Source organism: Streptomyces sp. NPDC031497 (genome assembly GCF_055580905.1).
The window spans coordinates 54,677-101,250 of the sequence record NZ_JBVIKO010000033.1 but is presented as its reverse complement, the minus strand read 5'-3'; the positions used below and the strand labels follow the sequence as shown (position 1 = coordinate 101,250).

Here is a 46,574-nt window from a genome sequence, read left to right as displayed (position 1 = left end):
CCCCACCTCATACCCCCCCCCCCTACAAACCCCTCTCCCCACCACCCCCACCCTATCCCCCCCCCCCTCCCCCCCCCCCCCCCCTCCCCCCCCCCCGCCCCCCCCCCCCCCCGCGCGCGTGCGACGCGTGACGGAGGGAGTGTCGGAGGCGTCTCGTAGTCTTGGGCGCGTGCAGGAACTCCACGACGCCCCCCTCGCCCCCCTCACCACCTTCCGGCTCGGCGGCCCCGCCACCCGGCTGGTCACCGCGACCACCGACGCCGAGGTGATCGCCGCCGTCCGCGAGGCCGACGACAGCGGCACCCCCCTGCTGGTCATCGGCGGCGGCTCGAACCTGGTCATCGGCGACAAGGGCTTCGACGGCACCGCCCTGCGCATCGCCACCACCGGCTTCGAAGCACGCGGCACGACGCTGGAGCTGGCGGCCGGCGAGGTCTGGACCGACGCGGTCGCCCGTACCGTCGAGGCGGGCCTCGCGGGCATCGAGTGCCTCGCCGGAATCCCGGGGTCCGCGGGCGCCACGCCGATCCAGAACGTCGGGGCGTACGGCCAGGAGGTCTCCTCGACCATCACCGAGGTCATCGCCTACGACCGGCGGGCCGGCGAGACGGTGACGCTGGCCAACGAGGAGTGCGCGTTCGCGTACCGGCACAGCCGGTTCAAGGCCGACCCCGAGCGCTACGTCGTCCTGCGCGTGCGCTTCGGGCTGGAGGACGCGGCCGGGCTGTCGGCGCCGGTGCGGTACGCGGAGACCGCGCGGGCGCTCGGAGTGGCGCAGGGGGACCGGGCGCCGCTGGCCCGCGTACGCGAGACCGTGCTCGAACTGCGCGCCGGGAAGGGCATGGTGCTCGACCCCGAGGACCACGACACCTGGTCGGCGGGGTCCTTCTTCACCAACCCGATCCTCACGGACGAGCAACTCGCCGACTTCCACGCGCGCGTGCGTGAGCGGCTCGGGGACGAGGCCGAGCCGCCCGCCTACCCGGCAGGCCAGGGGCGCACCAAGACCTCGGCGGCCTGGCTGATCGACAGGGCCGGGTTCGCCAAGGGGTACGGCAGCGGCCCGGCCCGGATCTCCACCAAGCACACGCTGGCGCTGACCAACCGGGGCGGGGCCACGACCGAGGACCTGCTGGCGCTGGCGCGCGAAGTCGTCGCCGGTGTCCACGAGGCGTTCGGTGTGACGCTCGTCAACGAGCCGGTGACCGTGGGCGTGAGCCTGTAGCGCCCGTACCGGCCCTGGGCGGCACGGCGCCCGCCCTTGCGGGCCCCGTCAGTACGCCACCCCCACCCCCTGTTTCACCGTCCCCGCGTCCTCGATCATCGACAGCATGGCGTGGGCCACGTCCGCCCGCGCGATGAAGCGGCCCTTCGGGGGAAAGCCGCCGATCACCGTGCGGTAGGTGCCGGTGAGGGGCTTGTCCTGGAGGCGGGGCGGGCGGACCGACGTCCAGTCGGTGCCGCTGCCGGACAGCTCCGCCTCCATCGCGCGCAGGTCGTCGTAGACCGGCTTGAGGACCTTGCCGACCAGACCGCGCGCGGTGCGGTCCAGGAGGCCGTCGTCCGGTTCCGGGCCCACCGGGGCCGCGCTGACCACCACGAGGCGCCGTACCCCCTCGGTCTCCATCGCCGCCAGGACCGTGCGGGTCAGGCGGGCGGCGACCCCGGCGTCCCCCCGGCCGCGCGGACCCAGGCCGGAGAGGACCGCGTCCCGGCCGGCGACCGCGGGGCGGACCGCCTCGGGGTCGGTGACGTCCGCGCGGACCACCTCCAGGCCGGGGCCGGTCACGGCCAGCCTGGCGGGGTCCCGGACGACCGCCGTGACCCGGTGACCGGACGCCAGCGCCTGACGGACTATCTCCCGGCCGATCCCGCCGGTCGCACCGAAGACGGTGAGGTTCATGACTGCTCCCGTGTGCTCATGCGTGCTCGTGCGCCCAGGGGTGGGTGAGTATTCACTCACCCCTACCGGTCTCTAGAGTGGGTAAGCACTCACCCACCCGTCAAGGCTCTTCGGGACATCCGTCGCACCGGCAGGAAAGGACATGTGATCCTTGGGCGTCATGCAGCAGAAACCGGCCCGCGCCCGCATCCTCGACGCCGCTCACGAGCTGATGCGCACCGCTGGGCTCGCCCGCGCCACCACCAAGGAGATCGCCAGGGCGGCCGGCTGCTCCGAGGCGGCGCTCTACAAGTACTTCCCCAGCAAGGAAGAGCTGTTCGTGCACGTCCTGTCCGAGCGGCTGCCCCGGCTGATCCCGCTGCTCGGCGAGCTCTCCCACGAACCCGGCCGGGGCTCCCTGGAGGAGAACCTCACCCACATCGCACGCCAGGCCGCCCTCTTCTACGAGGAGAGCTTCCCGATCGCCGCCTCCCTCTACGCCGAGAAGCAGCTCAAACACCGGCTCGACGAGCAGTTGCGGACGATCGGCGCCGGCCCGCACATGCCGATCGAGGCCCTCGACGCCTATCTGCGCGCCGAACAGGCCGCCGGCCGGATCCGCCAGGGCGCCGACACCTTCGCCGCCGCCTCCCTGCTGCTCGGCGCCTGCGTCCAGCGCGTCTTCGCCTTCGAGGCGACCCCGACCGGCCGGCGCCCGCCGGTGGACACGTTCGCCGCCCGGCTCGTCCGCACCCTGCTCGCCGGAATCTCCGTTGCCGAGGAACCCGGCCGCCCGCGACCCTGATGCCATGAGGCACTCCGTATGCGGCTGAGACTCCGCGAGTTCCGGCCCCGCACCGGTCCGCACGAGCACCGCGTCGTCCAGCCCCGGCAACCCCTGCGCCACACCTCCCTGCGCAGGCCCGCGCCCATTGGCACACTCATGGGCGACCACGACGGGCTCAACCGGCTCGCCGGGCTGTTCTCGTTCGCCGCCCACTCACCGCACACGATCGTCCATGTGCCGCTGCGGGACGGGGTGCCGCCCGACGAGGGGCAGGGACCGCTCGTCGACCTCGTCCTGGCCCACGGCTCGCTGGGCCTGCGCGCCTCGCAGTGGCCCCAGCTGCGCCGGCGGCTGCGGCAGGGCGGCAGCCCGCTCACCGTCCGCACCGACGAGGCGCGCACCGCGCGGGACGCCGCCGCCTGGCGCGCGCGGTGGCGTTACCACGACCGCCGGGACGAGCTACGGCACACCACCCACGCGAACACCTTCTTCCTCTTCGGCGGCCGGGACGCCTTCGCCGAGACCGCCATGTCCCTGGCCTACGCGGCCGGCTGGGGGCCCCGGCAGAAGCGGGTGGCCGAGGGACACTCGGCACTGCTGTCGGGGCTGTGGGGGCTGCGGCAGCCGCCCGGCGGCGGGCACCCCGTCGAGGTCCTGGTCTGCTTCAAGGCGTACCCGCCGTACACCCACTTCCGAAGGCCCTGACGAAGACCCCGATCAGGACACCGGCGCCGTGAGCCACTCGTCGACGCCCGCCAGCAGTTTCGCCTTCACGTCCTCCGGTGCCGCCGAACCCCGTACCGACTGCCGGGCCAGCTCCGCGAGTTCGGCGTCCGTGAAACCGTTGTGCACGCGCGCGATGTCGTACTGCGCGGCCAGGCGGGAGCCGAACAGGAGTGGGTCGTCGGCGCCGAGCGCCATCGGGACGCCCGCCTCGAAGAGGGTCCGCAGCGGAACGTCCTCGGGCTTCTCGTAGACGCCCAGCGCCACGTTGGAGGCCGGGCACACCTCGCAGGTGATGCCCCGGTCCGACAGGCGCTTGAGCAGCCTCGGGTCCTCCGCCGCCCGCACGCCGTGCCCGATCCGGGAGGCGTGCAGATCGTCCAGGCAGTCCCGCACCGACGCCGGCCCGGTCAGCTCGCCGCCGTGCGGAGCCGCCAGCAGGCCGCCCTCGCGGGCGATGTGGAACGCCCGGTCGAAGTCCCGCGCCATGCCCCGCCGCTCGTCGTTCGAGAGCCCGAAGCCGACCACACCCCGGTCCGCGTACCGCACGGCCAGCCGCGCGAGCGTGCGCGCGTCGAGAGGGTGCTTCATACGGTTCGCGGCCACCAGGATGCGCATGCCGAGGCCCGTCTCCCTGGACGTCGTCTCCACCGCGTCCAGGATGATCTCCAGCGCCGGGATCAGCCCGCCCAGGCGCGGTGCGTACGACGTCGGGTCCACCTGGATCTCCAGCCAGCCCGAGCCGTCCTTGATGTCCTCCTCGGCGGCCTCCCGGACCAGGCGCCGGATGTCCTCGGGCTCTCTCAGACAGGAGCGCGCGGCGTCGTACAGCCGCTGGAAACGGAACCAGCCGCGTTCGTCGGTGGCCCGTAGTCTCGGTGGTTCGCCACTGGTCAGGGCGTCGGTGAGCGCCTCGGGGAGGCGTACGCCGTGTTTGTCGGCCAGCTCCAGGACGGTCGCCGGCCGCATCGAACCGGTGAAGTGCAGATGCAGATGAGCCTTCGGCAGCTCAGAGACATCACGTACGTGCTCCATTCCAGGATCCTGCCGCACGCGGCCGCCGTACGGGTAGCCGATTCCCCTTTAGTGGCCTTGCTCGCACACGTGAACGGGCCGCCTCCCCGGAGGGAAACGGCCCGCACGCGCGCGTGGAGCGCGGAAAAGGGGGCGGTCCTGCGTCAGTCCTGCGCCTCGGCCAGCAGCTTCTGCATCCGGCTCACGCCCTCGGCCAGGTCCTCGTCACCGAGCGCGTACGACAGCCGCAGGTAGCCGGGCGTGCCGAAGGCCTCGCCGGGTACGACCGCGACCTCGGCCTCCTCCAGGATCAGCCCGGCCAGCTCCACCGAGGAGGCCGGGCGCTTGCCGCGGATCTCCTTGCCGAGCAGCGCCTTGACCGACGGGTACACGTAGAAGGCGCCCTCGGGCTCCGGGCAGACCACGCCGTCGATCTCGTTGAGCATCCGCACGATGGTCCTGCGGCGCCGGTCGAAGGCCTCGCGCATCTTCGCCACGGCCTCCAGGTCGCCGGAGACGGCGGCCAGGGCGGCGACCTGCGCCACGTTGGAGACGTTCGAGGTGGCGTGCGACTGGAGGTTCGTGGCCGCCTTGACGACGTCCTTGGGGCCGATGACCCAGCCGACCCGCCAGCCCGTCATCGCGTACGTCTTGGCGACACCGTTGACGACGACGCACTTGTCGCGCAGCTCGGGCAGGATCGCCGGCAGCGAGGTGAACTTCGCGTCGCCGTAGACGAGGTGTTCGTAGATCTCGTCGGTCAGCACCCACAGGCCGTGCTCGACGGCCCAGCGACCGATCGCCTCGGTCTCGGCCTCGCTGTAGACCGCGCCGGTCGGGTTGGACGGAGAGACGAAGAGCACGACCTTGGTCCGCTCCGTGCGCGCCGCCTCCAGCTGCTCCACGGAGACGCGGTAGCCGGTCGTCTCGTCCGCGACGACCTCCACCGGGACACCGCCGGCGAGACGGATCGACTCCGGGTACGTCGTCCAGTACGGGGCGGGGACGATGACCTCGTCGCCCGGGTCCAGGATCGCGGCGAAGGCTTCGTAGATCGCCTGCTTGCCGCCGTTGGTGACGAGGACCTGGCTCGCGTCCACCTCGTAGCCGGAGTCGCGCAGCGTCTTCGCGGCGATCGCGGCCTTCAGCTCGGGCAGACCGCCGGCCGGCGTGTACCGGTGGTACTTCGGGTTCTTGCAGGCCTCGATCGCGGCGTCGACGATGTAGTCCGGGGTCGGGAAGTCGGGCTCACCGGCGCCGAAGCCGATCACCGGGCGCCCGGCGGCCTTCAGGGCCTTGGCCTTGGCATCCACGGCGAGGGTGGCGGACTCGGAGATCGCGCCGACTCGGGCGGAGACCCGGCGCTCGGTGGGAGGGGTTGCAGCGCTCATGGGGCCCATCGTTTCAGACCGGAAACCTGCCTGGCACGCCGGTTTCACAGACTGAACAACCACGGGCCAGACCGTGAACAAGCGTGCGGATCCGGTCCCCGGCCAGGACGATCTTCCGTACGGTCGCCCCGGACTGCCACTTTCTGTTCGACGCGGCGCCGCGGACCACGTACACTCTCTCCTCGTTGGCCTTCAGCAGGCGCGACCGAGCGGGTGCACTCCGAGCACTCGGCCGGATGCGGTACGTTGGGGGACACAGCAAAGGGTCGTAGCTCAATTGGTAGAGCACCGGTCTCCAAAACCGGCGGTTGGGGGTTCAAGTCCCTCCGGCCCTGCTACACACACCGCCAGGATGTGTGCGCATGTACGTACAAGCATTGCACCGCCGTGCGGCTCAGGAACCGGGCGCGGCACGGCCACGACCCGGGATCAGGTGAGGATGAATGACGGACGCCGTGGGCTCCATCGATACGCCTGATGCCCAGGACGAGTTGTCGGAGTCCAAGAAGAAGGCCCGCAAGGGCGGTAAGCGTGCCAAGAAGGGCCCGCTGAAGCGCCTTGCCACCTTCTACCGCCAGATCATCGCGGAGCTCCGCAAGGTCGTCTGGCCGACTCGTAACCAGCTGACGTCGTACACCACCGTGGTGATCTTCTTCGTCGCCATCATGATCGCTCTGGTGACCGTGATTGACTATGGACTCAACCACGCTGCCAAGTACGTCTTCGGCTGAGCACAGAGCGAAGGGCGCCGTGGTACCGGCGCCCCTTTTCGCATGTTCCACCCCTATGTATCCAGGAAGAAGCAGCCATCGTGTCTGACCCGAACCTGAACGACGACGCCACCGAGCCCCGCGGGCAGGCGGCCGAGACGGTCGACGACGAGCTCGACATCGTCGAGGGCGCGGACGAGCAGGACGAGTTCGAGGCTGCCGAGGCCGCACTGGGGGAGCCGGCCGAGGAGACCGCGGTCCACGTCGAGGACGAGGACGTCGACGCGGAAGACGCCGATGAGGCTGCCGGGGTCGTCGAGTCTGCCGAGGAAGACGCCGACGAGGTCGAAGAGGCCGCTGACGCCGCCGAGGAAGAGCCGGCCGAGCCGGTCGACCCCGTCCAGGCGCTCCGCGAGGAACTGCGGCTGCTGCCGGGTGAGTGGTACGTCATCCACACCTACGCCGGCTACGAGAACCGCGTGAAGACCAACCTGGAGCAGCGCGCCGTCTCGCTGAACGTCGAGGACTACATCTTCCAGGCCGAGGTGCCGCAGGAAGAGGTCGTCCAGATCAAGAACGGCGACCGCAAGACCATCAAGCAGAACAAGCTGCCCGGTTACGTGCTCGTCCGCATGGACCTCACGAACGAGTCCTGGGGTGTCGTCCGTAACACCCCGGGTGTCACCGGCTTCGTCGGCAACGCCTACGACCCCTACCCGCTGACCCTGGACGAGATCGTCAAGATGCTCGCGCCGGAGGCCGAGGAGAAGGCGGCGCGCGAGGCGGCGGAGGCCGAGGGCAAGCCGGCGCCGCAGCGCAAGGTCGAGGTCCAGGTACTGGACTTCGAGGTGGGCGACTCGGTGACGGTGACCGACGGTCCGTTCGCCACGCTGCAGGCGACGATCAACGAGATCAACCCCGACTCGAAGAAGGTCAAGGGTCTGGTGGAGATCTTCGGGCGTGAGACGCCGGTTGAGCTGTCGTTCGACCAGATCCAGAAGAACTAGTCGGTAGTTCTTCGGTCGCAGGTGCGTGGGGCCTGTTCGCGCCCGCGCGGCGGAGCCGCATATCGATGCAGCCCCGCGCCCCTGGATAAGTCAGGTCAGATCGGCCCCAAGCGGGCCATCTGACCTGCTTCGTTTTTGGCCGCGCATCTATACCCGCTATCGTTGTGCGGTATGCCTGCGTTCGGGTTGGTCCCCTCGCGCAGGCAGGACCCGAAATGAAAGGACCCGGAGAGCTATGCCTCCCAAGAAGAAGAAGGTCACGGGGCTCATCAAGCTCCAGATCAACGCCGGTGCGGCGAACCCGGCTCCGCCGGTCGGCCCCGCGCTCGGTCAGCACGGCGTCAACATCATGGAGTTCTGCAAGGCCTACAACGCCGCGACCGAGTCGCAGCGCGGTTGGGTCATCCCGGTGGAGATCACGGTCTACGAGGACCGTTCCTTCACCTTCGTCACCAAGACCCCGCCGGCCGCGAAGATGATCCTCAAGGCCGCTGGTGTCGAGAAGGGCTCCGGCGAGCCGCACAAGACCAAGGTCGCCAAGATCACCGAGGCGCAGGTCCGCGAGATCGCCCAGACCAAGCTGCCCGACCTCAACGCCAACGACCTGGACGCCGCGTCGAAGATCATCGCCGGCACCGCCCGTTCCATGGGCATCACGGTCGAGGGCTGACCCCCACCTTCGTAGAACCACCGTGGTAGGGCCTGCTCGGCCCGTACACCACGACTCCTTCAGAACCCACAGGAGCAAGTTGTGAGCAAGCGCAGCAAGGCCCTTCGCGCTGCGGACGAGAAGATCGACCGGGAGAAGCTGTACGCCCCGCTCGAGGCCGTCCGTCTCGCCAAGGAGACCTCCACGACCAAGTTCGACGGCACTGTCGAGGTCGCCTTCCGTCTGGGTGTCGACCCGCGCAAGGCCGACCAGATGGTCCGTGGCACCGTGAACCTCCCGCACGGCACCGGTAAGACCGCCCGGGTCCTGGTCTTCGCGACCGGTGACCGTGCCGAGGCCGCGCGTGCCGCGGGTGCCGACATCGTCGGCGCCGACGAACTGATCGACGAGGTGGCGAAGGGCCGTCTGGACTTCGACGCCGTCGTCGCCACCCCGGACCTCATGGGCAAGGTCGGCCGCCTCGGCCGCGTCCTCGGCCCGCGTGGTCTGATGCCGAACCCGAAGACCGGCACCGTCACGCCGGACACCGCCAAGGCTGTCAACGACATCAAGGGCGGCAAGATCGAGTTCCGCGTCGACAAGCACTCGAACCTGCACTTCATCATCGGCAAGACGTCCTTCGACGACGACAAGCTGGTGGAGAACTACGGCGCCGCGCTGGAGGAGATCCTCCGTCTGAAGCCGTCCGCCGCCAAGGGTCGCTACATCAAGAAGGCCGCCATCAGCACCACGATGGGCCCCGGCATCCCGGTCGACTCGAACCGCACCCGCAACCTCCTCACCGAGGAGGACCCGGCCGCCGTCTGAGCCCCGCGCTCGGTCCGGCAGCCGCGTCAGGGACGCGTCGCCAACAGGACGGGCCCCGCAACCCGAGAGGGTTGCGGGGCCCGTCCCGTTTTCCGGCGGGCCCGTCCCGTTTTCGGCCGCGGGCCCGCCGCGCTTGCGGGCGTGGGGTCTGCTCGGTGCTCGTCCGTGGGGCCTGCTCGGTTTTCGGCCGCAGGTCTGCCGGGCTTTCGGGCGTGCGGTCTGCGCGGTGTTCGTCCGTGGGGCCCGTCCGGTTTTCGGCCGCAGGTCTGCCGGGCTTTCGGGCGTGCGGTCTGCCCGGTCTTCGGTCGCGGGGGCCGTCCGGGCTTCGGTCGCGGGGTCTGCCCGGTCCTCGGGCGCGGGACCCGTCCGGTCTTCGGTCGCGGGGCCCGTCCGGGCTTCGGTCGCGGGATCTGCCCGCTCTTCATCCGCGGGCCCGCTCGGTCTAAGGCCGCGGAACCCGCCCCGTTTTCCGCGTGTGCCGGTCCGGCCCCAGGTGGGCTTCGGCCGTGGCTGTGAGTGGACTGGGTTAGCGTCGGGGGTGCGGGACTCGTATGGGGGTGGGGCGAGATGAAGAGGTCGAGTGTGCGCCGGGTGGTCCTGGCGTTCGCGGTGGCTACCGCGCTGACCGGAGTGGCCGCCTGTACCTCCTCGGCAGCCCCGGATGCCGAGGACGGCACCGCCCACCAGGCCCGCGCCTTGACTGCCCTCCGCTCCGCCGAGCGGTCCACGCACCGCGCCCGGTCGGTGCGGGTCCGCTCCACCACCGCGCTGGGCTCCCTGATATCCACCAAGGCCGAGGGCACCCTCGCCTGGACGGACGGCCTCACCGGCACGCTCACCATCACCTACACCGGCGGCAGCACCGCCGACCTGATGCGCCGGCTCGACTCCACGTCCCTGGAGACCCGGTACCTCCGGGACGCCTACTACGCCAAGGTCGGCCCCGCCTTCGCCCGGCAGCTGAGCGGCAAGCACTGGATCAAGTACCCGTACGACTACCTCGCCACCCTGGGCGGCGGCTCGGGCGCCATGATGACCGACCTGATGCGCAACACCACGCCCAACCAGTCGGTACGGCTGCTGCTCGCCTCCGGGGACGTGCGCAGGACGGGCGAGGAGCAGGTCTCCGGCGTGCACACCACCCACTACTCGGGCACGGTGAGCGTCTCCGAACTGAGCGGCGAGAGCGAGCTGCGCGACCAGCTCACCCAGGCCGGCGTCGGCACCGAGACCGTCGACATCTGGGTCGACGACAAGGACCTGCTGGTCAAGAAGATCGAGAAGGCCGCCACGCCGAACGGCGCGATGACCCAGACCGCCTACTACAGCGACTACGGCGTGAAGGTCACCGCCGAGCGGCCCCCGGCCGCCGACACCGAGGACTTCAGGACGCTGCTGAAGAAACAGGGCGGCACCGTCTCCTGAGCCCCGCACGGCAGCGTCGCAGGGCCGGATTTGCTTGACAGCGCACCGGTCCCGTACGCTCCTAACGAAGCCAAAGACCGCTGGTCGTTGCCGTGTGCTCGTCAGAGTGTGCGGTGACCGAAGGATCCGCTGAACCGCGGACGACCCGCGCAGGTGACTGTGGAAGTGCTCCCGGGACACACGCTCGCGTGTGTGTGTTCGGTCGAGCTACGCCCCGTGCGCCTGCGCCGGGGCGTTTCGTTTTCTCAGCCCCTTCTGAGCGGTCCTCATCACCCGGAAGGAGGCCGACGCTCTATGGCAAGGCCCGACAAGGCTGCCGCGGTAGCCGAGCTGACGGAGCAGTTCCGCAGCTCGAACGCCGCCGTGCTGACCGAGTACCGGGGTCTCACCGTGGCGCAGCTCAAGACGCTGCGTCGTTCGCTCGGTGAGAACGCCCAGTACGCCGTGGTGAAGAACACGCTGACCAAGATTGCGGCCAACGAGGCCGGGATCTCGACGCTCGACGACCTGTTCAACGGTCCGACGGCGGTCGCCTTCGTCACCGGTGACCCGGTGGAGTCGGCGAAGGGTCTTCGTGACTTCGCCAAGGACAACCCGAACCTCGTCATCAAGGGCGGTGTCCTTGACGGCAAGGCGCTGTCCGCCGACGAGATCAAGAAGCTTGCGGACCTCGAGTCCCGCGAGGTTCTGCTCGCCAAGCTGGCGGGCGCCATGAAGGGCAAGCAGACGCAGGCTGCTCAGCTCTTCCAGGCGCTTCCCTCGAAGCTCGTCCGCACCGTGGACGCGCTCCGTGCCAAGCAGGACGAGCAGGGCGGTGCCGAGTAATTCGGCTCCCGAAATGACCGCCGCCTGAGGCTCCCCGCCCGAGGCAGAGGTCGTTAGCGGGCCGAACGTACGCCCGCCAGACATGTACATCCGGCACCAGCCGAATTAGTGGAAGGAAAGCCATCGTGGCTCTCACCCAGGACGAACTGCTCGCCGAGTTCGAGGGCATGACCCTCATCCAGCTCTCCGAGTTCGTGAAGGCGTTCGAGGAGAAGTTCGACGTCACCGCCGCCGCCGCGGTCGCCGTCGCGGGCCCGGCCGGTCCGGCCGCCGCCGCCCCGGTCGAGGAGGAGAAGGACGAGTTCGACGTCATCCTCACGGGTGCCGGCGAGAAGAAGATCCAGGTCATCAAGGTCGTGCGTGAGCTGACCTCGCTCGGCCTGAAGGAGGCCAAGGACCTCGTGGACGGCGCCCCGAAGCCCGTCCTCGAGAAGGTCGCCAAGGACGCCGCCGAGAAGGCCGCCGAGTCCCTCAAGGGCGCCGGCGCCTCCGTCGAGGTCAAGTAAGGCCTCTGAGGTCGACCAGACCTCTGTGCGCTGAAACACGTCCTCCAGGGCTGTAACGCGCGGACCGCGAAGAGCGATCATCCATCCGGGTGGTCGCTCTTCGGCGTTCCTGGGAGGTCGACCACGGTTGCCTTGCACCCGCCCCGGCGGGAGGTATGGTGATCTTCGTCGTGTCCCTGGCGCACCGGGTTTGCGCAGGGGGGCCTTGACGAACCGCACGCAGCGCGCAATTCTCAGGACGCGTCGCCAGAACGGTCCGAATCCGAGGCATGGATCGGCGACGAAGAGGGCAGTATCAACGTGCGTTGAGGGCAGGCATGACGCAGGCGTTGACGATGGCGAGGGTCTCAGAAAATGGAGACTGGACATCAGTGTGCCGAGTGGCTACACTGACCCTTTGCGCTGCCTGTTAGCTGTCCCCTGCCCGTCACCAGGGGTCTGCCCTCACTCGAATGCCGACGACCGAGCCTCCTCTGACTTGGGGTTTCTGTCTCTGTGTCCGGGAAGGGACCGGGGAGCGCGTAGTGAGTCCGAGCCCTCGGAAGGACCCCCTCTTGGCCGCCTCGCGCACTGCCTCGAACGCGAATACGAACAACGGCGCCAGCACCGCCCCGCTGCGCATCTCTTTTGCAAAGATCAAGGAGCCTCTCGAGGTTCCCAACCTGCTCGCGCTGCAGACCGAGAGCTTCGACTGGCTGCTCGGCAACACCGCCTGGCAGAGTCGGGTCGAGGAGGCTCTGGAGTCCGGTCAGGACGTCCCCACCAAGTCCGGTCTGGAGGAGATCTTCGAGGAGATCTCCCCGATCGAGGACTTCTCCGGGTCGATGTCGCTGACCTTCCGCGACCACCGTTTCGAGCCCCCGAAGAACAGCATCGACGAGTGCAAGGAGCGCGACTTCACGTACGCGGCCCCGCTCTTCGTCACGGCCGAGTTCACCAACAACGAGACCGGTGAGATCAAGTCCCAGACGGTCTTCATGGGCGACTTCCCGCTCATGACGAACAAGGGCACCTTCGTCATCAACGGCACCGAGCGCGTCGTGGTGTCGCAGCTGGTCCGTTCGCCGGGTGTCTACTTCGACTCCTCGATCGACAAGACGTCCGACAAGGACATTTTCTCCGCCAAGATCATCCCGTCCCGGGGTGCCTGGCTGGAGATGGAGATCGACAAGCGCGACATGGTCGGTGTCCGCATCGACCGCAAGCGCAAGCAGTCGGTCACCGTGCTGCTCAAGGCGCTCGGCTGGACGACCGAGCAGATCCTCGAGGAGTTCGGCGAGTACGAGTCGATGCGCGCCACCCTGGAGAAGGACCACACCCAGGGCCAGGACGACGCGCTGCTCGACATCTACCGCAAGCTGCGTCCGGGCGAGCCCCCCACGCGCGAGGCCGCGCAGACGCTCCTGGAGAACCTGTACTTCAACCCGAAGCGTTACGACCTCGCCAAGGTCGGCCGCTACAAGGTCAACAAGAAGCTGGGCGCGGACGCCCCGCTGGACGCCGGCATCCTGACCGTCGAGGACATCATCTCGACGATCAAGTACCTGGTGAAGCTGCACGCGGGCGAGACCGAGACGGTCGGCGACAGCGGCGGCTCGATCGTCGTCGAGACCGACGACATCGACCACTTCGGCAACCGTCGTCTGCGCAGCGTCGGCGAGCTCATCCAGAACCAGGTCCGTACGGGTCTGGCCCGTATGGAGCGCGTCGTGCGTGAACGCATGACCACCCAGGACGTCGAGGCGATCACGCCGCAGACCCTGATCAACATCCGGCCGGTCGTCGCCTCCATCAAGGAGTTCTTCGGCACCAGCCAGCTGTCCCAGTTCATGGACCAGAACAACCCGCTGTCGGGTCTCACCCACAAGCGCCGTCTGTCGGCTCTTGGCCCGGGTGGTCTCTCCCGTGAGCGGGCCGGCTTCGAGGTCCGTGACGTGCACCCGTCGCACTACGGCCGTATGTGCCCGATCGAGACGCCCGAAGGCCCGAACATCGGTCTGATCGGCTCGCTCGCCTCCTACGGTCGCGTCAACGCGTTCGGTTTCGTCGAGACCCCCTACCGCAAGGTCGTCGACGGCCAGGTCACCGACGAGGTGGACTACCTGACCGCCGACGAAGAGGACCGGTTCGTCATCGCGCAGGCCAACGCCGGCCTCAACGACGACATGCGCTTCTCCGAGAACCGCGTCCTGGTCCGCCGCCGTGGCGGCGAGGTCGACTACGTCGCCGGTGAAGACGTGGACTACATGGACGTCTCGCCGCGCCAGATGGTGTCGGTCGCGACCGCCATGATCCCGTTCCTGGAGCACGACGACGCCAACCGTGCCCTCATGGGCGCGAACATGATGCGCCAGGCCGTGCCCCTCATCAAGAGCGAGTCCCCGCTCGTCGGCACCGGCATGGAGTACCGCTCCGCCGTCGACGCCGGTGACGTGGTCAAGGCCGAGAAGGACGGTGTGGTCCAGGAGGTCTCCGCGGACTACATCACCACCGCCAACGACGACGGCACGTACATCACGTACCGCCTGGCCAAGTTCTCCCGGTCCAACCAGGGCACCTCGGTCAACCAGAAGGTCATCGTCAACGAGGGCGACCGGATCATCACGGGCCAGGTGCTCGCCGACGGTCCGGCCACCGAGAACGGCGAGATGGCCCTCGGCAAGAACCTGCTCGTGGCGTTCATGCCGTGGGAGGGTCACAACTACGAGGACGCGATCATCCTGTCGCAGCGCCTCGTGCAGGACGACGTCCTCTCCTCGATCCACATCGAGGAGCACGAGGTCGACGCCCGTGACACCAAGCTCGGCCCGGAGGAGATCACCCGGGACATTCCGAACGTCTCCGAGGAGGTCCTCGCCGACCTCGACGAGCGCGGCATCATCCGGATCGGTGCCGAGGTCGTCGCCGGCGACATCCTCGTCGGCAAGGTCACGCCCAAGGGCGAGACCGAGCTGACGCCGGAGGAGCGCCTGCTGCGCGCGATCTTCGGTGAGAAGGCCCGTGAGGTCCGTGACACCTCGCTGAAGGTCCCGCACGGCGAGATCGGCAAGGTCATCGGCGTCCGCGTCTTCGACCGCGAGGAGGGCGACGAGCTGCCGCCCGGCGTCAACCAGCTGGTCCGTGTGTATGTTGCGCAGAAGCGCAAGATCACCGACGGTGACAAGCTGGCCGGCCGACACGGCAACAAGGGTGTCATCTCCAAGATCCTGCCGATCGAGGACATGCCGTTCCTGGAGGACGGCACCCCGGTCGACATCATCCTCAACCCGCTGGGTGTCCCGTCCCGAATGAACCCGGGACAGGTCCTGGAGATCCACCTCGGCTGGCTCGCCAGCCGCGGCTGGGACGTCTCCGGCCTCGCCGACGACTGGGCCCAGCGCCTCCAGGTCATCGGCGCCGACCAGGTCGCCCCGCGCACCAACGTCGCCACCCCGGTGTTCGACGGTGCCCGCGAGGACGAGCTGGCGGGTCTGCTCCAGCACACCATCCCGAACCGCGACGGCGACCGCCTGGTGCAGCCGTCCGGCAAGGCGCGGCTGTTCGACGGCCGTAGCGGTGAGCCGTTCCCGGACCCGATCTCCATCGGCTACATGTACATCCTCAAGCTGCACCACCTGGTCGACGACAAGCTGCACGCCCGGTCGACCGGCCCCTACTCGATGATCACCCAGCAGCCGCTGGGTGGTAAGGCCCAGTTCGGTGGCCAGCGGTTCGGCGAGATGGAGGTGTGGGCGCTGGAGGCTTACGGCGCCGCTTACGCCCTCCAGGAGCTGCTGACCATCAAGTCCGACGACGTCACCGGCCGCGTGAAGGTCTACGAGGCCATCGTCAAGGGCGAGAACATCCCCGAGCCCGGCATCCCCGAGTCCTTCAAGGTCCTCATCAAGGAGATGCAGTCGCTCTGCCTGAACGTGGAGGTGCTGTCCAGCGACGGTATGTCCATCGAGATGCGTGACACCGACGAGGACGTCTTCCGCGCGGCGGAGGAGCTCGGCATCGACCTGTCCCGGCGTGAGCCGAGCAGCGTCGAAGAGGTCTGACGGGAGTCCGGTAGGGGCCTCGCCACCGTGTGAGGCCCCCGCCGACCCCCAGGCCCCCGTATCAGACCAAAGACTCACAACCCTGAGAGGGATTGACGCATAGTGCTCGACGTCAACTTCTTCGACGAGCTCCGGATCGGCCTGGCCACCGCTGACGACATCCGTCAGTGGAGCCACGGCGAGGTCAAGAAGCCCGAGACGATCAACTACCGCACCCTCAAGCCGGAAAAGGACGGGCTCTTCTGCGAGAAGATCTTCGGCCCCACCCGGGACTGGGAGTGCTACTGCGGCAAGTACAAGCGTGTCCGCTTCAAGGGCATCATCTGTGAGCGCTGCGGCGTCGAGGTGACCCGCGCCAAGGTGCGCCGTGAGCGGATGGGCCACATCGAGCTTGCCGCGCCCGTCACGCACATCTGGTACTTCAAGGGTGTCCCGTCGCGCCTGGGCTACCTGCTCGACCTCGCCCCGAAGGACCTGGAAAAGGTCATCTACTTCGCGGCGTACATGATCACGTTCGTCGACGAGGAGCGCCGCACCCGCGACCTGCCCTCCCTGGAGGCTCATGTCTCCGTGGAGCGCCAGCAGGTCGAGAACCGCCGGGACTCCGACCTCGAAGCCCGCGCCAAGAAGCTCGAGGCCGACCTGGCCGAGCTGGAGGCCGAGGGTGCCAAGGCCGACGTGCGCCGCAAGGTGCGCGAGGGTGCCGAGCGCGAGATGAAGCAGCTGCGCGACCGTTCGCAGCGCGAGATCGACCGCCTCGACGAGGTGTGGACCCGCTTCAAGAACCTCAAGGTCCAGGACCTGGAGGGCGACGAGCTCCTCTACCGCGAGCTGCGCGACCGCTTCGGCACGTACTTCGACGGATCGATGGGTGCCGCGGCGCTGCAGAAGCGCCTGGAGTCCTTCGACCTCGACGAGGAGGCCGAGAAGCTCCGCGAGATCATCCGCACCGGCAAGGGCCAGAAGAAGACCCGTGCGCTCAAGCGCCTCAAGGTCGTCTCCGCGTTCCTGCAGACCAGCAACAGCCCCAAGGGCATGGTCCTGGACTGCGTCCCGGTCATCCCGCCGGACCTTCGCCCGATGGTGCAGCTGGACGGTGGCCGCTTCGCGACCTCCGACCTGAACGACCTGTACCGCCGTGTGATCAACCGCAACAACCGCCTGAAGCGCCTTCTCGACCTCGGTGCGCCCGAGATCATCGTGAACAACGAGAAGCGCATGCTCCAGGAGGCCGTGGACGCCCTCTTCGACAACGGTCGTCGTGGTCGCCCGGTCACCGGCCCCGGTAACCGCCCGCTGAAGTCCCTCAGCGACATGCTGAAGGGCAAGCAGGGTCGTTTCCGTCAGAACCTGCTCGGCAAGCGTGTGGACTACTCCGCGCGTTCCGTGATCGTCGTCGGTCCGCAGCTGAAGCTGCACCAGTGCGGTCTGCCGAAGGCGATGGCGCTGGAGCTCTTCAAGCCGTTCGTGATGAAGCGCCTGGTCGACCTGAACCACGCGCAGAACATCAAGAGTGCCAAGCGCATGGTGGAGCGCGGCCGCACCGTCGTGTACGACGTCCTCGAAGAGGTCATCGCCGAGCACCCGGTGCTGCTGAACCGTGCGCCCACCCTGCACCGCCTCGGCATCCAGGCCTTCGAGCCGCAGCTGGTCGAGGGCAAGGCCATCCAGATCCACCCGCTCGTCTGCACCGCGTTCAACGCGGACTTCGACGGTGACCAGATGGCCGTGCACCTGCCGCTGTCCGCGGAGGCGCAGGCCGAGGCCCGCATCCTGATGCTGTCCTCGAACAACATCCTCAAGCCCGCCGACGGCCGTCCGGTGACGATGCCGACCCAGGACATGGTCCTCGGTCTGTTCTTCCTCACCACCGACGGCGAGCTGCGCGACACCAAGGGCGAGGGCCGTGCGTTCGGCTCCACGGCCGAGGCGACCATGGCGTTCGACGCCGGCGAGCTGGCGCTGCAGTCGGCGATCGACATCCGCTTCCCGGTGGGCACCATCCCGCCGCGCGGCTGGACCCCGCCGGCCGTCGAGGAGGGCGAGCCGGAGTACCAGACCGGTGACACCTTCCGGCTGCGCACCACCCTGGGCCGTGCGCTCTTCAACGAGCTGCTGCCCGAGGACTACCCGTTCGTCGACTACTCGGTGGGCAAGAAGCAGCTCGGCGAGATCGTCAACGACCTGGCGGAGCGCTACCCCAAGGTCATCGTGGCGGCGACGCTCGACAACCTGAAGGCGGCCGGCTTCTACTGGGGCACCCGCTCCGGTGTCACCGTGGCCATCTCCGACGTCGTCGTCCCCGAGGCGAAGAAGGCGATCGTCGCGGGCTACGAGGCTCAGGACGAGAAGGTCCAGAAGCAGTACGAGCGCGGTCTGATCACCAAGGAAGAGCGCACGCAGGAGCTCATCGCGATCTGGACCAAGGCGACCAACGAGGTCGCCGAGGCGATGAACGCGAACTTCCCCAAGACGAACCCCATCTTCATGATGGTTGACTCGGGTGCCCGAGGAAACATGATGCAGATGCGGCAGATCGCCGGTATGCGTGGTCTGGTGTCGAACGCGAAGAACGAGACCATCCCGCGTCCGATCAAGGCCTCGTTCCGTGAGGGTCTGTCGGTGCTGGAGTACTTCATCTCCACGCACGGTGCCCGTAAGGGTCTCGCCGACACCGCCCTGCGTACCGCCGACTCGGGTTACCTGACCCGTCGTCTGGTGGACGTCTCGCAGGACGTCATCATCCGCGAGGAGGACTGCGGCACCGAGCGCGGTCTCAAGCTGCACATCGCGGAGGTCGGCGCGGACGGCGTGCTGCGCAAGGCGGAGAACGTCGAGACCAGCGTGTACGCACGTGCGCTGGCCGAGGACATCGTCGTCGACGGCGTGGTGCTGGCCCCGGCCAACACCGACCTCGGTGACGTCCTCATCGAGGAACTGGTGGCCCGTGGCGTCTCCGAGGTCAAGACCCGCTCGGTCCTGACCTGCGAGTCCGCCGTCGGCACCTGCGCCATGTGCTACGGCCGTTCGCTGGCCACCGGCAAGCTGGTCGACATCGGTGAGGCGGTCGGCATCATCGCCGCCCAGTCCATCGGTGAGCCCGGTACCCAGCTGACGATGCGTACCTTCCACACCGGTGGTGTGGCCGGTGACGACATCACCCAGGGTCTGCCGCGTGTCGTCGAGCTCTTCGAGGCCCGTACCCCGAAGGGTGTCGCCCCGATCTCCGAGGCCCAGGGCCGCGTGCGGATCGAGGAGACCGAGAAGACCAAGAAGATCGTCATCACCCCGGACGACGGCAGCGACGAGACGGCGTTCCCGATCTCGAAGCGCGCCCGGCTCCTGGTCAGCGAGGGCGAGCACGTGGAGGTGGGCCAGAAGCTCACCGTGGGTGCCACCAACCCGCACGACGTGCTGCGCATCCTGGGCCAGCGTGCCGTCCAGGTCCACCTGGTCGGCGAGGTCCAGAAGGTCTACAACTCGCAGGGTGTGTCGATCCACGACAAGCACATCGAGATCATCATCCGGCAGATGCTGCGCCGTGTGACGATCATCGAGTCCGGCGACGCCGAGCTGCTGCCCGGCGAGCTGGTCGAGCGCTCGAAGTTCGAGCACGAGAACCGTCGTGTGGTGCAGGAGGGCGGTCACCCGGCCTCCGGTCGTCCGCAGCTCATGGGTATCACCAAGGCCTCGCTGGCCACGGAGTCCTGGCTGTCGGCGGCGTCCTTCCAGGAGACGACGCGAGTCCTCACGGACGCGGCGATCAACGCCAAGTCCGACTCGCTCATCGGCCTCAAGGAGAACGTCATCATCGGTAAGCTCATCCCGGCCGGTACGGGTCTGTCCCGCTACCGGAACATCCGGGTCGAGCCGACCGAGGAGGCGAAGGCCGCGATGTACTCGGCCGTCGGCTACGACGACATCGACTACTCGCCGTTCGGCACGGGCTCCGGCCAGGCCGTTCCGCTGGAGGACTACGACTACGGTCCGTACAACCAGTAGTAGTTGGTTCTGAAGGGCGGTCACCCCGTTGCGGGGTGGCCGCCCTTCGGCGTGTTCGGACTCGTCACGCCGGCCAGTCTGGATCAGGGGTGCGCGACATCGACGTATTACCGGTACGGAAACAACAATCAAAGCGGCCGTGCGCAGTCTTGGCTCCTGCGGATTCATCGTCAAAGGCAGGTTCCGATTACTTGGCCGCGGTTTCACACGACGTCCGTTTCGTGGGCGAGATATTGCGGGAGATTGACTCAGGAAGGAGTCGCACCGGGCTCAACAAGGCGGCGGATATTTCGTACGGGCTGAAATGTGGCCGTTCGCTGCGCGATGCCCTCCGGCTCACGCAGGCGAAGAAATCCCGGGATTCACGGACCTGTATCAGAAAGCGTCGAGCTGAAGCCTGCGGGGCCTACCAGTTCACCGTCAAGGAATCCTCTGCCGAGCAGATCCTGTGAGCGCTCAGAGCCCTGAACATCCTCGAGCAGGTCGGCTTGCACACCTACGCCCCAGCACCGGTGGCCGTCGTGAGGTCCTCTCGGCGCCGCGCGAGGAGTCGGAAACCGGGGCGGTTTTGCGCTGGTCGACCCTCAGATCCCCTGGTCACCGGCTCTCCCGCGGGGAGCTGACACGTCGGTTTGCCCTTCTTGATCCTCGATGCGGCCTACGACAGAGCCGACCGGATTTCTCCCACGAGGCGCTGCCGCGTGACTGGCGAAGTGAAGACGGAATCGGCTGGTGTGGTCCACGAGAACGGCATCAAATTCGACGCTCTGAAGGCTGTGCGCGGCTCTTGCCTCAGGAGTTGTTCGGCATCATCTTCTCCGATTCTGCGCACTCTGTCCGGGCTTCTGCCGCACGAAGTCTCGAAGCCATCGGGCAGGTGTCAAGGGCACGGAGAGAAATCCCCTCGGCCCTCGTGAGATCGAGGACGCACTTTAGCTCCTGAGCAATCCGCTACTGGCAGCCTCCGTCAGGACGAAGAACGGCGAATTCATCGCGACGGCACCGCCCCAGCTTGTCGCGGCCCGACTGCGTACCTTCGCCGACGCCCCGGAGGACGACCTTGCCGGACTGGCCGGCTCGCTCGCCTCGGACCACCACGTGCTGTCGGCGGAGCAGGAGGAAGCCGTGGTACGGAATCCCGGGCGGGCCACTCCTGACGTCGCCCCGGAACAGGTGCGGCGTTGGGCCAAGGTGAACGGGCGGCCGGTCAGTTTTCCAAGGGCCGCCTGCCGCACAGACTCGTCGCCGAGTACCCGGCCGCGGCCGACGGCACCCGAACGGCACCCGCTACAAGATCCCCGTCTCGGAGATCACGTAGGGCGCGGACGGCTCCGCCGCCACCGCGGCCGTGGTGAAGAACACCATCAGGCGCGGCGGATCGGGCGCCAGGGCCGACAGCGGTGGGGGAGGGGTACCCGGACGGAGACGAGGATCGCGGAGTCGTAGAGACGCCACTCTGCGCCGCCGGCGCGCCCGCCGACGCCGGCGGGCTCCGAGACCGCTCGGATCAGGCCCGGACCAGCGGGAAGCCAGGCCCGGACCAGCGGGAAGAGCGCTCTCGAGTGCTGTTCGGCAGAGCACGGACCGTCCCCAGGGGGAGGTCCCAGGGGGCGTTCCGGGCACCCGACGAGGGGAGGACCGGATCGCCTTGCGCGGCCCGGGACTCCGCGCCCACTCCCGTTCGCGTGTCGTTGGCTTTCGTGGTATATCGGAGACCACGGATAAAACCGCAGCTCAGGCCCTCCGCAACCGGTCCCGCGCCTTTTGTTTTGACCGGAGTGATTGCGCTAGGTACGCTCAGACCTTGTGCCTGGGGTGTGCCCTGACCCTCGTGCGTGCCTTCAAACCGCACCGGAGTGACGAAGTGGCCACCGCGATCCGCGCCCCCTTCTGCCGTTCGGCAGGAGTCCACGGAATCCGACACACCCGACCGCGTGGGTCGGCGATGTTCCAGGTTAGCTTCACCATTCGGCACACAGAAACCGGAGAAGTAGTGCCTACGATCCAGCAGCTGGTCCGCAAGGGCCGGCAGGACAAGGTCGAGAAGAACAAGACGCCCGCACTCGAGGGTTCCCCTCAGCGTCGTGGCGTCTGCACGCGTGTGTTCACGACCACCCCGAAGAAGCCGAACTCGGCCCTGCGTAAGGTCGCGCGTGTGCGTCTGACCAGCGGTATCGAGGTCACTGCTTACATTCCGGGTGAGGGACACAACCTGCAGGAGCACTCCATCGTGCTCGTGCGCGGCGGCCGTGTGAAGGACCTGCCCGGTGTTCGCTACAAGATCATCCGCGGCTCGCTCGACACCCAGGGTGTCAAGAACCGCAAGCAGGCCCGCAGCCGCTACGGCGCCAAGAAGGAGAAGTAAGAATGCCTCGTAAGGGCCCTGCCCCGAAGCGCCCGGTCATCATCGACCCGGTCTACGGTTCTCCTCTTGTCACCTCGCTCATCAACAAGGTGCTGCTGAACGGCAAGCGCTCCACCGCCGAGCGCATCGTGTACGGCGCCATGGAGGGCCTGCGCGAGAAGACCAGCAACGACCCGGTCATCACGCTCAAGCGCGCGCTGGAGAACATCAAGCCCACGCTTGAGGTCAAGTCCCGCCGTGTCGGTGGCGCCACCTACCAGGTGCCGGTCGAGGTCAAGCCCGGCCGCGCCAACACCCTGGCGCTGCGCTGGCTGGTCGGCTACTCCCGCGCCCGTCGCGAGAAGACCATGACCGAGCGCCTGCTCAACGAGCTTCTCGACGCTTCGAACGGCCTCGGTGCGGCCGTCAAGAAGCGCGAGGACACCCACAAGATGGCCGAGTCCAACAAGGCCTTCGCGCACTACCGCTGGTAGTCGCTACCCACATCGAGACCGAGAGAAGACTGAAGCCTTATGGCTACCACTTCACTTGACCTGGCCAAGGTCCGCAACATCGGGATCATGGCCCACATCGACGCGGGCAAGACGACCACTACCGAGCGGATCCTGTTCTACACCGGTGTGTCGTACAAGATCGGCGAGGTTCACGACGGCGCCGCCACCATGGACTGGATGGAGCAGGAGCAGGAGCGTGGCATCACGATCACCTCTGCTGCCACCACCTGTCACTGGCCGCTGGAAGACGTCGACCACACGATCAACATCATCGACACCCCGGGCCACGTCGACTTCACCGTCGAGGTGGAGCGTTCGCTCCGCGTGCTCGACGGTGCCGTGACGGTGTTCGACGGCGTCGCGGGTGTCGAGCCCCAGTCCGAGACCGTCTGGCGTCAGGCGGACCGCTACGGCGTGCCGCGTATCTGCTTCGTCAACAAGCTCGACCGGACCGGTGCCGAGTTCCACCGCTGCGTGGACATGATCAAGGACCGTCTGGGCGCGCAGCCGATCGTCATGCAGCTCCCGATCGGTGCCGAGGCCGACTTCCAGGGCGTCGTGGACCTGGTCCGCATGAAGGCGCTCGTGTGGTCCGCCGAGGCCACCAAGGGCGAGATGTACGACGTCGTCGACATCCCGGCCACGCACACCGAGGCTGCCGAGGAGTACCGCGGCAAGCTGCTGGAGGCCGTGGCCGAGAACGACGAAGAGATCATGGAGCTGTACCTGGAGGGCGAGGAGCCTTCCGAGGAGCAGCTGTACGCCGCGATCCGTCGCATCACCATCGCGTCCGGCAAGTCCAAGGACATCACGGTCACCCCGGTGTTCTGTGGTACCGCGTTCAAGAACAAGGGTGTCCAGCCCCTGCTCGACGCGGTCGTGCGCTACCTGCCTTCCCCGCTCGACGTCGAGGCCATCGAGGGCCACGCCGTCAACAACGCGGAGGAGATCGTCAAGCGCAAGCCGTCCGACGACGAGCCGCTGTCCGCCCTCGCGTTCAAGATCATGAGCGACCCGCACCTGGGCAAGCTCACGTTCGTCCGGGTCTACTCGGGCCGCCTGGAGTCCGGCACGGCCGTGCTGAACTCCGTCAAGGGCCGCAAGGAGCGCATCGGCAAGATCTACCGCATGCACGCGAACAAGCGTGAGGAGATCGAGTCGGTGGGCGCCGGCGACATCATCGCCGTGATGGGTCTGAAGCAGACCACGACCGGTGAGACGCTGTGCGACGAGAAGAACCCGGTGATCCTGGAGTCGATGGACTTCCCGGCGCCGGTCATCCAGGTCGCCATCGAGCCCAAGTCCAAGGGTGACCAGGAGAAGCTGGGCATCGCGATCCAGCGCCTGGCCGAGGAGGACCCGTCCTTCCAGGTTCACTCGGACGAGGAGACCGGCCAGACCATCATCGGTGGTATGGGCGAACTGCACCTCGAGGTGCTGGTCGACCGTATGCGCCGTGAGTTCAAGGTCGAGGCCAACGTCGGCAAGCCGCAGGTCGCGTACCGCGAGACGATCCGCAAGGCCGTCGAGCGCGTCGACTACACGCACAAGAAGCAGACCGGTGGTACCGGTCAGTTCGCCAAGGTGCAGATCGCGATCGAGCCGATCGAGGGCGGCGACGCCTCGTACGAGTTCGTGAACAAGGTGACCGGTGGCCGCATCCCGAAGGAGTACATCCCTTCGGTGGACGCCGGTGCGCAGGAGGCCATGCAGTTCGGCATCCTGGCCGGCTACGAGATGACGGGCGTCCGCGTCATTCTTCTCGACGGTGGCTACCACGAGGTCGACTCCTCCGAGCTCGCGTTCAAGATCGCCGGTTCGCAGGCCTTCAAGGAGGCCGCGCGCAAGGCGTCCCCCGTGCTCCTTGAGCCGATGATGGCCGTCGAGGTCACCACGCCCGAGGACTACATGGGTGAGGTCATCGGCGACATCAACTCCCGCCGTGGTCAGATCCAGGCCATGGAGGAGCGGGCCGGTGCCCGCGTCGTGAAGGGCCTCGTGCCCCTCTCGGAGATGTTCGGTTACGTCGGCGACCTGCGCAGCAAGACGTCCGGCCGGGCCAGCTACTCCATGCAGTTCGACTCCTACGCCGAGGTTCCGCGGAACGTCGCCGAGGAGATCATCGCGAAGGCCAAGGGCGAGTAACGCACCGCGCTACGACGCTTTAGGCTTGACCCCGGAGCCTCACGGGCCGTTCCTCCGCATTCGTGGCGGAATGGCCCGGGGCCCGGGAACCAACAGCAAAGATCACCTGGCGCCGATCGAATCAAGGCGTACAGAACCACTCCCAGGAGGACCCCAGTGGCGAAGGCGAAGTTCGAGCGGACTAAGCCGCACGTCAACATCGGCACCATCGGTCACATCGACCACGGTAAGACGACCCTCACGGCCGCCATTACCAAGGTGCTGCACGACGCGTACCCGGACCTGAACGAGGCCACCGCGTTCGACAACATCGACAAGGCGCCCGAGGAGCGTCAGCGCGGTATCACCATCTCCATCGCGCACGTCGAGTACCAGACGGAGACCCGTCACTACGCCCACGTCGACTGCCCGGGTCACGCGGACTACATCAAGAACATGATCACCGGTGCCGCGCAGATGGACGGCGCGATCCTCGTCGTCGCCGCCACCGACGGTCCGATGCCGCAGACCAAGGAGCACGTGCTCCTGGCCCGCCAGGTCGGCGTTCCGTACATCGTCGTCGCCCTGAACAAGGCCGACATGGTGGACGACGAGGAGATCCTGGAGCTCGTCGAGCTCGAGGTCCGTGAGCTGCTCTCCGAGTACGAGTTCCCGGGCGACGACCTGCCGGTCGTCAAGGTCTCCGCGCTCAAGGCCCTCGAGGGCGACTCCGAGTGGACGCAGTCCGTCCTCGACCTGATGAAGGCCGTCGACGAGTCCATCCCGGAGCCCGAGCGTGACGTCGACAAGCCGTTCCTGATGCCGATCGAGGACGTCTTCACGATCACCGGTCGTGGCACCGTCGTCACCGGTCGTATCGAGCGTGGTGTCCTCAAGGTCAACGAGACCGTCGACATCATCGGCATCAAGACCGAGAAGACCACCACCACGGTCACCGGCATCGAGATGTTCCGCAAGCTGCTCGACGAGGGCCAGGCCGGTGAGAACGTCGGTCTGCTCCTCCGTGGCATCAAGCGCGAGGACGTCGAGCGCGGCCAGGTCATCATCAAGCCGGGCTCGGTCACCCCGCACACCGAGTTCGAGGCGACCGCGTACATCCTGTCCAAGGACGAGGGTGGCCGTCACACGCCGTTCTTCAACAACTACCGCCCGCAGTTCTACTTCCGTACCACGGACGTGACCGGCGTCGTGACCCTCCCCGAGGGCACCGAGATGGTCATGCCGGGCGACAACACCGACATGAAGGTGGAGCTGATCCAGCCCATCGCCATGGAGGAGGGCCTGAAGTTCGCCATCCGTGAGGGTGGTCGCACGGTGGGCGCCGGCCAGGTCACCAAGATCAACAAGTGATCTCGGCCCGCAAGGGCTGACCCGGTAGGTATCTGAGAGGCCCGTACGACTCCGGTCGTACGGGCCTTTCGGCGTGCCGGCCTATCGAAACTATTCGGCGCGTACGACCCCTGGCTCCCGGGAGCCACTCACCCCACCATTTGTCATGCCGCTGACCAAATTCGGGTGGAGGGGTGGGATGTGCCATGTCTGTGCGCCGTAGAACCGTGCTGGGTGCCGCCGCCGTACCGGTGCTCTCGCCGGGGATCGCGTGGCCGACCGGGGCCGGGGATGGGCCGCGGGTGACGGACCCCGGGGCGTACATCTCCTTCACCGGCGGGGCGTTCTCCCTCGTCGGCGCCCCGGTCGTGGTGAGCGCCGAGGACCACCCCGGAGTCGTACGGGTGGCGGGCGACCTCCGTGCCGACATCGCGCGCGTGACCGGCGTACGCCCGGGCTCGACCGTGGCCCGGCACGCGGTGCTCGTCGGCACGATCGGCCGCAGCCCGCTGATCGACGGCCTGGTGGCGTCCGGCAAGCTGGACGTGACGGGGGTCCGGGGCCGTTGGGAGACCTCGCTGCAGGCGGTGGTGGAGCATCCGCTGCCCGGCGTGGAGAAGGCCTTCGTCATCGCGGGCAGCGACCCGCGCGGCACGATCTTCGGGGCGTACGACGTCTCCTACGGCATCGGGGTCTCGCCCTGGTACTGGTGGGACGACGTACCGCCGGTCCACCGCGACCGGGTGTGGGTGCTGCCGGGCCGCCACACCCAGGGCACGCCGGCGGTGAAGTACCGCGGGTTCTTCATCAACGACGAGAACCCGGCGCTCGGGACCTGGGTGCCGGCCCGCTTCGGACCCGGCAAGGCCCCGGGCTTTCCCGGCGGCTTCAACGCGGACTTCTACGCCCGTGTCTTCGAGGTGCTGCTCCGGCTGAAGGGCAACTACCTCTGGCCGGCGGTGTGGGGGCGGGCGTTCGCGGAGGACGACCCGGAGAACCACCGCAGGGCCGCCGAGTACGGCGTTGTCATGGGCACGTCTCATGAGGCGCCGATGATGCGGGGGATCGAGGAGTGGAACCGCCACGCGGCCGACGGGACCGACCCCTACGGGGGCACCGGCGAGTGGTCGTACCTGCGCAACGCGACGGCGATCAGGGCGTACTGGCGGGCCGGTATCCAGCGGATGGTCGATCAGGGCTTCGAGGGCGTGGTCACCCTCGGCATGCGCGGCAACGGCGACACCGGCCTCCCCGACGGTGACGGCATCGAACTGATGCGGGAGATCATCGCGGCCCAGCGGGGGATCATCGAGGAGGTCACGGGCAGGCCGGCCGCCGAGACCCCCCAGGTGTGGACGCTCTACAAGGAGGTCCAGCGCTACTGGGACCGGGGGCTGCGGGCCCCCGACGACGTCACCGTGGTCCTGACGGACGACAACTGGGGCAACATCCGCAGGCACCCGTCCCCGGCGGAACCCCGGAGCGGCGGACACGGCCTGTACTACCACTTCGACTACGTGGGTGCCGGCCGCAACTACAAGTGGGTCGACACGGCCAACCTGCGCAATGTCTGGGACCAGCTCCACCAGGCGCACGCCTACGGCAACCACGGCCTGTGGGTGGCCAACGTTGGCGACCTGAAGGGCAACGAGCTGCCGACCCAGTTCTTCCTCGACTACGCCTGGAACCCCGAGCGCTGGGACATCGACCGGCTGGGCGAGTGGGAGCGGGAATACGCGCGCCAGATCTTCGGCGAGGAGTTCGCGCGGGAGGCGGCCGAAGTGCTCGCCGCCTACGGCCGGTTGCAGGCGCGCCGCAAGCCGGAGCTGCTGAACCGCCGGATCACGCTCGCGGACGACGGCCAGGTGGTGTACGACGACCGGCAGACGCCCTTCTCCTTCGAACACCGTGAGCTGGAGCGGGTGACCGAGGAGTGGCGGGAGCTGGGCAGAAGGGCGACCCGGATCGAGCGCCGGCTGCCGGCCGCGGTACGGGACGCGTGGTTCGAGCTGGTCGGGTACGAGGTGACGGCGACCGCCAACCTGTACGCGCTGCGGGAGGCCGAGTTCACGAACCTGCGCTACGCCCGTGAGGGCAGAGCGGCGGCCGACGACCGCGCGGCGGAGGCGGAGCAGGCCCTGCTGCGGGACTTCGCCCTGGCCGAGCGCTTCAACTCCGCTGTCGCGGGCGGCAAATGGCGGGGCTTCCAGACCCAGCCGCACATCGACTACGGGGACGTGGACCGGTACGGCCCCAACGCGCCCTGGCAGCAGCCGGAGAAGGACAACGTGGCCCTGCCGGACGTCCTGTTCCCGGCGGTACGGCGGATCGAGGTGCCGGAGGCGGCGGGCCTGGGGGTGTCGGTGGACGGGGACGCGGCGGGTCTGCCGTCGTTCAGCCCGTACCAGACCCGGCCGCAGCAGTACGTCGAGGTGTTCAACCGGGGCCGTACCCCCTTCGACTACCGGGTGGAGACGTCGGTGCCGTGGCTGCGGGTGGACCGTCCCCGGGGCCGGGTGGCGCGGCAGGTCCGGGTGGAGGTGCGGGTGGACTGGTCCCGGGCACCGGCCGGCCGGTCCACGGGAACGCTGACGGTGAGCGGGGCGGGGGAGTCGGTGACGGTGGGCTGCGTCGCGGAGCAGCCGTCGGCGCGGGGCCTGCGGGGCTTCGTCGAGGCGGGCGGCTATGTGGCGATCGACGCGGAGCACCACGACCGCGCGGTGGGCGGCTGGCGCCGGCTGGAGGGCATCGGCCGGACCGGCGCGGGGATGACGGCGTGGCCGGTGACGGGGGGCTGGGGAGACGCGTGGCCCCGGCTGGAGTACGAGGTGACCCTGCTGTCGGCGGGGGAGGTGACGGTGTGGGCGTACCTGTCCCCGCGGAATCCGGCGCTGCCGACGACGGCCGGCCTGCGCTACGCGCTGTCCTTCGACGACGACCGCCCCCAGCCCGTGGACATCACCGCGGGCGCGGACGACGGCCTGCTGAACGTGGTGTGGGCGCGGAACACGTCGGACAACGTGAACCGGACGGCGACGCGCCACACGGTGGGATCCGGGGTCCACCGGCTGAAGTTCTGGGCGGTGGACCCCACGGTGGTGGTGCAGCGGCTGGTGATCGACACGGGCGGGCTGACGCCGACGTATCTGGGGCCGTTGGAGAGCCGTCGGGTCTAGGCGGTGCGTCGGCCGACCGCGGGGACGGCGGATCCTCGGCGGCAGTTCACCTCAGGCCCGCTGCCGGAACAGGGCGACGGCCCGGTCGAACGCCGAGTCGCGGTTCTTGCGGAACTCCTCGTCGCCCTTGAGGCAGCTGACGGCGGTCGTCCGGTACTCCTGCACCCCTCGGCCGTCGACGGCGAGGACGGTCTCCCGTACCCGTCCATGCGCCATACGCCGTCCAGACGGCCCGTACCGCCCGCCAGGGCCTGCGGCGCTCCCACGACGCCCACCGCGGCGAGGGGCGGGGTCAGGGAACAGGCTGCGACGGAGACAGTGACCTTGCGACGCACGCTCACGAGGACACAGGTGTGCCAGGGGTGGGACAGCCCCAGGTCAGTCCTTCGGGGCGAAGAGCAGGTTCCGGGTGCGCGGGGGCCGGGGCTCCTGCCAGGGCACCAGCGTGCCGTCGGCCTCGGTGATCCAGTGGGCGTCGTAGCCGAGCGGCTCGAACTCGGCGAAGAGGTCGTCGAGGGGGGCGTTGACCAGGGCCTCGATCACCAGGAACGGCCGGTCGCGCTTCAGCACCTGGCGGGCCCCGTGCAGCACGGACATCTCATGGCCCTCCACGTCGATCTTGACGAGGTCCAGCTTGGTGTCGGCGAACACCTCGTCGAGCGTGACGAGCTGGATGTGCTGGAGCCGGGCGTCGGAGGCGGCGCCCTCCAGGGTCGAACCGGTGGACAGCAGGTTCCCGGAGAAACGGACACTGATGTCGGCCCAGCCGGGCTTGCTGGAGACGCCGGCCTGGTAGAGCTTGACGTTCTGGACGCCGTTCGACCGGACGTTCACGGAGAGCCGCGAGTGAATCTGGTCGACCGGCTCGAAGGAGTGCACCTTCGCTTTCGGATTGGCGTGCGCGGCGATCATCGAGAAGTACCCGACATGGGCACCGACGTCCGCGATCGTCGCGCTCCGCGCCGCCAGCCGGGACCAGGTGCCGAGGGTTCCGGGCTCGTAGCCGAACCTCCCGTTCCACAGGGTGTCCATGGCGACCGCATCATCGTTCACGCAGAACATCACAAACGGCGGACAGTACGGCGACTCGATGTCGACGTAGCCGCGGTACGGGAACTTCTTGCGGTGTTCGCGGATGATGTCCTTGGCGGTGACCGGCCTGACCGACGGTGCGTGGGCCAGCATGCGGGCGTTGGCGGCTTCGACCTCGGAAATACGCATTGGGCGATGGTAAAGCCGAGGTCAGAAAATGTCACAGGGTTTGAAAATGATCAGGAAGGGAAACTCGCAGGTTTTTTTGAGCGGAAATTCCGGAGGCTGTTCATTCCGAATAACCTGGAATTAACCCGTCCTTTTACTTGGGCTGCAGACGCGTAGGCGCGCTGAACGCCACCGGCGCCTGGTCGTCCGTTCAGCCGGCCGGTGAGGCGGTGAAGCGGATCTCCGCCGCCGGAACGACCGCGACCGACCGCCCCGCGTACCGGATGACCGAGAAGATCCCGTTGTGGTGCGCGACGATCTGCGCGGCCGTGGGTTCGGCGCCGGCCGGGCGTTCGATCGTCGTGTGGCCGTCGGCGACGAGGACGAGGTCGTAGCCGTGGGAGAGGGCGCTGCGGCTGGTGGAGTCGACGCAGTAGTCGGAGGCGTAGCCGGTGACGACGAGACGACGGACGGCCAGCTCGGCCAGGACCTTGCCGAGCGCCGTGCCGAGGAAGGAGTCCGCGCTGTCCTTGTCGAGGACGACGTCCCCCGGCCGGGGCGTCAGCGTCGGATGGACTTCGAGCCACTCGGGGGGCACCTGGTCGAACCGCTGCCGTAGGTAGACGACCGGTACGCCTGCCGCGCGGGCCCGCTCCGCGAGCTCGGCGACCCTCTCCAGGCAGGCCTCGCCGTCGTAGGCGTCCTTCAACAGGGCCCGCTGCATGTCGATGACGAGCAGTGCGGTGTCCGGCATACGGAGAGACCTGTCCCGGGAGAGCGCGTACTACTCCGCCTTGTTCCCGCCGCCACCCTGTTGCTGTTCCTCCGGCCGCACCGCGTCCTTCGCCTTCTTCGCGAGATCGTCGTCCAGCTTCTTGAACTCGCGGACCACGGTGTCGGACATGTCGGCGAGCGAGTCGATCTGCTTGGTGATGTCCTCGCGGCCGTCGTGCCAGTTGGACTCGAAGTCGTCGAGGGCGTCGTAGACCGTGCCGCTGCCGACATCGTCCTTGTAGGACTCGAACATCTTCTTGGTGTGGTTGAGACGTTCCTTGATGGAGCGCAGCTGACGGCCGTAGTCCTCCAGCTCGCTCAGCGGTATCGCGAGATCGCTCTTGCCGTTGCCCACGTGACCGTCCCCCGTTCGCGCATCTCGTAGTCTGGCCGCACCGTACATCACACCATCGGACGGGGGACGACGTACACCATGGCCCGCTATATGGAGACGCTCACCATCGAGCGCGGCGGATTCCGCATCAAGGTGCCGGAATCGTGGTGGGAGTTCGACGTACGGCCGGAGTCGCGGGACGACTCGATCCGGCGGATGGTGAACGAGCGGGTGGCCCAGCACCCGGAGCTCGCGCAGTACCGGGACACGTACGTCGGCTTCCTGCGCAAGTCCGCGGCCGACGCGTGGAAGTCGGGCGCGATGTACTGCGGCTGCATGGCGGAGAGCTTCGGCGGTGACACCCCGATCACCGGCTCGGTCACGGTGTCGCTGGTCGGCGGCCGTACCCGCGAGGGCGCGCCGCTCTCCAACGACCCGGCGGCCATCGCCGCCCAGCTCGCGCCGAAGGAGGCGCACCGGGAGGGCGACTCCTGGCGCAAGGTGACGACCGTCGACATCCCCGGCGTCGGCCCCGCCGCGCGCACCTACGGCATCGAGGACATCCCGGTCCCCGAGGACAGCCTCAACCGCACGATCCGCGCGGTCCTGATGCAGACGTTCATCCCGGTACCCGGCCAGGAGGGCAAGGTCGCCCTGGTCGCCGGCAGCAGCCAGGTCCTGGACCTGGCCGACTCCTTCTTCGACATCTTCGACGCGATCACGTCGACGTTCCGGTTCGCGGACTGAGCGGACCGGCCTTTTGGACTGGGAGAGCGGCGAGGGTCTGCTGGGGCTCGACGACCCTGGCGAGTGGGATGCGGCCTTCGAGCGCGGCGAGGACCATCTCGGCACGGCGGTGATCGGACTGGCGTTCCACTGCCCGCTGGAGGAGGCGTCGCCCCGGATCGTCAGGGTGATGGGGTTCCCGGACGGCCTCCAGCGGACGAACGCCTTCGTCGCGGCCGGCCACGCCGCACGGCTCAACGGGCGGCTGACCCCGGAACTGTTCGCGGCCCTGCGAGCCGAAGGCCCCGGCGGCGTCGCGGAACACCCGATCAGGGACACCCTGACCTTCGTGCCGTACCGCGACCTGCCGCCCTGGTTCAAGCGCCGTCGGGTGTACGTGACGGTGCGGGACAAGCTGGAGTACTGGTGGCTGCGCTCCGTGGACGCCATCGAAGACGGCCGGCGGATCCTGCGTGGACGCCGCCACCGCTGAACGGACGGAGATGCAGTGACGACCGCACGAGAAGAGCTGCTGCGACTCGTACCGCCGCCGACGGATGCGGCCGTGGGCGCCGTCGACTGGGCGCGAGTGGAGGACGAACTCGGTGTCCCCCTGCCCTACGACTACAAGTGGCTGTCGGAGCGGTACGGGCCGGGCGGCTTCGACGACTTCATGACCATCCTGCACCCGCGTTCGGAGTTCTGGCCGACACGCCTCGTCGACGCCGCCGAACGCGCCGCCGAGTTGCTGGAGCAGATGCCGGAGAGCTTGCAGAAGGAAGTCCCGTACAGGATCGATCACCTACTGGCGGTCGGGAAGACCGACAACGGAGACACGATCTACTGGGTCACCGAACCCGAGGCAGCCCCGGACGAATGGACCGTCACCGCGAACGGGGCACGCAACACCAAGTGGCCTTACTTCGACGGTGGAATCGTGGAGTTCCTCGTGTCCGTCCTGTCCGGCGCAACCCGCATGGACGTGTTCCCCGGCGACTTCCCCAGCGCCCGTCCCGCCTTCGCACCGGAGCCGGATCCGGAAACCGTTCGCCGTCGACCGAGGGCGCGGCGCCCTGACCACTCGACGCCAGAAGGGGCACCGGGGTGAGAACCCAGGAATTTCTTGTGGAACTCGATGAAGGGATGCTCGAGTTCTTCCGGGACATCGCCGAAGTGCTGGTGACCAGGTTCGGTATTTCTCCCGCAGAGGCGGTTGCGCGGGTCAACGCGGCCTATGAAGGCGCGGAGACAGGACCCTATCCGGATCTCATGTGCCATGAGTTTCCCGAGTTCTGGGCCTACGGGCTCTACTTCGAGCCCAAGGAGGGGAGGACACCGGACGGGGATCCCGAAGAGGACCTGTCCGGCTGGGACGTGCGTCCGGCGCCGCCGAAGGGCTCACGCTTCTGGACCGTCGGCGACCGCCCTGGCGCCGCCTGAGGGCCCGGTCCACGGCCCAGCCTGACCGCCGGGCTTACCTCGAACGACCGTTCCTTGTAAGTTCGCTTGTGCACAGGCTTGTTGACGGGGCACACGCGACGGGGGTTGCGGGTTATGGCGGGGTATCGGCCGGCGGACTGGCATCCACTCGACCTCGACAGGGACCCGACCCCGGGCGACCCGCAGCGCGTCCGCACCCTCGCCACACAGCTGCACGACTTCGCCGACGACGTGTCCGACGCCCTGCGCCTGGTCAAGGGCATGGCCGGCGAGGACACCCTCCTGCAGTGGGCCGGCAAATCCGCCGAGGTGTTCAAGGAGCAGTTCAAGGACGTCCCGAAGAACCTGAAGAAGCTGAAGAAGTCGTACGAGATGTGCGGCGACGCGCTCGCGGACTACTGGCCGAAGCTGGAGCGGGCGCAGGCCCTGGCGGACAAGGCCCTGGCCAAGGCCAAGGAAGCCCAGTCGGATCTCTCCTCCGCCAAGTCCCGGCTGTCGTCGGCCGATTCGTGGGTCACCCGGGCCGGCAAGGAGGCGGACAAGTACAAGGACGACCCCACCGGCAGCAAGTCCACCGCCGACAAGCCGGACGAGGCGAAGGTGCGGGCCGCCACCCGGGACGTGCAGAGCGCCAAGTCGGCGCACACCAAGGCGCAGTCGGACGTCACCACCGCGCAGAACGCCCTCGACGCCGCGAAGAAGATGGCCGAGGACGCCCGGAAGATGCGGGACGACGCGGCGGGTGAGGCGAAGCGGAAGATCGACGAGGCCTCCGACGCGGGGATCCCGAACCGGCACTGGTGGCAGGACGTCGGGCACTGGTTCGAGGACAACTGGGACACCATCGTCACCGTCTGCAAGGTCGTCGTCGCGGTCGTCGGCATCATCGCGTTGATCATCGGCGGGCCCATCCTCGGCGCCATCGTCCTCGTCGCCGCCCTCGTCGTGCTCGCGGACACGCTCTACAAATACTCCAAGGGCCAAGCGTCTCTATGGGATGTGGCGTTCGCCGCGCTGGACTGCATACCCGGCGGCAAGGGCATCACCAGCCTCGGCAAGCTCGCCAAGGGCCTCAAGGAACTGAGGAACATCAAGGGCGGCATGAAGGCGATGGCTGGAGGTCTGCGGGGCCTCAAGTCCGCCCGAGGACTGCTCGCGGAAGGCTCAAAGGGCGCCTACAGCAGGCTGAAAGGCCTGATCAAAGGATGCGGCGACCCGATCGACCCGGCTACCGGCCATATGTACCTGGCGCAGACGGATGTCGCGTTGCCGGGAACCCTGGCCTTGGACTTCACCCGCCGCGCTTCGTCGGGTGGTCGCTCGGGCCGCTGGTTCGGGCCCAGTTGGTCCTCCACTGTCGACCAGCGTCTCGAAATCGACGAGCAGGGAGTCCTGTTCGTCACCGAGGACGGCATGCTGCTGTCCTATCCGCACCCCGAGGGGCCCGCGGTTTCCGTATCTCCTGAGAGCGGCCCTCTCTGGCCGCTGACCCGGCTGGACACGGGTGGCTACCTCATCACCGAGCCGCTCACGGGCATCAGCCGCCGCTTCGCCGCTCCTGTCGGTGGCGTGGCACTCCTGGAGCGAACAGCCGACCGCAACGACAACACCGTCGACTTCGACTACGACGACGAGGGTGCCCCTCAGGCCGTCCGCCACTCCGGTGGGTATCACCTCAAGCTCACCGTCGAAGACGGGCGCGTCATCGCGCTGGCACTGGCCGGCGCGGGCGAGGACGGGCGAGACGTCACGGTCAAGCGGTACGGATACACCGCCGGGAACCTCACCGAAGTCGCCGGCTCGGCAGCCACGCCGACGCGATTCACCTACGACGAGCGGCAGCGCATCACGTCGTGGCAGGACACGAACCTCCGCCGTTATTCGTACACCTACGACGAGCAGGACCGGTGCATCGCCCAAGGCGGTGAGGCCGGGCACATGGCCAACACCTTCGCCTACGACCAGGCCGCACCGGCCTGGCCCGACCGTCGTGTCACGGAGATCACCAGCGCGGACGGTGCCACCAGCCGTTTCGTCGTCGACGAGCGTTCCCTCGTCATCGCCGAGATCGACGCGCTGGGCGGCATGGTGCGCACCGACCATGACACCCACCAGCACGTCACCTCGACGACGGATCAGCTCGGCCACACCACGCGGATCAGCGTCAACGAACTGGGGCAGCCGGTCGCGATCACGGGGCCCGACGGTGTCACGGTCCGCTACGAGTACAACGATCTCCATCTCACTACGTGCGTGAACCTGCCGGACGGCACCTCATGGCGGTACTCCTACGACGAACGCGGCAACTGCACGTCGATCACCGATCCAGGCGGGGCGACCTCTCGCAGCACCTACACACCGGAAGGCCATCCCCTTACCGTCACCGATCCTCTGGGCCGCACGACCACCGTGCGTTGCGATCGTGCGGGCATGCCTCTTGAGGTCACCGACCAGCTGGGTGCCACCGGCTGGGAACGAGACGCCTTCGGGAACCCCGTCACCATCACCGACGAGTTGGGGCACACCACGCGACTGGCCTGGTCGACGGAGGGCCGGCTTCTGCGCCGTGTCACACCGGACGGTGCCGTGGAGGAGTGGAGCTACGACGGCGAGGGCAACTGCACGAGCCACACCGATCAGTTGGGGCAGGTATCCCGTTCCGACTACACCCACTTCGACCTGCTCGCGGCCCGCACAGGTCCGGACGGGGCTCGCCACGAGTTCTCCTACGACGCGTCCCTGCGCCTCGTCCGCGTCACCAACCCCCTGGGCATGGCCTGGAGCTACGACTACGACCAGGCCGGTCGACTGACATCGGAGACCGACTTCGACGGCCGCGTTCTCACGTATGCCCACGATGCCGCCGGGCGCCTCGTCTCCCGCACCGACGCACTCGGCCAGACCATCACCTGCACATACGACGCCCTTGGCCAGCTGATACGCAAGGACTCGTGCGGGACCGTCACCACCTGGGCGTACGACCAACTGGGCAACCTCACGCATGCCGCCGGACCCGACTCCGCGCTCACCTTCGAGCGCGACAGCGTCGGCCGTCTCCTGGCCGAGACGGTCAACGGACGGACCGTGACCTATTCCTATGACGCGGCGGGGCAGCTCGTGGGCCGTGTCACTCCTTCCGGTGCCACGAGCAGCCGTACCTACGCCGAAGCGGGGCGGCTCACCCGTCTCGTCACCTCCGGGCGAGTCATCGACTTCGAGCACGATTCGGCGGGCCGAGAGGTGACGCGGCACATCGGCACCGCCGCGACCCTGGCCCAGGCGTTCGACGAGGTGGGGCGCCTGACGAGCCAGACGATCACGCGCACCGACATCCGGCCCGTCCTGCACCGGTCTTTCGCCTACCGGGCCGACGGGAATCTGACCGGGGTCGACGCCTCGGTCCTCGGAAGCCGTCGTTTCGATCTGGACGCGGCCGGGCGGGTCACCGCGGTGCGGGCGGAGAACTGGACCGAGACCTACGCCTACGACAGTGCCGGTAACCAGACCCAGGCCGACTGGCCCCACACCCACCCCGGCCACGAAGCCACCGGAGACCGCGCCTACCGCGGTACTCGTCTCACGCGGGCCGGGAAGGTCCGCTACGAACATGACGACCTCGGCCGGGTGACCCTGCGGCAGAGGACACGGTTGTCCCGCAAGCCCGACACCTGGCGCTACACCTGGGACGCCGAGGACCGGCTCGTCTCGGTCGTCACACCCGACGGCACGCGCTGGCGGTACACGTATGACCCACTGGGGCGCAGGACGGCGAAACTGCGTCTTGCCGACGACGGTGTCACCGTGGTCGAACAGGTCGATTTCACCTGGGACGGCACGGCTCTCTGCGAACAGACCACCACGTCGACGTCGGTCGACACCTCGGTCACCCTCACCTGGGACCACCACGGCCTGGCGCCGATAGCCCAGACGGAGCGGAAGTCGGCCGCGGACGCACCTCAGGACGAGATCGATTCCCGCTTCTTCGCCATCGTCACCGACGTCGTCGGCACTCCCACCGAACTCGTCGACGAAACCGGGAACGTCGCCGGGCGGGCCCGCAGCACCCTGTGGGGTGTCACCGCGTGGGCGGCGGACGGCACTGCTCACACACCGCTCCGCTTTCCGGGTCAGTACCACGACCTGGAAACAGGCCTGCACTACAACTTCTTCCGCCACTACGACCCTGAAACGGCCCTCTACCTCACCCAGGACCCGCTCGGCCTGGAGCCCGCCCCAAACCCCGTTGCATACGTGCATAATCCGCACACATGGGGTGATCCTCTCGGTCTGACCCCCTGCGAGATCGCGGCCCGGAAGAGTGCGACGGAGCTTCGCAATTCTCCGGGCATGGTCACAGGAGGTGACCGGCTTCCGGATATCACCGGTAAGTGGTTGAGGGGGAGCCATGGAAATGCGGGGAGAATTCCAGGACAGGTGGCCCGAGGGCTGCAGGGGCGCGAGTTCAAGAGTTTCGACCACTTCAGGGCGGCGTTCTGGGAAGAGGTCTCGAAGAATCCGGAACTGGCCGGGCAGTTCAAGAAGTCCGGCCAGACCGCCATGGCCGAGGGGAAGGCGCCTTTCACCGCGGCCGGTCAGGCCATTCCGGGCCAGGGCCGTTACGTGCTGCATCACGTCCAGCCCATCGGACGAGGTGGCGGTGTGTACGACCTCGACAACCTGGTGGTCGTAACGCCGCGATATCATAAGGAGGTGCTGGAGGGTGGCTACCATTTCGGCAGCTAGCAGGATCAGGTCGAGGGGAAGTATTACGTGATCTCGAAAACACGTGAAGAACTCGTTCAGATGGTTCAGCAGCTCATTGACGCACGTCTGCCCGAGGCGGAGGAAGACGCGTTGGTGGAGGAGCTGAAGCGGAGTGTGCCGCATCCTCGGGTAACCGATCTGATCTACTACTCGGACCGGGATCTCACGGCTGAGGAAGTGGTGGATCAGGCACTGGCCTACCGGCCGATCGAGCTGTGAGCCAGGCGTTCTCCCGGCGACGCGCGGAGCGATGGTGACCCTGGCCGCCCCGGACACCCCGGAAGGAACGCTGGTGATGCAGATGGACAGTGGCCCGCACTCTGGCATGGGCGGCAGGATCGAAGTGCTGAAGTTCGAGGAGGGGACGGCGGTCGGGCGCTCCGACGGTGCGTTCAACGGGCGGCCGATCACTGAGGGTTTTCAGCTCGGCCACTGACCGGGTGACGCCGACAGGGTGCGCAACGCACGAGGCTCCCGTGCCGTTGGAGGAGGTGTTCGTAGTCTCAACCCACAGGCACAGGAGCCGCGTTGGTTCCGTATTCTGCCGCACTCGACCTGCCTCACGCCTTGGTCGGGTGGGTCACGATGCTCATCGTCATCCGCGAGGGTGACCGTCGTTGCAAACTCCCGCCGCACCAGCGTGCGCTGGTCGCCCTGGTGTACCTGCGTCGGCACGACACCCTCGCGCAGATCGCGGCCGGCTTCGGTATCTCCGTCGGCACCGTCCACGCCTATACGGCCGCCGTCATCAATCTGCTCGCCGGCCGCGCGCCCGGCCTGCTGCGTGTCCTGCGCGAAACCGACCCCGACTACGTCTTACCGGACGGCACCCTCGCGGAGTGCGACCGGGTCGGCGACAGCCGGGCCGACTACTCCCACAAGCACAAACGGCACGGCGTGAACGTGCAGCCGGTGACCGATCCGGACGGCCGGCTGCTCTGGATCTCACCCGCGCTGCCGGGCCGCGCCCACGATCTGACGGCGGCTCGCACCCACCGCATCATCCGGATCTGCGAACGCCAGGTCGTCCCGGTCCACGCTGACCGCGCAAGGGGGTGCGGTATGCCACTTCCTACCCGGAAGGAGCCGAGCACCTCCGGGATCTTTTCAGCAGCAAGTTCCCAGACGAATTCGCCGATGGAAGGCTGAACGTCTTCCACGTGCCGGGAAACGGAATGGATTGAGGCGTGGACGAGGTCGTTGCAGTTCTGGAGCTCCTGGCCGACGACGAGAGCCTGACGGGTGAGGGGATCGGTGCCGTCCTGGAACGGCTGGGCTGGGGCGTGGCGCGCCAGGTGCCGGGTGCCGCGTTCCCTCGTGTCTGGCGCAAGGACGACCTCCTGGCGGGTATCGAGGGGGACGCCCCGCAGGTGCGGCTCGCTGTCACCCTGTGGGAGCGCGAGGTCGACGAGGAGGCCGGCTTCGACGCGCTGGAAGCGCTGTACGACGAGTCCGCGCAGGTGGTCGGACGGATCGCACACGAGGTGGAGACCGGTGTCCTTGCCGGGCGCCTCGTCCGACTGGACGGTGGCCGGACGCAGGGCATCGATTACATCGAGCAGCGGGCCTGGGTCCTGGGCCGCCGGTCGCTGCTCGTCGGTGCGGTCCAGGACGACACGGAACTCCCGGTGAGGGTCGATGCCGCCGTTTCATGAACCCGGGCGGGCGGTGAGTACCGGCGCGATGTCTGATGTGCCGCAGCGGAATCCGGCGGTCTACCGCCTCCTGCCGAGCACGGCCGATTTCCAGCTCCTCCACTTCGGAGACGACGTTGTGGACCTCCTGCGCTGGCAGCGCGGTGGCTCCGAGGGGCCGCACCCCGTGCGGTTCACCGCGGAGTGGGTGGGCGATCCGGCGTGGCCGAAGAACGAGTTCCCCAACGGAGGCGCCGGCCTGCCGGTCCTGAGCCGCCGTATCGCCGACCTGATGTGGGGCGAACTGGAGGGAGCCGGAAAGCTGCTGCCGGTACGGATCAAGGACGCGGACGACGACTACCTGCTCTGTCTGGTCGAGCGGGTGGCCGACTGCCTGGACGGCGAGAAGTCCTCGCCTCCCGACGTGATCGGCCGGATCAAGGACTCGGTCTTCCGGGCGGACGACATCCCGGTTGATGTCCCGGCCTTCCGCACCACCGCCTTCCCCACCGCCGTCTGCTGGAACGGCTGGGCCGTGCGGCTGCTCAGCGGACTGCTCGGAGAGCAGCTCGAATGCCGGCTGGTGTGGTCGGAGGACCCCGGGCTCGTTCCGCACCATGACCCTTGGGGATTCTGAGCGCGCGCCGTCCGACGCACGGCGTCAGCGCAGGGTCGGCACCCCGCCCCCTTCGGCCCGCGTCAGCGTGACTCCGGTCAGACCGCGCAGTCGGCGTTCCGCGAGAGCCGCGAGATGGCCGGCGGTCGGCGGGGCGGAGCCCAGGCCGATGGCGTAGCGGACCGGGTTCGCGGTGAAGGGGCGGGGCCAGGCATGGCAGTCGGGGGCCGACGTCGAGAGGTCGGTGACGAGGGCTCGCATCCTGCCCCGCACCCGGCCCTCGTCCGCGCCCGGGCCCACCGTGAGGACCGCCCAGGCCGCGTGGCGGCGGTGGAGCGGGGGAGGTGCGAGGAGTTCGGCCCGGGGGTAGGGGTCCGTGGTTCCTTCCAGCAACTCCCAGGCGCGGAACAGCTCTTGGGCCACCAGGTCACGCATGCCCGGCGTCACCTGGTCGGTGCAAGGGCGTACGGGGGCGGAGGGCGTCGTGATGGTGAGGGGGAGGTGGGGGTGGGGGCGGGTTCGGTCGGCTGTCCTGCCCACCGGCTCCCGCCAGTCCCAGGCCGCCCACGTCGCGAAGAAGTGCCGTAGGAGATCGCCTGGCGCGAGGTCCGCGGCCTCGGCCGTGGTGCGGGCGGCCAGGACGGACCAGGCCAGGCCGGGCAGGCCGCCGAACGGCGCCGAGTCCAGGCCCCGGGCCCTCGCCCATGCCTTGACCTGCGTGGCCAGCCGGGCGAAGGCAGGTCTGTGGTCGCCCACCGAGGCCAGCACCGCTTCGGCGTCGCTCACCGCGCTGAGCGCGATCGCGGCCGCCTCGCCCAACTCGGTCCGGCGCGACACCGCCTCCGCGGAATCCGTCGAGCCCGTGGTGACCGCGACCAGGTCCACGTCCAGCCCGTCGATCCGCAACCGCAGACCGGGTACGCGGGCCCCGACCACCTCGCGCACGTCCGTCGCCTCGGGCAGAGCAGCTGCCAACCGTGCCTGTACGGCGGGGAGTCCGACCGTGCCGGGCAGCACCGCCACCAGGTCCAGGTCCGCACCGGGCAGCGCGCAGCCCATACGCCGGGAGCCGACGGCGTGTACGACAGCGTCGGGGAGCGCGTCCTCGACGCGGCGGGTGGTCTCCTCGGCCACCCGCGCCATGTCCTGGGCCCCGCCCTGCGCGGCCTCCTCCGCCCACCGCACCTCGCCCGTTCCCAGCGTCACCGTGGCCCGCACCCGCATCGGCTCGTCCCCGCGCCGCGAGAGCAGTGCCAGCTCGCCGACCCTGACCGGCATCGGGGCGAGCCGGGCCGCGCAGGCCCCGGCCAGGGTGTTCGGGTCGGTGGTGCGGCCCAGGCTGAGATGAGGGGTGAACCCCGTGCGGCGGCCACCGCAGCGGGGGAAGTGGCGCAGGAGCGTGCGGTGCAGGTCGGCCCAGGGCTCCTCGCCCGCGGCCGCGGGGTCGAGCCAGACGGTGGCGTCGTCCTCCCGGTGGCCGAACCACTGCACCCCCTCCAGCCGGGCGTCGAAGGGAGCGGTGGCGGCCGTCGTGAGCACCGCCGCCGCCCGCTCGAAGGTGTGCTCCGGTACGAATCCGAAGAGCAGGTTCACATGCGGGGGCCAGCGGCGGATCTGCGGGTCGTGGTCCCGGCGGATCTCCTGCAGTGGAGTCCACAGCTCCTCGGGCGGGAGCCACGCCAGCGCCGTCCGGGGCGTCGGTCCTTCGGCGAGGGAGTCCAGGGCGTCCGCCTCCGGAGCGCCCAACGCGAGCTCTGCCAGGACACCGTAGTGATCGGAGATGTACGTGCCCTCCGCCGACGGCGCGTCACCGCGGAGTTCGGCGCGCCCTACCCGCAGCCCCTCCCCGCGCAGCAGCACCCGGTCCAGCCGCGAGACCCGGCCCGTCAGCGACGAGATCGCGGCCAGCGGATTGCTGCCCGGGTCGAAGGTCGGGGTCGTGTCGTCGGCGCCGTGCACCTCGCTCCACGCGTCCCGCAGGCCCAGCGTCAGCTGCGGTGTGTGGCCGCCGTCGTTGAAGTCGCCCATCAGGACCAGCTCGGCGTCCACGCCCGCCAGGCCCTCGGCGATGCGGGTGAGTTCCGCCGTGCGCCGGTCGGCGCCGTTCTCCGAGTGGTCGCTGCTCAGATGGGTCGCCGCGATGACGACGGGCCGTGCGCCCGCCGCCACGACGAGGGCGGTCACCGCCTTGTGCGGGCCCAGTTCGTGGTGCGCGGCCTCGATGACGGGGAGCCGGCTCAGGAGCAGCAGACCGCACGCGTCGACGTCCCGCCCTCGCGGGTCCGAGCCCAGGGTCCAGCCCGCCCGCACCCACTCCTCGCCCAGCAGCAGGGCGAGGAGTTCCGCCTCGACCTCCTGCAACGCGATCACGTCCACGTCCGCGTCGCGCAGGGCCCGCAACAGCAGAGGCCTGCGCCCGGCACTGTCGATGCGGTCGGCGTCGTAACGGTCCCAGAGCGTGTTCCAGGTCAGTACCCGCACACCGCCGGATACCCGAACACCCCCGGATAGCCGAACACCGCCGGACGCGTCTCCGCGCCGCGCGGGCGCGGGCCCCCAGTCCGCGCCGTCCCACGCGTACGGCGTACGGGCCGTGAAGAACGGCGCCCGGAGCAGCCGGGCCTCGTGAACCCGCCCCGCCTCCGTCGCGTCGATCCGGTCCGCCCCCGTGGCCCGGTCCCACACCACCTCGCCGTCGGCCTCGATGAACAGCACCCGGTGCCAGGGGATCTCACCCCCGGGCACGAACGCGGGCAGCGGGACACGCTTCGGCGCGGCGCCGCGCTGGAGGACGCCGAGGACGAAGCGGGCCGGGTCGAAACGCGCGTCCCAGCGCACCCGGTGATAGATCTCCTCGCTCGTACGCACGCGTCACACCTCTTCCTCGACGGTCCCGGCCGCCCCGATGTACCAGGTGCGATGAGCGTCGCCGGGGTACGGCGGGACGAAGCGCCGCAGCTGGCCGGTGAGCACGTCGGGCGGCACCGGGTGCTCGCGGCGGGTGTTGCGCCGTACCAGCTCGTCCTCGTCCACCAGGACCACGGCGTGCGTGATCAGGGCGTCACGGCGGTGGCCGATCCCGTGCACCAGCGAGCGCTGCTGCTTGGTGAGGGACGTGGCGTCCCACACCACGGTCCCGCCGCCGGCCAGGGCCCGGTCCAGCCGGCCGAGCCCCTCGCGGAGGACCTCGCCGTTGGCCCGCTGGTCGGCGCGCGCGCCGCGCGCCTCGCGCAGGTCGTCCAGGGAGACGTACGCGTCCACGCCCGGGAGTCCCCGTGCGAAGGTGCTCTTGCCGCTGCCGGCCGGGCCGACCGTCTGGATCAGCTTCGGGAACGCACCGGACCGCCAGCGCCAGGTCGCGGCGACGGCCTCCTCGGCACTGCCGATCCGCCCCAGCGCGTACGCCTCCCGGGCCTCGGCCCGGCACCGGGCGGCCGTGTCGGCCGGCAGCCCGGCGAAAGCCTCCCGCAGCCCGAGGCTCCGCACGTCCTCGGCGTGCAGCGCCGACCACTCCACCTGCTCGCGCGCCGCGTCCGTGTGCGCGGTGGCCCGGGCGACCGCATGCAGCAGGCCCAGGTCGGCCGCGTACGACAAGCGCACCAGACCGGCCCGTCGGTCCTCGTCCGGATACGGCCGGTGCAGAGCCGGGTGCAGCCCCACCAGGTCGGCGACCCGGCGGGCGAGCGGAATGCCCGCCACCGTGGCGAGCCGCGCCGCCAGCCGCCCCCGCCTCACTCCGTGCAGCAGCGCCGCCAGGACGCCGGCCAGCAGGTCGTCCCCGGACCGCCCCGCCGGATCGAAGCGGCCGACGGCCCGTGCGTCCCCCTCGCCGGGCAGCCCCACGGCCTCCTCCAGCGCCCGCACGTCGACGGCCGCTCCCGATCGCACCGCCCACAGGGCCGCCCCGGCCCCGAGCCCGTTCTCGACGACGGCCGCGTGCATCCAGTGCGTGTCCGTCCGCACATGTCCCGCCCGCACCCACTTGGCCACGCGCTCCCCGAACTCCTGTGCGCCGAACCCGTCCGCGACCCGGACGACGTATCCCTCCTGCCGCCCGGGGTCCAACCGCAGAGCACGCAGCGCCCGTTCGTCGAACACGCCCCGCCACAGGACCCGGGGAACGGGAACGCCGAGCCCGCGCAGGAAGACCACCGTGCGGTCCCAGTCCAGGCAGCGGCCCTCCCCGTCCCACACCGAGAAGCCGTAGAAGTAGCTCTCCAGGTCGTCGTACGCGATCGAGTGCCGGGCGAACATGTTCTCCCCGCACACCCGCCACCCCTCCGGGACGGCGTGGCCGATCCGGGCCTGGAGTGCCTTGACCCAGGTACGGGAGGGATGGTGGGCCGAGTCCAGCGAACGGGCGTGCAGGCCGTCGGCGTAAAGTGTGGTGTTCTCGCCGTCCAGCTTCTCGGTGACGACGACCTCGCGACCGCGCAGACCGGACAGGTCGGTGATCCGGAGGTCGTCGGCGGTCGCTCCGGGCGACCAGGGCAGATGCCGGGTCCGTGGATAGTGCGTACGCATGGTGAACGTCCCCCGTGACAGCCGTCGTGCCTGTTCAGCGTAGGGGTGCCGGGTTACGGCGGGCGAGCGGATTACGGTGCGGCCGGGACCGGCCGAGGCCCTCGGGAACGCTGCTGGGGAGGGCCCGGGTTTGACCTGCGTCACTCCGGGGGTAAGCTCCCCGGCCCGATTGGCCAGCCCCCCACCCGCTGTGGCAGACTGTCGGAGTTGCTCGGTCGAGTGTTGATGCTGTGCGCCTCCCGCCGGGAGGACCGGAAGCGAGTCCCACAGTACTCGTCGTCCTAACTGCCCTATGGCAGCACTGGGACGGACGTACGGGAATCTTTCGGGAAGTGCGGTGCGGCACCGGCCAGGCGCCCGGTGGGCCTTCCGCCCTCGGCTTGCGGTTCCGGAAGGGCCGTGTGCATTCCCCGCAGGGATGTTCGAACAAGGGGCATCTGTGTCAGCGGGAGCGCGACACGCCCGACCGCGTGGGTCGGAGGAAACGAAGGCAGCAAAAGGAATCCGCCGGGTTCCAGAGCGTTAAACAGAGACAGGACTACTGAGTAGCCATGGCGGGACAGAAGATCCGCATCCGGCTCAAGGCCTACGACCACGAGGTCATCGACTCCTCGGCGAAGAAGATCGTCGAGACGGTGACCCGCACTGGTGCGTCGGTCGCGGGCCCGGTGCCGCTGCCCACTGAGAAGAACGTGTACTGCGTCATCAAGTCGCCGCACAAGTACAAGGACTCGCGCGAGCACTTCGAGATGCGCACGCACAAGCGCCTGATCGACATCCTCGACCCGACCCCCAAGACCGTTGACTCTCTGATGCGACTCGACCTCCCGGCCGGTGTCGACATCGAGATCAAGCTCTGAGGGCCGGTGATCTGAGAATGGCTAAGCAGATCAAGGGCATCCTGGGCGAGAAGCTCGGCATGACGCAGGTGTGGGACGAGAACAACCGTGTCGTCCCGGTCACCGTCGTCAAGGCCGGCCCCAACATCGTCACCCAGGTCCGCACCAACGACGTCGACGGCTACGAGTCCGTCCAGCTCGCCTTCGGCGAGATCGACCCGCGCAAGGTGAACAAGCCCCTCAAGGGTCACTTCGCGAAGGCCGACGTCACCCCCCGTCGTCACCTCGTCGAGATCCGGACGGCCGACGCCACCGAGTACACCCTCGGTCAGGAAGTCACCGCCGAGGTCTTCGAGGCCGGCGTGAAGGTCGACGTCACCGGCAAGAGCAAGGGCAAGGGCTTCGCCGGTGTCATGAAGCGTCAC

The 46,574-nt window shown here is 68.7% G+C and carries 37 protein-coding genes, 1 tRNA gene and 2 pseudogenes (1 of these 40 cut by a window edge); 31 read left to right on the top strand and 9 right to left on the bottom strand.

Annotated elements, in window-relative coordinates; genetic code table 11:
* Positions 1–169 precede the first annotated feature (169 nt).
* Positions 170–1,225: a UDP-N-acetylmuramate dehydrogenase gene (locus ACZ5K7_RS42500; protein WP_351693815.1), complete on the top strand. Its 1,056-nt coding sequence runs from the start codon at positions 170–172 to the stop codon at positions 1,223–1,225.
* A gap of 48 nt (positions 1,226–1,273) precedes the next feature.
* Here the strand turns inward: ACZ5K7_RS42500 and ACZ5K7_RS42495 are convergent, their stop codons facing one another.
* Positions 1,274–1,903 carry an NAD(P)-dependent oxidoreductase gene (locus ACZ5K7_RS42495; protein WP_351693813.1) on the bottom strand — a complete coding sequence of 210 codons (630 nt, stop codon included), beginning with the start codon at positions 1,901–1,903 and terminating at the stop codon, positions 1,274–1,276.
* Positions 1,904–2,063: 160 nt separating this feature from the next.
* Here ACZ5K7_RS42495 and ACZ5K7_RS42490 point away from each other — a divergent pair, with 160 nt between their 5' ends.
* Positions 2,064–2,687: a TetR/AcrR family transcriptional regulator gene (locus ACZ5K7_RS42490; protein WP_468922742.1), complete on the top strand. Its 624-nt coding sequence runs from the start codon at positions 2,064–2,066 to the stop codon at positions 2,685–2,687.
* Between the two features lie 18 nt (positions 2,688–2,705).
* Positions 2,706–3,374: a hypothetical protein gene (locus ACZ5K7_RS42485; protein ID WP_468922739.1), complete on the top strand. Its 669-nt coding sequence runs from the start codon at positions 2,706–2,708 to the stop codon at positions 3,372–3,374.
* A gap of 12 nt (positions 3,375–3,386) precedes the next feature.
* Here ACZ5K7_RS42485 and ACZ5K7_RS42480 read toward each other — a convergent pair whose 3' ends face one another.
* Together ACZ5K7_RS42480 and ACZ5K7_RS42475 are read right to left on the bottom strand one after the other, a co-directional pair.
* Complete coding sequence (locus ACZ5K7_RS42480; RefSeq protein WP_468922736.1) at positions 3,387–4,427, bottom strand: adenosine deaminase; 1,041 nt, start codon at positions 4,425–4,427, stop codon at positions 3,387–3,389.
* Between the two features lie 143 nt (positions 4,428–4,570).
* Positions 4,571–5,797 (bottom strand): pyridoxal phosphate-dependent aminotransferase, encoded by a 1,227-nt coding sequence (locus tag ACZ5K7_RS42475; protein ID WP_351693801.1) that lies wholly within the window; start codon positions 5,795–5,797, stop codon positions 4,571–4,573.
* Positions 5,798–6,059: 262 nt separating this feature from the next.
* On the opposite strand from ACZ5K7_RS42475, the gene ACZ5K7_RS42470 reads away from it, so the two are divergent.
* The 16 genes from ACZ5K7_RS42470 to ACZ5K7_RS42395 all read left to right on the top strand — a co-directional run bounded on the left by ACZ5K7_RS42470 (position 6,060) and on the right by ACZ5K7_RS42395 (position 29,298).
* Positions 6,060–6,132 (top strand) — tRNA-Trp (locus ACZ5K7_RS42470).
* Between the two features lie 108 nt (positions 6,133–6,240).
* Positions 6,241–6,528 carry a preprotein translocase subunit SecE gene (gene secE, locus ACZ5K7_RS42465; RefSeq protein ID WP_351693798.1) on the top strand — a complete coding sequence of 96 codons (288 nt, stop codon included), beginning with the start codon at positions 6,241–6,243 and terminating at the stop codon, positions 6,526–6,528.
* A gap of 80 nt (positions 6,529–6,608) precedes the next feature.
* Entirely contained in the window at positions 6,609–7,514 is a 906-nt protein-coding gene (nusG, locus tag ACZ5K7_RS42460) for a transcription termination/antitermination protein NusG (RefSeq protein WP_468922731.1), read from the top strand.
* 235 nt (positions 7,515–7,749) lie between these two features.
* Complete coding sequence (gene rplK, locus ACZ5K7_RS42455; protein ID WP_037858373.1) at positions 7,750–8,184, top strand: 50S ribosomal protein L11; 435 nt, start codon at positions 7,750–7,752, stop codon at positions 8,182–8,184.
* Positions 8,185–8,265: 81 nt separating this feature from the next.
* Positions 8,266–8,991, top strand: a complete 726-nt coding sequence (gene rplA / locus ACZ5K7_RS42450; protein WP_351693791.1) for a 50S ribosomal protein L1 — start codon at positions 8,266–8,268, stop codon at positions 8,989–8,991.
* Positions 8,992–9,558: 567 nt separating this feature from the next.
* On the top strand, positions 9,559–10,416 hold the full coding sequence (locus tag ACZ5K7_RS42445; protein ID WP_468922726.1) for an SCO4651 family lipoprotein: 858 nt from the start codon (positions 9,559–9,561) through the stop codon (positions 10,414–10,416).
* Between the two features lie 294 nt (positions 10,417–10,710).
* A complete protein-coding gene (gene rplJ / locus ACZ5K7_RS42440) occupies positions 10,711–11,241 on the top strand; it encodes a 50S ribosomal protein L10 (RefSeq protein WP_351693785.1) in 531 nt (176 codons plus the stop codon).
* A 122-nt stretch (positions 11,242–11,363) separates the two neighbouring features.
* On the top strand, positions 11,364–11,747 hold the full coding sequence (rplL, locus tag ACZ5K7_RS42435; protein ID WP_351694530.1) for a 50S ribosomal protein L7/L12: 384 nt from the start codon (positions 11,364–11,366) through the stop codon (positions 11,745–11,747).
* Positions 11,748–12,301: 554 nt separating this feature from the next.
* Positions 12,302–15,787, top strand: coding sequence for a DNA-directed RNA polymerase subunit beta (rpoB, locus tag ACZ5K7_RS42430; protein ID WP_351693782.1), 3,486 nt, complete (start codon positions 12,302–12,304; stop codon positions 15,785–15,787).
* A 102-nt stretch (positions 15,788–15,889) separates the two neighbouring features.
* Positions 15,890–19,789 carry a DNA-directed RNA polymerase subunit beta' gene (locus ACZ5K7_RS42425; RefSeq protein ID WP_351693779.1) on the top strand — a complete coding sequence of 1,300 codons (3,900 nt, stop codon included), beginning with the start codon at positions 15,890–15,892 and terminating at the stop codon, positions 19,787–19,789.
* Between the two features lie 89 nt (positions 19,790–19,878).
* The gene (locus ACZ5K7_RS42420) at positions 19,879–20,241 is read left to right on the top strand and encodes a hypothetical protein (protein WP_468922721.1); all 363 of its coding nucleotides are present in this window, start codon (positions 19,879–19,881) and stop codon (positions 20,239–20,241) included.
* Between the two features lie 1,541 nt (positions 20,242–21,782).
* Complete coding sequence (gene rpsL, locus ACZ5K7_RS42415) at positions 21,783–22,154, top strand: 30S ribosomal protein S12 (protein ID WP_003948652.1); 372 nt, start codon at positions 21,783–21,785, stop codon at positions 22,152–22,154.
* Positions 22,155–22,156: 2 nt separating this feature from the next.
* A complete protein-coding gene (gene rpsG / locus ACZ5K7_RS42410; RefSeq protein ID WP_007384059.1) occupies positions 22,157–22,627 on the top strand; it encodes a 30S ribosomal protein S7 in 471 nt (156 codons plus the stop codon).
* A 39-nt stretch (positions 22,628–22,666) separates the two neighbouring features.
* Complete coding sequence (gene fusA / locus ACZ5K7_RS42405) at positions 22,667–24,793, top strand: elongation factor G (RefSeq protein WP_351693775.1); 2,127 nt, start codon at positions 22,667–22,669, stop codon at positions 24,791–24,793.
* A 156-nt stretch (positions 24,794–24,949) separates the two neighbouring features.
* Positions 24,950–26,143 (top strand): elongation factor Tu, encoded by a 1,194-nt coding sequence (gene tuf / locus ACZ5K7_RS42400; RefSeq protein WP_351748608.1) that lies wholly within the window; start codon positions 24,950–24,952, stop codon positions 26,141–26,143.
* Positions 26,144–26,328: 185 nt separating this feature from the next.
* Positions 26,329–29,298 (top strand): glycosyl hydrolase 115 family protein, encoded by a 2,970-nt coding sequence (locus ACZ5K7_RS42395; protein WP_468922717.1) that lies wholly within the window; start codon positions 26,329–26,331, stop codon positions 29,296–29,298.
* A gap of 51 nt (positions 29,299–29,349) precedes the next feature.
* Here ACZ5K7_RS42395 and ACZ5K7_RS42390 read toward each other — a convergent pair whose 3' ends face one another.
* The 4 genes from ACZ5K7_RS42390 to ACZ5K7_RS42375 all read right to left on the bottom strand — a co-directional run bounded on the left by ACZ5K7_RS42390 (position 29,350) and on the right by ACZ5K7_RS42375 (position 31,627).
* The gene (locus ACZ5K7_RS42390; protein ID WP_468922714.1) at positions 29,350–29,514 is read right to left on the bottom strand and encodes a hypothetical protein; all 165 of its coding nucleotides are present in this window, start codon (positions 29,512–29,514) and stop codon (positions 29,350–29,352) included.
* A 162-nt stretch (positions 29,515–29,676) separates the two neighbouring features.
* Positions 29,677–30,519, bottom strand: coding sequence for an FkbM family methyltransferase (locus tag ACZ5K7_RS42385; RefSeq protein ID WP_351693763.1), 843 nt, complete (start codon positions 30,517–30,519; stop codon positions 29,677–29,679).
* A 190-nt stretch (positions 30,520–30,709) separates the two neighbouring features.
* Positions 30,710–31,252 carry an isochorismatase family protein gene (locus tag ACZ5K7_RS42380; RefSeq protein WP_468922711.1) on the bottom strand — a complete coding sequence of 181 codons (543 nt, stop codon included), beginning with the start codon at positions 31,250–31,252 and terminating at the stop codon, positions 30,710–30,712.
* Positions 31,253–31,282: 30 nt separating this feature from the next.
* Positions 31,283–31,627 carry a hypothetical protein gene (locus ACZ5K7_RS42375; RefSeq protein ID WP_351693749.1) on the bottom strand — a complete coding sequence of 115 codons (345 nt, stop codon included), beginning with the start codon at positions 31,625–31,627 and terminating at the stop codon, positions 31,283–31,285.
* A 78-nt stretch (positions 31,628–31,705) separates the two neighbouring features.
* Between ACZ5K7_RS42375 and ACZ5K7_RS42370 the strand changes: the two genes are divergently transcribed.
* The 10 genes and pseudogenes from ACZ5K7_RS42370 (at position 31,706) to ACZ5K7_RS42325 (ending at position 40,807) form a co-directional block, all read left to right on the top strand.
* Positions 31,706–32,353 carry a hypothetical protein gene (locus ACZ5K7_RS42370; RefSeq protein ID WP_468922708.1) on the top strand — a complete coding sequence of 216 codons (648 nt, stop codon included), beginning with the start codon at positions 31,706–31,708 and terminating at the stop codon, positions 32,351–32,353.
* 13 nt (positions 32,354–32,366) lie between these two features.
* A complete protein-coding gene (locus ACZ5K7_RS42365) occupies positions 32,367–32,825 on the top strand; it encodes a hypothetical protein (RefSeq protein WP_468922705.1) in 459 nt (152 codons plus the stop codon).
* 15 nt (positions 32,826–32,840) lie between these two features.
* Positions 32,841–33,440, top strand: coding sequence for an SMI1/KNR4 family protein (locus ACZ5K7_RS42360; RefSeq protein WP_351693740.1), 600 nt, complete (start codon positions 32,841–32,843; stop codon positions 33,438–33,440).
* On the top strand, positions 33,437–33,772 hold the full coding sequence (locus tag ACZ5K7_RS42355) for a hypothetical protein (RefSeq protein WP_468922702.1): 336 nt from the start codon (positions 33,437–33,439) through the stop codon (positions 33,770–33,772). The genes ACZ5K7_RS42360 and ACZ5K7_RS42355 overlap by 4 nt, the downstream gene beginning before the upstream one ends.
* 114 nt (positions 33,773–33,886) lie before the next feature.
* Complete coding sequence (locus tag ACZ5K7_RS42350) at positions 33,887–38,515, top strand: DUF6531 domain-containing protein (protein ID WP_468922699.1); 4,629 nt, start codon at positions 33,887–33,889, stop codon at positions 38,513–38,515.
* Between the two features lie 27 nt (positions 38,516–38,542).
* Positions 38,543–38,755 (top strand): bacteriocin immunity protein, encoded by a 213-nt coding sequence (locus ACZ5K7_RS42345; RefSeq protein WP_351693732.1) that lies wholly within the window; start codon positions 38,543–38,545, stop codon positions 38,753–38,755.
* Positions 38,756–38,828: 73 nt separating this feature from the next.
* A pseudogene (locus tag ACZ5K7_RS42340) lies at positions 38,829–38,963 on the top strand (transcriptional regulator); the annotation flags it as partial.
* Positions 38,964–39,064: 101 nt separating this feature from the next.
* Positions 39,065–39,642: pseudogene (locus ACZ5K7_RS42335) on the top strand (transposase); the annotation flags it as partial.
* An 81-nt stretch (positions 39,643–39,723) separates the two neighbouring features.
* Entirely contained in the window at positions 39,724–40,191 is a 468-nt protein-coding gene (locus ACZ5K7_RS42330) for a hypothetical protein (RefSeq protein ID WP_468922696.1), read from the top strand.
* A gap of 28 nt (positions 40,192–40,219) precedes the next feature.
* On the top strand, positions 40,220–40,807 hold the full coding sequence (locus tag ACZ5K7_RS42325; RefSeq protein WP_468922693.1) for a hypothetical protein: 588 nt from the start codon (positions 40,220–40,222) through the stop codon (positions 40,805–40,807).
* 24 nt (positions 40,808–40,831) lie between these two features.
* Here ACZ5K7_RS42325 and ACZ5K7_RS42320 read toward each other — a convergent pair whose 3' ends face one another.
* Both ACZ5K7_RS42320 and ACZ5K7_RS42315 read right to left on the bottom strand, forming a co-directional pair.
* A complete protein-coding gene (locus ACZ5K7_RS42320) occupies positions 40,832–43,654 on the bottom strand; it encodes a poly(A) polymerase (protein ID WP_468922691.1) in 2,823 nt (940 codons plus the stop codon).
* A 3-nt stretch (positions 43,655–43,657) separates the two neighbouring features.
* Complete coding sequence (locus ACZ5K7_RS42315) at positions 43,658–45,310, bottom strand: RNA ligase family protein (RefSeq protein ID WP_468922688.1); 1,653 nt, start codon at positions 45,308–45,310, stop codon at positions 43,658–43,660.
* Between the two features lie 551 nt (positions 45,311–45,861).
* Here ACZ5K7_RS42315 and rpsJ point away from each other — a divergent pair.
* Positions 45,862–46,170: a 30S ribosomal protein S10 gene (gene rpsJ, locus ACZ5K7_RS42310; protein ID WP_003948644.1), complete on the top strand. Its 309-nt coding sequence runs from the start codon at positions 45,862–45,864 to the stop codon at positions 46,168–46,170.
* A gap of 17 nt (positions 46,171–46,187) precedes the next feature.
* Positions 46,188–46,574 carry the 5' portion of a 50S ribosomal protein L3 gene (rplC, locus tag ACZ5K7_RS42305; protein ID WP_351318159.1) on the top strand. It continues 258 nt past the right edge of the window, so only the first 387 of its 645 coding nucleotides appear in the window; it begins with the start codon at positions 46,188–46,190; its stop codon lies beyond the right edge, outside the window.

Excerpts from the sequence above, each read along its gene's own strand:
- ACZ5K7_RS42495 (WP_351693813.1), bottom strand. The coding sequence starts at position 1,903 with ATGAACCTCACCGTCTTCGGTGCGACCGGCGGGATCGGCCGGGAGATA.
- ACZ5K7_RS42490 (WP_468922742.1), top strand. The coding sequence starts at position 2,064 with ATGCAGCAGAAACCGGCCCGCGCCCGCATCCTCGACGCCGCTCACGAG.
- ACZ5K7_RS42485 (WP_468922739.1), top strand. The coding sequence starts at position 2,706 with ATGCGGCTGAGACTCCGCGAGTTCCGGCCCCGCACCGGTCCGCACGAG.
- ACZ5K7_RS42480 (WP_468922736.1), bottom strand. The coding sequence starts at position 4,427 with ATGGAGCACGTACGTGATGTCTCTGAGCTGCCGAAGGCTCATCTGCAT.
- ACZ5K7_RS42475 (WP_351693801.1), bottom strand. The coding sequence starts at position 5,797 with ATGAGCGCTGCAACCCCTCCCACCGAGCGCCGGGTCTCCGCCCGAGTC.
- secE (WP_351693798.1), top strand. The coding sequence starts at position 6,241 with ATGACGGACGCCGTGGGCTCCATCGATACGCCTGATGCCCAGGACGAG.
- rplK (WP_037858373.1), top strand. The coding sequence starts at position 7,750 with ATGCCTCCCAAGAAGAAGAAGGTCACGGGGCTCATCAAGCTCCAGATC.
- ACZ5K7_RS42445 (WP_468922726.1), top strand. The coding sequence starts at position 9,559 with ATGAAGAGGTCGAGTGTGCGCCGGGTGGTCCTGGCGTTCGCGGTGGCT.
- rplJ (WP_351693785.1), top strand. The coding sequence starts at position 10,711 with ATGGCAAGGCCCGACAAGGCTGCCGCGGTAGCCGAGCTGACGGAGCAG.
- rpsG (WP_007384059.1), top strand. The coding sequence starts at position 22,157 with ATGCCTCGTAAGGGCCCTGCCCCGAAGCGCCCGGTCATCATCGACCCG.
- fusA (WP_351693775.1), top strand. The coding sequence starts at position 22,667 with ATGGCTACCACTTCACTTGACCTGGCCAAGGTCCGCAACATCGGGATC.
- ACZ5K7_RS42395 (WP_468922717.1), top strand. The coding sequence starts at position 26,329 with ATGTCTGTGCGCCGTAGAACCGTGCTGGGTGCCGCCGCCGTACCGGTG.
- ACZ5K7_RS42390 (WP_468922714.1), bottom strand. The coding sequence starts at position 29,514 with ATGGCGCATGGACGGGTACGGGAGACCGTCCTCGCCGTCGACGGCCGA.
- ACZ5K7_RS42385 (WP_351693763.1), bottom strand. The coding sequence starts at position 30,519 with ATGCGTATTTCCGAGGTCGAAGCCGCCAACGCCCGCATGCTGGCCCAC.
- ACZ5K7_RS42380 (WP_468922711.1), bottom strand. The coding sequence starts at position 31,252 with ATGCCGGACACCGCACTGCTCGTCATCGACATGCAGCGGGCCCTGTTG.
- ACZ5K7_RS42370 (WP_468922708.1), top strand. The coding sequence starts at position 31,706 with ATGGCCCGCTATATGGAGACGCTCACCATCGAGCGCGGCGGATTCCGC.
- ACZ5K7_RS42350 (WP_468922699.1), top strand. The coding sequence starts at position 33,887 with ATGGCGGGGTATCGGCCGGCGGACTGGCATCCACTCGACCTCGACAGG.
- ACZ5K7_RS42325 (WP_468922693.1), top strand. The coding sequence starts at position 40,220 with ATGTCTGATGTGCCGCAGCGGAATCCGGCGGTCTACCGCCTCCTGCCG.
- ACZ5K7_RS42315 (WP_468922688.1), bottom strand. The coding sequence starts at position 45,310 with ATGCGTACGCACTATCCACGGACCCGGCATCTGCCCTGGTCGCCCGGA.
- rpsJ (WP_003948644.1), top strand. The coding sequence starts at position 45,862 with ATGGCGGGACAGAAGATCCGCATCCGGCTCAAGGCCTACGACCACGAG.